This window comes from Granulicella sp. L56, from assembly GCF_009765835.1.
GTDB lineage: Bacteria > Acidobacteriota > Terriglobia > Terriglobales > Acidobacteriaceae > Edaphobacter.
In genome coordinates, this window is record NZ_LMUS01000006.1 from 2,088,538 (window position 1) to 2,146,208 (window position 57,671).

Consider the following 57,671-nt stretch of genomic DNA (forward strand, 5'->3'; position numbering starts at 1 on the left):
TATTGGCTGATCACGACAGCATCCTGCCTGTGTGTTTTTTCTGCAACATTCAGCGCAGCCCAGACACAGAGCAGCGATTCAATGTTGCGTGCCATGCAGACAGAGCTTAGCCGCGAGAAGGCGCTCCTTGTCTTGCCCGGAATGCAGCGGCCGTACTTCATCGAATATCAGCTCGACGATTTGACCAGCTACGAGGCCATCGCCAACTATGGAGCGCTGACCCGCGAAGAGTCGAACCATCAGCGCGTGGTGCGTGTCACCGTTCGTGTTGGGGACTATGCCGCGGACAGCAGCACCAGCCGGGGAGAAGGCGCCATCGCGCTTGCGCCCAGCGACAACAATCCCGAGGCGTTGCGGTACGCTCTTTGGACTGCGACCGATACGGCGTACAAGAATGCGTTGCAAACCTACGCCGCCAAGCAGGCCGCGTTGAAGCAGTTTCAAACCCCACAGGTGGAGCATGACTTCGCCGAGGCGAAGCCGGTGGTGCACGTAGCTCCGCTGGTCGCGATTGATCTCGACCGCAAAGAGTGGAAGCAGCGAATCATCGACGCGAGCGGACTTTTCGAGACTGCGCCCGAGGTCCGCGCTTCAGCGGAACAGGTGCAATACTCGACGGCGAACGTGCGTGCAGTGGCTGTGAACCGGTATCTGGTGAACACCGAAGGAACCGTGGTGCGGCAGGGATACACGGGTTACGCCGCTGGTATCAGTGTCGGCGGCCAGGCCTCCGACGGAATGCAGTTGAGTCGCGATAACGGGCCGACCGCCGCGGACGCGAAGGAGTTGGAGACCGGGCCTGAGTTTCGCAAGCGCGTGATCGAAGATCTGAAGAGCCTCACTGCGCTGCGTGCTGCCCTAGTAGTCCCGGCAGAGGACTACCACGGTCCCATCCTCTTCAGCGGCGATGCAGCGTCCGATGTTATGGCACGGCTATTCGTTCCCAACATTGAGGCAGACCGTCCCGCGATGGGCACAACGGCGCGGACGACAGGAGCCTATGCGTCCAGCTATAAATCGCGTGTATTGCCCGCGATACTGAACGTCACCGACGACCCCCTGATGACGAAGTTTGCAGGCAAGACCCTGCTGGGCGCTTACGAGGTCGATGACGAGGGCGTCCCCGCGCAATCCGTCGATGTCGTGGTCAAAGGCATCCTGCAGAACTACCTCATCGGGCGCGAGCCGGTGAAGGACTTCCCCGCTTCCAACGGGCATGGACGCTCCGCGCCGGGACAGGCGGCGCACTCACGCGCCAGTGTCGTGATCGTGAAATCAAGCGAGGCTGTGCCGGTAAGTGAGTTGAACAAGCGCCTGATTGCCATGGCGAAGGAACAGGGCCGCGATGTCTATGCGGTCGAGACTCTGGGCGGCGCTCTCGAACCCCGTCTCTTGTATCGCGTCCATGCGGATGGCAGCAGGGAACTGGTGCGCGGTGCGGTCTTCGACGAACTCGACAACCGCAGCCTGCGCTCGGATATCGTGGCGGTGGGCAATGACGATTATGTCTCAAACTCGCTAGGCCCGGTGCCGCAGACCACGATTGCCCCGAGCCTGTTGTTCGACGATGTAGGCGTCAAGCGTGCAGTCGAGGAGCAGCAGAAGCTGCCCTACTACCCCCCACCGGCATTGGATAAAAAGTAGAACCAAAGCTCACGTCATCTCGACCGCGCTGCTCAACCACAACGGCACGTCATCTCGACCGAAGGCGGCGCTTTTGCCGCCGCAGTGGAGAGACCCCTGTATTTCGTTGTTGCCTGTTTTACTGACGCCGACCAGAACCAAGATCAGCCGCGGCCGTCAGAGCATCCAGCGCCGAACTCTGACGCGCGGCATCGGCCAGATCGAACGGCCCAGCCCACCAGAAGCCCAGATGATTCGCGGAGTCTCGGTCCTTGGCCCATAGGCTCGCGGCATTCGCTCTCGCAAAGCTCGCGTAGCTGCCATCCGGGAACGCATTGTTGAGCAGCATAAGATTGCGGCTGAAGATGCCTTTGAACTGCGGCACGTCGCCGCCGGTATGTGCGCCGTTGGGCTCATGCAATACACCCTGGCCATCGACGAGGTGCTCGATCGCCGCATGTGCGATAGCCGACGCCGTCTCCGTAAGCGCCGGATCGGGCGCGGCTTTGTTCAGCTCCATCAGTGCGCCGAGAATCACTCCCTGGTTGTAGCTCCACGTAGCTCTGCCGTTGTTGGTGCAGTGTGTTGGGTTCGAGATGTCGAGTCCATCGTTGATCAGATGTTCGCCGTTGATCATGCCCGAGTCATGAAACCAGACCCATTCCTTCTGTGCCCAGCCTAGATATCGCTGACGCTCCTCGGGAGCTTTTGCGCGATTCGCCAGCGAAGCCGCAACCGCAAGGAACAGCTCATTCTCAATCGCATTCTTCTCTTTGCTCTTCTTGCTCCACCACACGCCTCCGTCACACGTCTCGGTCTCCCATCCTTTTTGCATGTTGTCGAAGATGGAGCCCGCGGCCTGAAGATACTCGGTCTTCCCAGTCAGGTCATAGACATCGATCCAGGCCAGCGCCCACCAGCCCTCGTCGTCGTAGTAGTCGTTGATGAAGCCCGGAAACCCGTCATGCCCAGCCTGCGCGGCGTGCAGCGTGTTCGCAAAGATGGGCAGGTATTTTTTCGTGTGACTCATCCGGCTGTAGTTCGCAAGCGCGGTGATTGCGTTGGCGGAGTTCCACCACCCCGTCGTGCGATACAGGCCACTCTGCGACGTGTACCACTGCTGCAACACATTCACTGCCACACCCGCATGCGCCCGGTCGGTTTTGTTCGATGACGGTGCAGCCAATGCCTGCGTGGCGATGCATATTGAGAGGAAGACAGGAAGGATGCGGACAATCGGGTTCGTTTTGGATAGCGTCATCGAAGATACAGGCCCTTGGTTAAAATTCGCTGCTCAATTCCTGCGCAACGAGTGTTCGCAACCACTATAGAAGAATGCTTAGTTGGTTCGGACGATGTAAGGCAGCGCGGCCGGGTCAGGCGTCCGGATACTCTCGGCGACCTCATTGGCGTGGGCCCTGTCGGGCTGTAGCGGATTGATGCGCACCCAATGGCCCGTAGGACCGGCGAATTCAATGACCTTGGCAGTCGTGTAGCGGCGGCTGAGTTGGTCCTTCAGCTTGGCTGCATCTCTCTCGCTGGAGAAGGCACCAACCTGAACACACCATCGTCCGGCGGCCTGCGGCGTGGCCGAGGCGAAGGCCTCGACTCGTACTCTTGCAACGCCAACGCGATAGACACCAATCGCCTTGGCAGCGGCAAGCGATAGGTCGATGATGCGGCCGCGAACAAAAGGCCCACGGTCGGTGATGCGCACGACGGCAGATTGATTGGTGGTCAGGTTCGTCACGCGGACCACGGTTCCCAGCGGCAGCGTCAGATGAGCGGCGGTCATCGCGTTCTGATCGTAGACAGTGCCATCGGCCCCTTTGCGTCCGGCGTAAGGGGGGCCATACCAACTCGCCAGCCCAATCTCGCTCGAAACCGCTCTGCCATCTGTCTGAGGTTGCGGCGCGGCCTCTTCCGCATCCATATCGCGATCACGATCAGTATTGCGGCTGGGACTTCGGCTGGCACGGGTGGAGTTACTCGCATCCGGCAGCGAAGGCGGTGGAGGTTGGCGATAGGCTCGCGTCGTCTCTCTGTGGCACCCGCTCGCCAACAGCATCAGCGCTGACAGCACAGCCGCGTAAGTGAGGCGCGAGCGGTTCAAGGCTTCGGCTCACCCGGCGGTGGAGGTGGTGTCTTGCGAGCCTTATCGTCCATCCGCTGGGCCAGACGGTTCAACTCGGCTGCGGCGGAGCGAAGTGCCTCGGAGCCATTGCGGCGTACATCAGGCACAATCTCGTCGTTGAAGTAGGTCACAAAACGGCGAAGATCTTCCTCGACGCGAGTTCCGGCTTCATGCAGGCGCTGCTCCCACGGGCGCTTTGGGGCTGTGGAATCTTCAAAAGCCATGAGCGTACCTCTCTGCTTTGAACGAACAAGCCTCTGTGTAATTATGCGGATGTGGAAAATGCATGGTCAACCGTGATTGCCGTATATTCGCAGCGCAGTGCCGACGTGGTAACGGTGGCATATTGCAAGTCCGTGCTGGCTTTGGGATACAACCTGAGCCCCCCAAATAGCGTCTTTTAAAGGTATAGATACGCTGAATCTTCGCGTATACGTTAGTCTGGTGACTCTCTCCCGAAAGACTTCGAGGTTATTTCTTTTGAACGGAAAGCGCATTTCAAAGTCTTTCATGGCACGACAATCGATACTGCTTCTCGCACTCGGCCTGGCAGCAATGCCTGTTGCATTTGCGCAGCCCACGTTGCAGCCAGCCGCCACACCGCATACGGAAGTGGCAGCGTTGCCAGACGCGCCCGGAGAAATGTTCAGGATAGCCGGCAACAACAGCGTTGATGCTGCCGACAACTCCTCCAGCTCAGTGGACGCCTTCCCGGATGCCGAGCCGACAGGACCGGCCGTCGCGCGAAAGAGGGTGGCTTCGCGTTGGTCAGGTATCATCCTTCGCGGCCAGCAGGCTCCTGTCCTTACCGGCAGAGACAAATTTTTGATGGGTGCAAGAGACGCGGTCTCGCCCTACTCGATTGCCGGATGGTTCTTCTCCTCGGGATACTCCCACCTGACCAACGGTTCCCCAAACTACGGCACCGACAAAGGAGCGTACGGCCAGCGACTGGGAGCTGCGGCTATCCGCGACATGAGTGAAGACGTCTTCAGTACCTCGATCCTGTCAGCCGCCTTGCACGAAGACCCTCGCTACTACAAAATGGGCCGGGACCACAGCTTCGCCCGGCGAGCCGTATACGCCGCGACGCGCGTCCTCATCACCCGTACCGATAGTGGGCGTGCAACTCCCAACCTGTCACTCATCGGTGGAAATCTGGCAGGCGCGGCATTGACGAACGCCTACTATCCTCCCTTGAATCATGGAGCTAAACAGACCATGCTGACCTTCGGCTCTTCCCTCGGCGGCTCCGCTCTCGGCTTTGGCGTCAGTGAATTTCTCGATGACGCGCTTCAGTTCGCTCATATTAAAAAGAGCGAGTGACTCGCACCTCGCCGGGGTTATAGAACATAGCGAATGGGCTATACGGTGATTCGATCTCTTCTGGTTCTGACGGTTGCGTTCTCCGGCGCAGCGGCCTGCGCTCAAACCAGCGCCTCGCAATCCTCCCTACCCGATGCGCCAAGCGTCCTTCTCTCCCAACAGCAGGATGTCGTCGCCGTGGCAGAGGCGTCTCTCAAGGCAAGCGGTAGCGGCGTGGCGCCTTGCACACTCCGCCACGCCATGCTCAACATTCCTTCCCACTCCCGAACCATCGAGCCCGTCCGCGTCCCCTGCAACGAACTCGTCAATCCCTACCAGCGATTCTTCGATACCAACGTCGTCATTCCTCTGACGTCGAAGCAGAAGGGATATCTGGCGATTCATAACCTGACCGACCCCGCCAACCTGGCGACCATCGTTGCGGTCGCCGGCTTCAGCACCGCCATCGATTCGCATAGCGCATACGGTCCCGGCTGGAAAGGCTTCGGCAAAAATACCGGCGTAAGCCTTTTGCAGGACGCGACCGGAGAATTCTTCGGTGCGTATCTGATTCCTTCTATCGCCCATCAGGACCCCCGCTATTTCCGTATGCCCAAGGCAAGCATTCCGCGGCGGCTTGGACATGCGGTCTCCCGCACCTTCGTCGCCAACCACGACGACGGAGGCCTGATGCCCAACTACGCCAACCTGCTGGGCTATCCCATCAGCGCCGAGCTGAGCAACCTGTACGTTCCGGGCATCCATGCCGACCCGGCCTCCACCATGGCGCGCATCGCGACCGGCCTTGCGACCGATCCTGCCAACAACCTCATCACCGAGTTTCTGCCCGACGTGGCCAAGCACATCAGCATCCGCATCATCTTCGTGCAGCGAATCCTCAACCAGGTCGCCAGCCAGCAGCAGCAAGGCGGCACAACGTTCTAAAAGCTCTTTAACTACGTCGTCGCGATCAGTACCACTCGGCCACCACTGCACGTCATCCAACTAGTCCCGCTCAGCCACACTACACGTCATCTCGACCGGAGCAGCGCGGTCTCATCGCGCGGCGCAGTGGAGAGATCCCTGTATTTCGCCGTTGTTCTTGCCGTTGCCTGTTCTTGCCATCAGGCAAATCACCCGCTACTCGCCCAGTGCGCGCACTCGAGTCCGGGAGTGCCGATGCCGCGACCGCACCCGTCCATACGACCACTCCCTTACCGGTCCCACATCCACATGCACGAACTGCGACGTCGGATAGTACCCCACGCCGCCTTCATGCAGGCTTAGGGCCGCATTCCTCAGCCTGACGGTCGACACGCCCGGCACGCGGATATCAATCGCTTTCGCCGCAATATGCTGGCTATGCTCTGCCACGCCGGTGCTGGCTGCCCGCGTCCGCAAAAAGTGATTGGTCTCCGGAGTCCTATAGCCGCAGACGATATCGATCACCCCATTGGGCCGTCTCAACTTCGCCATCAGCGAGTGCAGTACATCGAACTCCTTCGGATCGTATGTCTTGACCGTGTCGGTCCGATAGTCACGCAGAAAATGGTTCAGCTTGTCGAGCGCCTCCGGAATATAGGTGTCCCCCACCCGGTACACCACATCAAGGCTCTCCCCCGTATGCAACTGATAGAGATGCAGCGAATAGTTCTTGCCCTGCAGTGTCTCTGTCGGCTCCGCGGCCTTCGCCGATCCGCCCACCATCAGCACCGCCGCAGCAACAGCCACAGCCGTCACCCACCTGTTAAAACGAAGCCTCATCCGCACATCCCCCGGGATCTGATTGTCTAAATGGTCGAACTCCAATGGCATTTGCTAAACGCCATTCGAGAATTCAATTTTATCGTCTCCAAACAACCATAATCTTCAAAATGCTCTTCCCGCATGTAACTTTTAGGTCACAGTTCCATTTCGGTTACTTCGGCACTCAGGCCGAAAGCCATCAGTCTGTCCACGATCCATTGTGTAATCATTAAGTTATGACGCTCGACCCTATCCAGCTCCGCGTACTCGGCGCGCTTGTCGAAAAAGAGATTGCCACTCCGGAAAATTATCCGCTCTCGCTCAATGCTCTGGTCAACGCGTGCAACCAGCGCTCCAGCCGCGATCCCGTGCTCAATCTGGCCGAAGACGAGGTGCGCCAGGCAATCCATTCGCTCGAAGACCTCAAGCTCACCGCTCCCGTCAACGATAGCCGCGTGCCCAAGTACGAGCACCGCATCCGTACCGTGCTGAATCTTCGTCGAGACGAGACCGCCGTTCTCTGCCTGCTGATGCTGCGCGGCGCACAGACCCCCGGCGAACTGCGCAGCCGCGCGGACCGCCTCTACACCTTCGATGACATTGGTTCCGTCACCAGCACGCTCGACCGCCTCGCCTCCCGTCCCCAGCCTGCTCAGGATGCAGAAACTCCCGACGCCACCGGACCACTCGTGATCATGCTGCCGCGTCAGCCCGGCGCGCGCGAGTCCCGCTACATGCATCTGCTGGGCGGCCCAATCGCCGTCTCCGCGCCGCCGTCTTCATGGTCGCAGCCTCTGCCCGACAGCGGCCACAGCACAGGTTCCTCGCGCGAACTGCTCGTCAGTCTTCACGAAGAAGTCATTACGCTGCATTCCACGGTCGCGGCGCTGGAGCGGCGCATCACGCAGCTTGAATCTCTTCGCACCTCTGAGCCCCTTCCACTCGCCGAGGCCGTAGACTAATCGCAGTACACTGAGACATCCGCCATGCCTCCCACGCCTTCCTTAAATACGGCGTCTCTCGCAGAGTCTGTGCAAGCAGCCTCTTTCAAGGCAGCGGGTCTGGACTTCGCCGCGCTTCTCGACGCGTCGCCCGATGCCATCATTGCATTCGACCGCGACTTCCGCATCGTCTACGCGAATCCTCAGGCCATCCGTATCAGCCAGTTGGAGACGGATGGTTTCATCGGCAAAATCTACTGGGACATACGTTCGGAATCGCGAGGTACCATCCTCGAAGAGAATTTTCTGGCCGCCATGCACAATCGCGTTTCGCGCCAGTTCGAGTTCTATTGCGCTCCGGTTGGCCTCTGGATGGATATCCTGGTAACTCCCTTGGCGGATGGGCTGGCCGTCTTCTATAAAGACATCTCCGCCGCCAAGCTAGCCAGGGAGACCCGTGACATCGCAACCAGGCGCCTTCAGCAGACCTTCGACGCGATGCCCGATTCCATCGCCTGCCTCGACCGCGATTGGAACTTCACCTTCGCCAACTGGCGCGCCGTCGACATGCTCGCCTCCGGGCCGCTTGCCGGGGATAACCTCTGGCAATGCCTGCACCACAGCAGGCAGGAGCCCTTCAGCTCCAACTATCGCAAAGCCATGGAGCAGCGCGTCCCGACCGAGTTCGAGGCGTACTATCCCGCGCCGGTCGACCTGTGGCTCAACATCCAGTCGATTCCCTCCGACGACGGCATCATCATCTTCTTTCGCGACATCACCGAGCGGCGACAGGCCGAAGAGGCGCTCCGCGAAAGCGAGCTTCGCTACCGGGCTCTGACAGACCTCAATCCTCAGGCCATCTGGATGGGCGATGCCAACGGCAGGATCACCTACGCCAATCATGGCTTCAGCGACTACCTCGGCTTCACGACCGCCGACCTCGACCATTGGATTACCGCCTTCCATCCCGACGACCGCACCCGCGTCCTCGACGCATGGGCGGTCTGCGTCTCTACCGCTGCCGAGTACGATATCGAGGCCCGCCTTTTCCGTGCCCGCGACAGTCTGCCGCGCTGGTGGTGGATTCGCGCTCAACCGATCCGCGACGCATCCGGCACGATTCTCTACTGGCTGGGCGTCGCCATCGACATCGACGACCGCAAGACCTTCGCCGAGATGCTACTGCAAAAGCAGGCGGAGACCGAGCGTCAGCGCACCGAACTAGAAACCATCTACGACACTGCTCCCGTCGGCCTCGCGCTCTTCGATCCCGTCGAGTTCCGCTACCTGCGCGTCAACGACCATCAGGCTGCGATCATCGGTCTACCCAAGGACAGGATTCTAGGCCGTTCCATCAACGAGATCGCTCCGCTCGCCGGGCTGAAAGAGCTGTTTCAACAGGTCGCCGCCGGCAAAGTGGTCAGGAACCACATCCTCGAAGGCGAACTTCCCAGCCGCCCCGGCCAGCATCGCTTCTGGAGCGTCAACTACTCTCCGGTCTATGGCGCCGAAGGAAAAGTTGAGGCCATCGCCGCAGTCATCGTAGAGATTACCCATCAGAAGAAGGCCGAGAGCGCTCTCATCCAGAGTGAGAAGCTTGCCGCCGTCGGTCGCCTCGCAAGCTCCATCTCGCACGAGATCAATAACCCGCTCGAAGCCATCACCAACCTCCTTTATCTGATCAATCTCTCCGACGATCTGTCTCCCGGAGCGCGGGATTACCTGCACACGGCGCAGAGCGAGCTCTCGCGTGTCTGCCAGATCGCCACCCAGACGCTCCGCTTCCACCGTCAGGCCGTTCGCGCCACCAATGTCACCGCTGCCGATCTTGTAGACGCCGTCCTCAATCTCTATCAGGGCCGTCTCGCCAATTCGAGCGTCAAGGTCGAAGCCTGCTACGCCACTCAGACCCGCATCCTCTGCTTTGAAAACGACATCCGCCAGGTCCTCAACAACCTGATCGCCAACGCCATTGACGCCATGCGCCAGGGCGGCCGCCTCATCGTCCGCGCCCACGACACCACCGACCATTCGGAGAACTCTCCGAAGAGTCGGCAGGGCATCCGCATCACCATCGCCGACACCGGACACGGCATGTCACCCGAGGTGCAAACCCGCCTCTTCGAGCCCTTCTACACCACCAAAGACCTCAACGGCACCGGGCTCGGCCTCTGGATCTCCGCCGGAATCGTGCGCCGCCATCAGGGACGTCTTAGCTTCCGCAGCACACAGCATTCCGTCCACCACGGCACCATCTTCTCGCTCTTTCTCCCATGGGCAGAAGAACCATCGCCGCCTGCCTCGCAGTAAACCGGCTCCCAAGCAGCAGCCATGTCCCAAAGTATTGTCATCCTTCGCCGCAGGCGAAGGATCTGCTTTAAGCAGCCTCAGAACCATGTCATCTCGACCGCTCGCACCAGCCCCAACCGCACGTCATCTCGACCGGAGCGAAGCGGAGTGGAGAGACCCCTGTATTTCGCCGTTACCTGTTTCACAATCAATAGCCACCCATTGGTACGACCTCGTATGATGGTCGCCATGTTCCCTGAAGCCTTCTGCCGCCTGCGCAAAACCCTCCTTGCCACTCTAAGCACTGCCCTCCTGCTCTCCTCAGCCGCCGCCCACGCGCAGACCGCCGATACCACGCTGCTGGTGGACATCGACCACCGCGCCGCCACCTCGCTCGATGGCGACTGGCACACCATCGTCGATCCCTACTCCACCGGCCTCTACAACTTCCATCACGAGATCAAGGCAGACGGCTACTTCATGAACGGGACGAAGGCCTACAACGGTGAGCCGCTCGAATACAACTTCGCCACCTCTCCCACGCTCAAGGTTCCCGGCGACTGGAACACGCAGCGCCGCGACCTCTTCTACTACGAAGGCGTCCTGTGGTACGAGAAGGACTTTAAGTACAGCCCCAAGCCCAACACCCGCACCTTCATCCACTTCGGCGCTGCCAACTATCGCAGTCACGTCTGGGTCAACACTAAAAAAGTCTGCGAGCACGAGGGCGGCTTCACTCCCTTCGACTGCGACGTCACCGGCGTCGTCAAAGATGGCGATAACTTCGTCGTCGTCGCCGTAGACAACACTCGCTCCGCCGACGGTGTACCCACTCTCCAGACCGACTGGTGGAACTACGGCGGCCTCACCCGCGACGTCTCTCTCGTCGACGTACCTCAGCAGTTCATCGACGACTACGATCTCCATCTCAGCCGCGCCGACCACGATCTCATCGAAGGCTACGTCCACGTAGAAAACGCAACTCCCGGCACAGACGTCACCGTCTCCATCCCCGAGCTGCACGCCACCACCCACGCCACCGTCGATGCGAATGCCCGCGCCGCCATCAAGCTCCCCGTCAAATCACTCAGCCTGTGGTCGCCCGACAACCCCAAACTCTACAAGGTCGACCTCGCCTCTGGCTCCGATCGCCTCGAAGACGAGATGGGCTTCCGCACCATCGAAACCCGCGGCACCGAGATTCTGCTCAACGGCAAACCTATCTTCCTGCGCGGCGTCTCCGTCCACGCCGAAGCCCCCTACCGCACCGGACGCGCCTACAGCGAGAAAGACGTGGACACGCTGCTCGGCTGGGCCAAAGAGATGGGCTGCAACTACGTCCGCCTCGCCCACTACCCACACGATCAGCGCATGACCCGCGCCACCGACCGCCTCGGCATCCTCGTCTGGTCCGAGATTCCCGACTACTGGGCGCTCCAGTTCGACAACCCCGCCGTCCTCGCCAAATCCAAACAGCAGCTCGGCGAGATGATCCGCCGCGACCGCGACAAGGCCTCCATCATCCTCTGGTCCGTCGCCAACGAAACTCCCGACACCGAGGCGCGCACCAAATACCTCACCACCATGGCCAACCTCACCCGCCAGCTCGACCCCACCCGCCTCGTCACCGCCGCTCTGCTGGTCAAAACCCAGAAGACCGCCAACGGCTCCGTCAAGATCGTCGATGATCCGCTCGGCAAGGCGCTCGACGTCATCGGCACCAACGAGTACATCGGCTGGTACGAGCAGAAGCCCGCCGGAGCCGACACCACCACCTGGGACATTCACTACCAGAAGCCCGTCATCATGTCGGAGTTCGGTGCCGCCGCCCGCGCCGGCCACCACGGCCCCGCCACCGAGCGCTGGACAGAGGAGTATCAGGCCGACGTCTACAAGCACCAGATCCCCATGCTCAACCGCATCCCGCAGCTTCGCGGTACCAGCGCCTGGGTGCTCATGGACTTCCGCTCTCCCATGCGCACACTACCCGGCCTGCAGGACAACTTCAACCGCAAGGGCCTCATCTCCGACCAGGGCGAAAAGAAGCAAGCCTTCTTCGTCCTGCAAAAAGCCTACAAAGATAAGACCCTTGGCAAAGCTGAATAGCGTAGAGAAGAGGCACCACAAACGCACGTCATCTCGACCGAAGGCGGCGCTTTTGCCCTATTTTGTTGTCATTCCCGAAGGGAATCTGCGTTTCTTTAGTTTTTACATGACTACACCGTAAGGAAACAGCGATCAGTGTGCGGAGTAGACGTGGTTCAGAGGCAGTGACCCACGCCTACTCCTCCTTATCCGATTTGCTCTCCGAAGGATGCCGCCGCTTCCACCACCATACGATCAGCCCGGCAAGAGCGGTAAACCCTGCTCCTCCCGGCAACACATACTTGATCGCCCCTGACGGATTGTTCCAGAACTCTTCCCGCAGCGCCTCCCAGAATCCAGGCACGCTTACGTTCACCGTCGCGATATAGCTTGGAAGCAACTCCTGGGGGTTATCCCCAGTCTCGGTATAGACAAGGAAAGCCTCAATCGTCAGTTTCTGATTGGCCGCAGGTTGTTTCGGTACAACGTTCCACGTCCATTTCGCCGAACTGTCAATCGGCACTGGCAGGACTGCCCCGATCTTCGGATCAATGTCAAACTCATCCGGATTGTCCGCGGTGAGTTGCATCCGCATGTAAGGGGAGACTTTAAGGGTGCCCTCCTTGGCTCCAGCCAGGTCGTTTGGGCTGGCATCCGCAAACCCATGCAGAACGACCGTGACGACAGCCGTCTCATGCAACTTCATCGGAGTTGGAATCGCGTAGTCGATTCTTCCATCCTTAACCGCCTTCACCCATTGCGCGCGCACTTCGCTCTCTTGATATGGATCGACGCCCGCTGCTGCCGGTGGCGGCGCAGGAGGAGGTGCCACCGCGGCTGCCATGACCGGAGGCGTGCTGGACGGGCTCACGGAACTCACTTTGCCGGCCGTCTGCGTCTCTCCACCTGAAGGGGGAGCTGCTGCCTGATCGTATGCGCCCTGTGACTGGCCGGATCCGCCTTGTGCCTGCTGACCAGCGTGGTTGGCCGTACTCTTCGCGTGTCCGCCGATCGGCGAACCCGCCTTCGACTCACGAATAATTTCGTTGTCGAAATCTTCGTTCTTCGATTTTACCGAAGCCGTTTGAGCATTGATCGCCGCATTCATCGCCTGCAATTCGGCGTACGTCTTGTCTGTATTCGTCGCTGGCGGCGGCGCGCTCGTCGGGGTTGTAGCTGCGACGACACGCACAGTAGCCACACCCGAGCTCCGTAGCCCTGCTCCATCCACCACGACGCAGTTCGCCGAGATCGCTGTCCCCGCAGGCACTCCCGCCGTGTCCAGCCGCGCCGTGCTCCCGTTGGGATAGAGTTTTCCGCCGCTGCTTGAAAAGCTGTACACCAGCCGCGCCGAGACGCCCTGCACACGAGCGGTTACGGTTACGCTCTGCCCGGTGGCTACGTTCGACGAAGAGGCCACGCACTCCACCTTCGGCGGCAGCATGGCTTCAATTTTTTTCGCATAGGTCGCATCGGCAGCGACCTGCGGAGCGCTCCAACCGGCACCGGGCAACAAAATCAGCGCCAGAAAACTCGCAAATAAAAAAGAGGGCCCAAATCTCCGGTTCATAAAAACCCTCCAGAAATCGAGTGGCGCTATTGTGAGCGTAAATTTCGCCGGTGTCTACACCTTTCCGACTTGCGCGACCGCTACATCTCTGCCCAGCGCCGCAGCAGGTTGTGATAAACCCCCGTCAACTGCACTCCCGCCGCATTTCCCGGAACATCCTTCGCCAGCGTCTGAATCGCCGTATCCAGATCCAACAGCATCGACCTATCGGCATCGCTGCGAATCATGCTCTGAATCCAGAAGAAGCTCGACACCCGCGCGCCTCGCGTCACCGGCTCCACGCGATGCAGGCTCGTCGCCGGATACAACACCATATGCCCCGCAGGCAGCTTCACCGAGTGCGACCCATAGACGTCCTCGACGATCAGCTCGCCGCCGTCATACTCCTCCGGCTTCGTCAAAAACAGCGTCGCCGAAATATCCGTACGAATCCTCTGCCCGGTCGTGACCAGTTGGCGTATCGCCGTATCCACATGCGTGCCAAAATGCCCGCCGCCGGTATAGCGGTTGAACATCGGCGGAAACACGCGCAGCGGCAGTGCCGCCGACATAAACAGCGGCGACCGCGCCAGCCCACCCAGCACCATCTCGCCCAGCTCCACCGCCACCGGATGACCCTCCGGCAACTGATGGTTCTCCTTCACCTTCTGTGCCTGGTATCCAGCCGTCACTTTGCCGTCCACCCAATCGGCGGCATCGAGCTTCGCCCGCGCCTGCTGCACCTGCGCGGCGGTCAACACATCAGGAATCGTAATCAGCATCGTCGTCTCTCCCTATCGCAAAAACCTTATCACTCCAAAACTATCAACTCATCATTTCAAGCCCAGCAAAACTGTACGTCATCTCAACCCAGCACCAATGCACATCATCTCGACCCAGCAAAAAGGCACGTCATCTCGACCGGAGCGAAGCGGAGTGGAGAGACCCCTGTATTTCGCCTTTCGCCTTTGCCTTCCCCCGCACAACCTCAAAGCCGCATCTAAATCCCAAACAAAGCGCGGCGAAGTCCAAAAGACTCCGCCGCACCCAACAGCGCCCACCGCGCAAATCAGAACTTGAAGTTCACTCCAATCAGCGCACTCAAACCAGCACCCGGAATCAGGTGGCTCGGATGCGGCTGATCGATATAGAACCGGTTCAGCAGGTTATACACATTCGCCTGCAACTCCAGCCTGTCCGTCACCGGCCGCCGCATCATCGCGTTGAAGACCCAGTAGCCCGGCACCTGTTTCATCGCAATACTGGTGACGACATAGCCCGGCCCATTCGGATTCGGCGCAAAGCCGGTCGGCACATAAGGCACCGTCGAGCTCGCCGTACGGCTGGCAACATAATTGCCACCCAACCCCGCGCTCAGCCGCAGCGGAAGCCGTTGCGTGATGAACGCATTGAACGTCTGCTTCGGTACATTCGCCAATTGATATCCGACCGAGGCCGGATAAAACTTCGAAGAGATCACGGCGCTATCGAGATACGCATAGCCCAGCACAACGTCGGTGCCCTGCGGCAGCCTGCCCACCGCGCTGAACTGCACGCCCTTCACCAGCTGGTTGCCCGAGTTCACGATGTTGTTCGAGTTCGTCGGATCAGTCTCCTTGGCATTGTCCTTCTCCGTGCGGAACCACGCGCCATCCAGCAGCAGCCGCTCATGCAACAGGCTGTACTTCGCGCCGGCCTCGTAGGTCTCGTTCTTCTCCGGAGCCAGCGAGCTGGCCGCCGTCGGCACGCTCAGGCTGAGAGATTCTGCCGCCGGATCGAAGCTCGTTCCATAGTCGAAATACACGCTGCCATGCTTCGTCGGCTTGTACACAAACGCCGCGCGATAGCTCGGCTGCTTGTCCAGCCTGCTGATCGGCCCAATCGGCGCGCTCACCGTGCCGCCTGCTGGTGGAGCGACCGGCTGGTACGAGTTATAAACCGTATCGAAGTAGTCCCAGCGAACCCCGCCGCTCAGCTCAAACAGGTTCCCAAGATGAATCGTATCGACGAAGTAGACTCCCATGCTCTGCGACTTCGTGTGTACCACCGTGGTGATGTATCCGGTCCCGCCAAACGAGTCAGCAGCATTCGGGTGCAACAGGTTCGTCGAAGGAACAGTATTGACGCCCTTGATCGTGTAGCTGGTGCGAATAGGGTTCGATACCTCCTGCCCGCCTTCGACGCCGCCGTCGAAATCATTCCGCATTCCCAGCACCTTGAACCGCGCCGTCAATTCCGTCTGGTCCCATAGATCGCCTTCGACGCTCTTGATCTGCAACTGATTTCGATTCACCGCAATCGTCGCTGGATCGGATGCCTGCGTGTAGTTACAAGGCTGGGTCGGGTTGACCGCGCTCGTTGGCAGGGAAGCGACCACACCGCCCACAGGCACACTGATCGCAGCGTTCGAGCAGATCTGCGGCTCGGTAATCTGCGCCTGCCGCGGATAGTTCGCCCACCGCGCTATGCTGTGTACGCTCACATTCTCGCCAAACGCATGGCTCACCTTCGCCGTCAGAATATCGTCGTTTGTCCTCAGATAATTCTGGTCAGGGAAGCCATAGTAGTTATGCCGGATCGGTCCCGGAGCCACGCCATTTAGCAGCCACGGCAAACCATAGTCCGGCGTATCGCTCTCGGTGTAATGGAAGTAGCTGATCGTGAACGGTGTCGTCGAATTCAATCCGAACGAGATCGATGGAGCCACCCCGAACCGTCGAATCTCGGCATGTGGTCGGCCAGCGACACCGCCCTCCTGCCCGACAGCATTCAGCCGAAACGCCGCGCCTCCATGTCCAATCTCTTTCAGCGGTTCATTGATGTCGGCGGTAATTCTCCGCGTCGCATCCGTGCCAAACTGCGTCTGCACATTCACAAACTGCTGCAGCTCGGGAACCTTGCTCTCCTGGTTGATGATGCCGCCCGTAGCTCCGCGCCCAAACTGCACGCCCGCCGGTCCCTCCAGCACCTCAACCTGGTCGAAGTTAAAGCTGTCGCGGTAATAGCTGCCGAAGTCGCGAATGCCATCCAGAAAGATATCGTTGCGCGCCGTAAAGCCGCGAATGGTCAGGTTGTCGCCCTGCGCGCCGCTCTCGCCCGCCGCCATGCTGATGCCCGGAACATTCCGCAGCGCATCCCGCAGCGTCGAGTTGCCCTCATCGTGCAGCACAAACTGCGGCACCACCGCCACCGTCTGTGGAGTATCGATCAGCGGCTGCGAAAACTTCGCCATCGACACCGCATCCGGCAACCCCGACGACGTCACATTCACCGAGTCCGAGTAGCGCAGCCCCACCACCATCGTCGATGCATCCTGCGCCGCATAGCTCAGCCCCGTTCCTTCGAGCAGCAGCCGCAGCCCTTCTTCCTCGGTGTGCAGCCCATTCACGCCATGCGTCTGAAATCCCGACAGCGTCCCGGCAGGCAACGTCACATTCACCTTCAGCCCGGTCACCTGCTCATAATCTTTGATGGCCGCATCCAACGGCCCCGTAGCAATGTGAAACCGCTTCACCGGAAGGTTCGCCGCCGGTGCACCCGCTCCCGCCCCGCCTGCTCCGGCATCGTTGGTCACCGCCGCCATCGCGCCGCGACTCGAACCCATCACCGCATAGGCCGCCAGCGTTCCCATCGCCAACCACCCACGCCGACTCCCCACCTTCCAGCCGGCCTTCTTACCCTTACCCACCATCTTCAAAGTCCGCTTCACTTGCATTCTCCTCAAATCAAACATCCAAAGGCCCAGGCAAAGACCGCACCCACAAAACCGGAAACATCGTGCGTCCCCTGCGATTCACATCCATGCAGCCAGCTCCTCGGCACCGAAAACGCGCATACCTCGTCCTTGACCGCTTACTCTTGAAGCCCTCGCCAATGGCCAAAGCCCGGCGAGCACATCAAAGCTCGAAACCAGATTCTTTCTATGGAAGGAGTGGAACCGAAGCGGAGCGCCGCAGTTGCCCGGGCCGGGAACCGACCCTATAATCCAGACAACCTGCAGCCGTCCAAACGGCTTGTAGCCTCCAGATTCCCGTGGTCTCCGCCAAGAGATAAACTCCACGGGGATCTGGACCTTCTACTCGATCCCTGCTTACTTCAAAAGCAAAAACGAATTGCAAAACTTGATAAATCTGAATATACGACAACAACAGTCCTACATCAATCAAAATATAAGACTATTTATGTCCGTGTTCGAAAATCGGACATTTCGCACACAAAAGGCCATAGTTAAAAGAAAAAGGCGGGGGAGCCGAAGCTCTCCGCCTTTTCCATTGCCCTGTCTCCAGAGCGGGTTAGAAGTTCATCTTCAGTTGGAACTCCGTGGCACGCGGCGCGCCCTGATCGAACGTTCCGGTCCGGCGGGATACACGCTGCGCATTATAGGCAGCGTAATCCGAAGGTCCATTGACGTTTCCGCCGCCACCGCTGTTAGCTAAATCACCCGGTGTAAGAATCGTTCCTCCTCCGCCTCCTCCAACCGAGAGTGCGTTGTAGTTTGCAAAGTTGAACACGTTATAGATCGACACCGAGGGCTCGAGGCTGATTCCTTCCGGCAACTTGCTCCAGCGAATCGGATAGGAGAAGTTTGCGTCGAAGGTCTTGAGCATCGGGTTTGCATACGCTCTGCTCGGGCCCTGGGCCAACGTCGGCTCCACAGCGCCTAGCTGGATCATCTCGGCATTGGTCAAGACACCGGATGCGACAACCGCCTGGCCAGCCGGCGTCAGCGTTCCCGCATGGGTAGCGTTGTAGGTGCTGATCAGGTTATTCAGATTGCCCGGCTTGATCTTCCTCATGTATGCGCCTGGATCGGTTCCCGGAACAAGGTCTCCAACCTGTCCATCTCCATCCACGTCGCTGCGGAAGATCTCACCGGGGTTAGAGCCCTGCTGATCGAGCGTAAGGTTTGCCGGCACGGCGGAATCAATATGGGTAATGATGCCGATCCGCGGGCCGTATTTCGGTTGGATGGATCCGCCCAGCGAGAAGATATGGGTACGGTCAAGGCCGCCATATCCCATATGCAGCGTCGGGTTACGGTTGTCATAGGACGGGGGCGAGAAGAACGGATCGGAGGTGCCGATGTTGTTATACGCCGTTGACGAGATCATCCGGGAGTAAGCATAGGAGACTTCGAGGTTCGTCTCCGCTACGCCGCGCATGGGATGAACCTTCTGTTCGCGAAGGTCCAACTGGAGCCCATCATAACCCGCCTTGCCCATGGGGTACGAGAAGGTGCCAACGCCGACCGCAGGATTGACGCCATCAAACGCCGCCGCTGCCGAACTGCCAGCAATGGAATTCGGTGCGCCGCCGTTGACGGCCACTCCGGAATCAAGGCCATTCGACGCGAAGTTGGTGATGGTGGCACCAGCCGCAATGGCGCAGGTAATCGCTGAAGCGCTAGTACCGCCTCCGCAGGGGAAAGTATTCGTTGGATTGTTCGGATCGTAAGCGGTCGTCCTTGCAATCGCCGCCTTCGCATTGGTTGCGTCAAAGTATCTTGAATCGCCTACATGGTTCGCATCGATCGTCTGTTGAATTCGAAGCGTTGCCATGTGCACGTAGTCTGCGGAAAGCACCACGCCCGGAGCCAACTGCTGCTGGATCCCGAAGTTGATGTTGATCGAGTAGGGTGACTGATACTTCGGCGCATAAGCAATCGTGCCGTTCTGAATGGAGAGTCCGTAACCCGCAAACCCTGTGTTTGCGATGGCCGCATTTCCTCCGGCGCGCGCATCCGCCTGCAACTGCAGGATCGCAGGTGCAGCCTGTCCTACCGATTCGCTGCAGATTGTCGAGATCGGTATACCCGTGCTCGTCGCGCTTACGTTCCCTTTACCCGGAATGGGATACGTGTCAACGCCGTTAAGGCAGATGATTGGATACGAGGCGAACTCACCGGTCGGGAGTCTCGATGCACGATCGAACTGCACATTGTTGAACACATTGCTCTCAAAGAAGAGGCCGATTGCGCCACGAAGCACTGTCTTCTGCGCGGCAGCAGGGTTATAGGTAAAACCAAGCTGGGGCGCAATGTTCTTGTTCGGCTGATTGACCTTGCCGCCAAGGTTAGAACCCCACTGCTCGAACAGAGAAGAGTTCCCCGTGCAGGGAGGGGCCGTCGTGAAGTTCGCTGTCACAATCTCGGAGCAGGGAACTTCAGGAAGATCGGAGTTCGTGCGTCCGGTATCCCGGTCATATCGCAGGCCGGCGGTCAAAGTGAAAGTCGGCTTGAGCTTCCAGGCATCCACAATATAGAACCCAGTGCGCCAGTCTCCCTGATAGCCGCCCGGCAGACCAAATCCCGGCTTCTCGGAAGCATATCCCTGATTGTTTGAAATCTGGACGGCATAAGGTGAATAGCCATTCACGGGATCGGTATTGCAGGCAGCACCAGCTGCCACACCTGGGCAGCTTGCCAAAACCGTTCCGGGGTCCAGCGTCACCTGAGGACCATAGCCAAAGAAAGCTGCAAGACCGCCGCCCAGAATACGGTTCAGGCTGGCGCCATAGCGTATGTTGTGCGCGCCCTTCGTCCAACTGCCGTCATACCGCAGTTGTTTGTCGGTCTGGAAGGTCTGCTGGGGAGCATTCGGATTCGGTCCGCTCGTAAACGGGGCCGCGTCGTAGCTGATGCCCAATCCGGCAATGGGATTGTAGATCGCATCGTTACCGAGAGTCGTGTCCACAATCAGGTTGTGGAATTTCTCATAGCTTCCGCGAAAGCTATGGGTGAATCGCCCGCGAGCGAAGTCGGCGCCGCCTGCGATGCCCGGCGCGTTATCGCGGTTGGCATAAGTCGAATACTGGTTTCCCGTATCGAAGAAGTTTGCTTCGTAGTTGACGCGCGCAAACATGTGGGTGCCCCACGGCCCGTTATAGTCCAGCCGTCCTGCCGAATAGGTGTCTCTCACAGGGCTGGAAACGTCTGGAAACTGGCTCTGAATCGCGGCGAAGATCGAAGGAAGATTCTGTCCGGCAGACTGATCCTGCTTCAACCGCTCTGCATTGGCGAAGAAGAACAGCTTGTCTTTGATGATCGGGCCGCCGATGCTGCCGCCAAACTGATTGCGTTGGAATGGGCTGTTGACTCCTTCAAAGGATGCCGCGCCTGCCCGCTGGTCTTGAAAGTCATAGAAAAGCTGGCCGTGGAAGCCGTTCGTTCCCGACCGGGTCGACATCAGCACAGAGCCTGAAGACGTAATGTCGGCCGAAGGATCGGCGGTGGCACGGTTGACTTGAATCTCTCCGATAGAACCGGCTGAGATATTGAAGATCGTCGTTCCAACCGTCTCGTCGGTCACGTCCTGTCCGTCGAGCAGAATACGTGTGGTGCGTCCGGAGACGCCGCTGAACGAAAGCGCCGAATATCCGGCCTTCGTCGGGTCGAATCCACCGTCGGCATCTCCACCGGGCTGCAACTGAACGCCAGGCTGAAGCTGCGCATAGTCCAGAATGTTGCGGCCATTCACCGGCAGCGTGTCCAACTGCGCCGTTGTAATGACACCCGAAACGCCTGCCTGCTCGGTATTGATCTGGACCGCGCCCGCATTGACTTCAACCGTCTCGCTCGACTCACCGAGGGTCAGCTTGAAGTTGCCATTCGTCGCCGTGCCTGTCTGGATGATCGTCGATACGGAGAGCTTCTTGAACCCGGACAGCGTGATCGTCACGTTATATTTGCCGGGGTTTAGAGGGCCAAGGCTATAAAACCCCGCCGAGTCCGTCGTCAAAACCTTAACCGATCCGGTCTCCGTGCCCGTAACCGTCACATTGGCACCCGGAACCACCGCACCGCTGGGATCGGTGATGGTTCCCTGAATCGATCCGCCATTTACCGAAATGGCCTGTCCGTAACCCAATGCCAAGGTCGTGAATAATATCACCACCAGCCCAAGTAACTTTTTCATATGGTCAACTCCCCTTAGTCGTCGTCGAATCCGCTTGGTCGATCCTGTCTTCTACAAAACAGACTTCAAGCCCAATGAACCAATTCCGTGACCATATGAAGTGCATTTGCCGTACCAATTTGAAACAACTGTTCGTTTATCAGATTAACCACAGTATTCAAATGACTTAGTGAACACCCATTCACGTAGGTCATCTCGCAATGCGATTGAATGTCCGCTCATTTTTGAGTGGTGATTCATTGCCAGATATTATTAATCATAGATTCATCTAACCCAATATGTTGCCGCAGTTAGGTATATAAAACGTACTGTGGTTGCCTTATAAAAATTAGTGATTGTGATGTCACTTCAATTTTTTTCGCCAAAGATACGCCCCCGCTGCCCCGTCAGAACCCCAAAGGCACGCCGACCCGTGTATTTCGCCGTTGCTCCTGCCGTTGCCTGTTTTTCATCCGAATAGCCAGCATCGCCCGTGCCTTGGGCGCTTCCGTGCCCACCCGCTAAACCCTCTATAACTCTCCTAAGCAAACCCTCTATAATAGATACATAAACCCATGGCAGATGATCAGAATCCCCAGCTCCCGCTAGGCTCCAGCTCCGACTCCCCCAACACTCCCCCCGACGGCCCCCCCAGCACCGTCCAGGGTCGCGGCGCGGCCTTTATGCTCTCGATCAATATTGAAGACGAGATGCGCCGGTCGTATCTCGACTATTCGATGTCCGTCATCATTGGCCGCGCCCTGCCCGACGTTCGCGACGGCCTCAAGCCCGTCCACCGCCGCGTCCTCTACGGCATGGCCGAGATGGGCCTCCAGTTCAACAAGAAGTACACCAAGTCGGCCAAGGTCGTCGGCCACGTCATGGGTAACTATCACCCCCACGGCGACGCCTCCATCTACGACACCATGGTCCGCATGGCCCAGCCCTTCGCCCTCCGCTATCCGCTGGTCGATGGCCAGGGCAACTTCGGCTCGGTCGACGGCGACCCACCCGCCGCCATGCGATACACCGAGTCGCGCATGACCCGCATCGCGGGCGAGATGCTCGCCGACATCGACTCCGACACCGTCGACTTCGCGCCCAACTACGACGAGTCCACCTTAGAGCCGACCGTCCTTCCCGCGCGCATCCCCAACCTCATCGTCAACGGGTCGGGCGGAATCGCCGTCGGCATGGCGACCAACATCCCGCCGCACAATCTCACCGAAGTCGTCAACGCCTGCATCACCCTGCTCAACGATCCCCACGCCGGCATCGACGCCGTGCTTGAGCACGTCAAAGGTCCGGACTTCCCCACCGGTGGCTACCTCTACGGTCGCTCCAATATCGCCCAGACCTACAAGACTGGCCGTGGCCGCTTCATCATGCGCTCCAAGTGCAGCATCGAGAACATCTCTGGCGGCCGTCAGGCCATCATCGTCACCGAGATCCCCTACCAGGTCAACAAGTCCCGCCTCATCGAGCGCATCGCCGAGCTGGTCAATGAAGGCGTCATCACAGACATCGCCCGCGACGAGTTCCGCGACGAGAGCGACCGCGACGGCATGAGAATCCACATCGGCCTCAAGCGTGGATCCGAGTCGCAGATCGTCCTCAACCAGCTCTACAAGCACACCCAGATGCAGGAGAGCTTCTCCATGATCTTCCTCGCCGTTCACAACGGCCAGCCGAAGGTCATGCCGCTCGACTACGCCATCCGCGCCTTCCTCGACCATCGCGTCGAAGTCGTCCGCCGCCGCACCGCATTCCTGCTCGGCAAAGCCCGCGACCGCGAGCACATTCTGCTCGGCTACCAGATCGCGCTCGACCATCTCGACAACGTCATCAAGATCATCCGCCAGTCCGGCAGCCGCCCCGAAGCCCGCGAGCGCCTCTTCCAATACTTCAGCGGCAAGTCGATCAACCTGCGCGGCACCGAGCTGGCAGGCGTCACCCTCGACCCGGCGAAGTACAACGTCGACATGACCTTCTCGACCACCGGCACGCTGATCCTCAGCTACCGCCAGGTCGACGCCATCCTCGAACTGCAACTCTACCGCCTCACGCAGCTCTCCATCGACGAGCTCCTGAAAGAGCTGGCCGAGGTCCGCGGCAACATCGAAGAGTTCGAGTCCATCCTCGCCAGCGAAAAGAAGCTCCGCAAAGTCATCGTCAAAGAGCTTGAAGACGTTCGCGACCGCTACGGCGATCCTCGCCGCACCCAGATCGTCGACGAGACCACCGAGCTTCAGCTCGAAGACCTCATCACCGACGAGCAGGTCGCCGTCACCGTCTCCAACACCGGCTACCTCAAGCGCACGCCCATCTCTATCTATAGACAGCAGCGTCGCGGAGGCACCGGCCGCCTCGGCATGAAGACCCGCGAAGAGGACTTCGTCGCCCAGCTCATCATCGACTCCACCCACGCCTATCTGCTCTGCTTCACCAACACCGGCCGCGTCTACTGGCTCAAGGTCTACGAAGTCCCCGACATCGGCGCCGCAGGCAAGGGCAAGGCCATGGCCTCGCTCGTCGCCCTCCAGCCCGGCGAAAAAGTCGTCACCATTCTTCCCGTCCGCGACCTCAACGAAGAGAGCAAGTACATCCTCTTCGCCACGCGCAACGGCACGGTGAAGAAGACCGCCCTCAAGGACTTCTCGAACGTCATGGCCCGCGGCATCATCGCCATCAACATCGACAAGGAAGACGAGCTCATCACCGCCCGCATCACCGACGGCCAGCAGGTCATCTTCCTCGCCACCCACGACGGCATGGCCATCCGCTTCAACGAGACCGACCTCCGCTCCATGGGCCGCCCTGCCACCGGCAACCGCGGCATCGCGCTCAAAAAGGGAGACTACGTCATCGGAGCAGCTGTCACGCCTTCCACCGAAGCCCGCCACGCCAAGCGCCGCGAGCTGGCCGAGAAGAAGGGCCTCGCCGACGCACTCGAAGCCGCCATCGACGACGCAGCCGCCACCCCGCTCGACCTCTCCGGCAACCCCGAAGACGTAGCCGAGCCCGCCCGCACCGAAAAGCTCGACAAGCTCGACAAGGAGCTCGGCCTCACCCCCTGCCTCATCCTCTCGGTCACCGAAAACGGCTACGGCAAGCGCACCGACGTCGACCAGTACCGCCTCCAGACCCGCGGCGGCAAGGGCGTCATCAACGTCAAAACATCGACGAAGAACGGCAAGGTCACCGAGATCAACCTCGTCGACGAGACCAGCGAGCTGATGGTCATCAGCCAGTTCGGCAAGATCATCCGCATCGACACCAAATCGATCCGCGCCGCAGGCCGCAGCACGATGGGCGTCAAGCTACTCGACCTCGACTCCCAGGACAAAGTAGCCGCCGCCGTAGTCATCCCCCCCGAAGAAGCCAAGATCCAACTCGAAGAGGGAACACTGTTGCAGTAGCCATCGTTGCTGTTCTTGTTGTCATCCCCTGAAAGGGGATCTGCGTTTGTATTGCTTAAGGGCACGGCTGAAGCCGTGCCCTTAAGCAAAGATTTTTGAAGAAATGAATACTTTAGACTGTGGCACTTTAGTATTCAAGACTTGAAGATTTTAGTTGTGAAAACTCACAATATATCTTTAGGCTCCGTCATTGCTTCGCTGCGGAACAAATCACATATCTCACAAGAAGAACTGGCAGCGCGAGCTGGGGTTCACCGCACTTACATCAGCCAGCTTGAACGCGACCTAAAATCGCCCACAGTCGATACACTCAAGAACATCGCGCTTGCTTTAGGTATAAAAACCAGCCGCTTGATTCGACTCACCGAGGGAAACCCCGATGAGTTATAGGATGAAGAAGGCATTTGCAACTGAGTGCGGATTCGCTGTGAATGCAGCAGATGTACTCCATGCTACTGAATTGACAAATAATATTTTGGCAGCTCTGCCTGCGTCGCTCTTTAGAAGTATAGATTTCAAAACCAGCAGCTCTATTATAGGCGCGGTATTTTGCGAACACTTGGCTGATAGGGTCAACGCTATCGTCAATCCGATCGAAAAAGGCCACCCCGATATTCTGCCACTCACTGCTGCCAAAGCCCCAGAAGCCGCTTTACGAAACTATCCTTGCGGATTGGAAGTTAAGAGTACTATTGGCAACATAACCAAAGGAGCAAACCTGCGAGCGGGTGTAAAGAGAGTTGCACATATAGAAGGGATCACCTGGCAAGCCCATCATCGAGATGTGAAAGCACTCATGGGGCTAAGCTGGGACTTCATACAGCAACACGAGGCATTCTACTATCCAGGTATCACCGGCGTTTTTTTTTACGAACAATTTGTGTGAAGACGATTGGGGACAGATAAGTGGCACAACAGGCCGAAATACAAAAGTGTCCGGAATGAAGGCGTCAGGAAAAACAAAGATGGGAACCGGCTGGATTCTTCTGTGGGAGGAGGATGAATATATACAAATGTTTGAGAATTGTTTTCCGGGAACTCTACACAACAATTTATTTAATTGATCAATAAGAGAAATTTAATTGCGAGAGTTCTGAGCCAGAACCGTAATACACAACCTCTTTGCTTCTCTTTCCAGCCACCCCAGGTAAATCTAGTAATCGATTGAAAGGCAAATAATCTCCGAACGCACCTTCGCAGAATATTAGCTGACCTTTCCGCTGTAAAGCCCATCCAGCGAGCGCCTCATAATTCAGATCAGAACTGCCGTGAGCATACCCCTGCCCTGGTTCAGATTTGTACGGAGGGTCAATAAACCACGTAGCCTTTATATCCGGAGCCGCCGTGAAATCGGCCTCTATAATTTTCCAGTGTTTCACTTTATGGATCGAAGCGGCCATTACCCGTTTGCTTATTTCCCAGTTACGTTCCAAGACCGGTGTCACTTTGATGCATTTGTACTTAAATGCCATTTTTGTTGCAGCATGGACGATATGCAGAAATTCAGTACTTCTTTCGCCGACCTTTAAGTCTGGCAGCGCGAGAATCTGCTCTGGGGTAGCTGATTCAATGAGCCAGCGCCATATTTCAGCAACCTTGTGATCTCTTTCCACAAGAATAACTTTTTTCATCCAGTGGGAAGAGTGCAGCGCATAGGCCGCCGCACCGGCAAACGGTTCGATGATCGTGTCATACTTCGGGGTTGCATAGTGGCGCGCGATTTGTTTCTTGCGACCGTAATAATAAAACACTTATCTCACAGCCTCTCTGAATACTATAGCATTCAACGCTAGTTCACGGCATCACTTCCAAAGTTCTTCTTATGGCTTCTCTGACTCCCCCAGCATCCGCTCCCTCAGAATCAGACTAGCCGACAAACAACTAGATACAAAGTGGGTCTCGACCCCGCCGGAAGGTAGACAGTCGAGCTACGAAACAGGCGGCGGCTGGGTGCCCCATATCTCGATTTTGAGATGTGGGCATTCGCGCAACCACGCACTAACTCACCGGCGACAGCAAAACATCATTCGCCACATAGGCATGCAGCGGATCACCCGCGTTGATCTCCACATTCTTGCCATGCTTGACATGGCCAAACGGGGAAGACAGCGCTCCTCTGATCCCGCCCTCATCTTCTTTGCCCTTGGTCTGGCGCAGCTTGATCTTGTTGTCGCCCGCCTTCAGGTAGTCGAGCCGGATCTCCAACTGCCCCGACTTGCCCATCATCCCCGACTTATGCGCCTTGGTCACCACGCCATACGCGCTGCTGCCTGCCTTCGCCACCACAACGTCCCCAACCTTCAAGTCCTTCACCAGCGTCAGCGCCACCGGGTCGCCCTCGAACGACGTCGACGAGCTCAGGTCCTGCGCGAACTGCAGCTCGACATCCGTCCCCTCGGCCAGCGTGTACGTGTCCTTGCGCGAAGGTTCAGTCGCAGCCTCACCCGCAGCAGCGGGAGCAGTCGCCGGACTCGCAACCGGATTCGTCGCCGGATTGGCAGCCGGAGACTCCTGACCCAACGCAACCTGACCAAGTACAACGATTAAAACCAGCGAACCAGCAAGCATCGGCCTCATAGAAACCTCCCAGGGAAACTAAATCAGAAACGCCCAACCGTACCCTAACCTCAGTAGCGAGACAAGGGAATTTGCAGCCGACTTCCATCGGGTGAACAAATCTTGTCAAGCCCTAAACACCCTCATCTAACGCACCATCAACAACATAGCGATTGCAGATGAGTTTCCCTCCATTCGCTACAATTAACTTAGGCCCCAAATACCAAGTTTCCGCATAAATTCGGGCCTTCTCCTTTGGAATCAAGACTTTGCCGAAAGGTTGCATTGCGGGTCTAATAAAATCAATACTTTACAAGGCAAGTCCAGACCTAAGTCAAAAAAGAATGAAGACTTTGAGACTAAAGTACCCCCAGGGGGAGGGGGTACCTTGGACGCCCGCGAAAAAATCCGGACGCGGCCAACCGAACCCGCATCTAACCCCGCATGATGAAGATACGAAAAGCTATACTCATCGCCCCTCTCATGCTGGCCACGAGTTTTCTCCCCGTGACCGCCAGCGCCCAGTATCGAAATCAGAATTCCAACTTCAATAACGGAGTGCGCAACGGCGGTCGCGGCGGCCATTACAACGACAACCGCCGCTACGACAATCGCAATCAGGGCGGAATCGGGCCAGGAAAAGGCGCCCTCATCGGCGCAGGCGGCGGAGCACTTCTCGGCGCCGTCTTCGGCGGCGGTCTCAAAGGAACCATCATCGGCGGCGCAGCCGGAGCTGGCATCGGTGCAGTCGTCGGCCAGGCAGCACAGAGCAAGCGCGACAACAACCGCTACGACCACCATCACCGCCGCTAGCCTCCACCTTCAGCAAGAAAGGGAACTCGACCCATGAAGACCGTGAATAAGATGAAGACGATGATCTCGAAGCCGCTCCCCGCCTGCCTCACCCTCGCCGCCGCGCTTCTGCTCACCGCTGGCTGCAACCCCAAGACGCCAGCCCCAACCACCGAAACGCCAGCCGCTACGACAACGCAGAGCGCCGCACCCGGACAGTCGCCGGCGACCATCACGCCTGACGCCGATCAGGCATCGCAGACTCACCCCTGGACCGACCAGCAGATTCTCACCTGCACCGTTTCGCAGTGCTGGCACCTCGCCAACAAGAGCGAAGATACCTTCTTCGACATCGTTCAGCAGTTAGCTGCCATCTCCGCTCAGAACCGTTCTCTCACCTTGCCGCAGACCGAAGCCGCTGGCCAGCAGGTCGGTAACGACATTAAGACCCAGGCCAAAGCTGACCACGATCAGCTTCTCTACTCCATCGTCGACGCCGCCGTCCGCAAGGTCGGCCAACCCGCTGCCGCCACAAAGTAGATACTCAAAAGAAGAAAGCGTCCCCGCAGAACCGGGGACGCTTTCTTCCTTAACTTGTAAATCGATACGTCTCTAAATGGCTAAATCTTCCAAAGCAGCCGTCTCGGCATTGGCTTTGACGGATGCAATCCCCTCATCCCGTGCTGCATTCGACGAATAGCCCTGGCTCGTCCCGATCACCTGATGGTTTGCTGCCTTCAGGTTGAACATCGCATGGCCGCCATGCTGCTCTTTCCGTTCATAGTGCGCATCGTTGCCGGCATTTTTCCGCACCGACGCGATCCCGTTCTCCGCCGAAGCCTTGGCGACGTACATCTCGCTGGTTAAAATCACCTGGCCGTTTCCAGCCTCCAGCACAAAGTAGAACTGTCCATCTTTCGCTGTCTTGAGCACAAACTTACCTGCCATCGTGTCTCCTTACCCTTGAGATTGACGTTCGCAGCCAGGCCGTCCGGCCACGCGCCCATTGTACAAGTTCAGCGCTGCGCTTATCTCCCTAAATGCTGGGATATCAGCGTATATAGCAGAGCGATCGCAGACAGCCCCATCACGCCAAAGGTCATCCAGACAAAGCCCCGCGACAGCCCACCACCGCGTTCCTCTCCCAAGATCTCGGTGCTGCCGTTGATCTTCGCAATCAAATACAGCAGAGGCACCGCAGCGATTCCGTTGAAGACTGCAGTGAAGACCAGCGCCTTCATTGGATCGATGCCGATGAAATTCAGCAGCAGCCCTATCAGCATCGACACGATGATGACGCCATAGAATCCACGCGCCTTCTTGAACTTCCTCGATAGCCCTTCCTTCCAGCCAAAAGCCTCCGCCAGCGCATAAGCAGCGGAGCCCGCGAGCACAGGAATCCCCAGCAATCCCAGCCCGATGATGCCGACTGCGAACACGTCCTTCGCCACCTGCCCGGAGTTGGGAAACGATCGCACCAGCGGTTCCAGCGCCTTGGCTGCATCGGCCGCCGTATTGATCGTCGTCGTCCCATGCTTGAAGAGCACCGTCGCCGTCGTGATGATGATGAACCACTGTGCAAGCTCCGCCGACGCCATGCCGATCAGCGTGTCGATCCGCATGTCCCGAAGGAATCTTCGCGGCAGCCGTGGTTTGCCATCGCGGTCCGATCTCATCCCTACGGCACGCTCTTCTTCCACCTCTTCCGAGGCCTGCCAGAAGAACATGTACGGCGAGATCGATGTTCCAAAGACGCCCGTAATGATGAAGAAGAAGGCAAACGTAAGCTCGATATGCGGCACCACCGTCGCATACAGAATCTGCTTCCACGGCTGCTTCACGATAAGGGCCGTTGCCGGGTAGGAGAACAGCGCCAGTGCCAGCCACTTCAACACATTGGCATAGGTCTTATAGGTAATCAGAACCTCCGACACCACCAGCAGAGCGGTGGTCGCGACCGCCAGCAGCCAGAACGGCACATTCACCACCAATTGACCTGCTGCTGCGACTGCGCCGATATCGGCCCCGATATTGATCGTGTTGGCAACAGCCACCAGCACCACAACCCCGATCAGGATCTTGCGTGAATAGTGCTCCTTGATAACTCCGGCAAGCCCTTTGCCTGTCACCGCACCGATGCGTGCGCACGTCTCCTGAACCGCGAGCAGAAGCGGTATCTGGTAGAGCGCCGTCCAGAGCTGACCGAATCCAAACTGAGCGCCCGTCTGCGAGTAGGTAGCAATGCCGGAGGGATCATCATCCGCCGCACCCGTAATCACGCCGGGGCCAAGAATTTTGAAAAACCCAAGGACTTTCTGCTTCACCGAGCTCTTTTTCTTCGGCTCCTGCTGAACGATCGAGACCATCTCATCCCCTGTTTCTGTCCACCGAAGTGGCACAAGTCTATCTCACCCAAACCTTAATGTCGGTCGCTCCCCGTGCGACGGATACACACTCCTTGGATGCCGATTCCCGCACGATCCTGCAAGCATCCAATCCACATGGCCGCCGCCGCTCATCCCGTTCGCACCCTGCGCGAGCTGATCACCTCGCTTGAAGCTGCCATCACCCTTACGCTCGCCGATCCCAAACCTCGCCCCGTCCACCATCTCCGCACCAGCACTCGCCGCATCGAGGCGCAGCTCGAACTGCTTGCGCTCCTGCCCGATCTTCCCAGGCACGACAAGCCAGCAAGAAAGGCGCGGAAGCGGCTTCGCAAGCTGCGCCGCGCCGCCGGACGCGTCCGCGATCTTGACGTGCAGCGCGATCTCATCCAATCCAAATCCGGCGAAGCTGACCAGCTCCGCAGCCTGTTCAAGCAACAGCGCGAGCAGGCCGCCGAAAAACTCCTCATCACGATTCACAAGCACCAGGCCAAACTTGCCCGCGCTCTCGAGGTAACGTTAGAGGCCCTCGCTCCCGCCGAATCCCTCACTCTCTCCGCCGAACATTTAGCTACGCTCGCACTCGACTGGTACGCCCACAACGCTCCCACCACCGCGAAGCAGAACCATCGCCAGCTCCACGGCATTCGCAAAGCTGCCAAACTCGCCCGCTATATCTCAGAGTCGGTGGCCTCGACCGCCACCCGCAGCCTCGCCCGCACCTTCGAGTCGCTCCAGCAATCCGGAGGCGACTGGCACGATTGGCTCACCCTCTCCGATATCGCCCACCAAGAACTCGGCGACTCATCGCGCCTCGCCCAGAACTTCACTCGACGCTGCGAAAGATCGCTGGCCAAATATCAGAGCCATCTGAGATCGCTTCCCAAAAAACTCCCCAGCTCATAGCCGTTGCCATTGCTCTTGCTTTTTCTCGATAACCACAACTGCACGTCATCTCGACCGGAGCGCAGCGGAGTGGAGAGACCCCTGTATTTGCCTTCGTTCGACCGGGGCAATCGCCATCTCAAAAAAACTAATGTCTCGCCGCGTCTTCAGGCATAATCGCTCCCGCCTTCACCCACTGCGTGATCGTCGCGATATCCGCGTCCGAAATCTTCGGCGACTTCGGCGGCATCGGCATCGGGTCGTTGGCTGGACCCTCATGCCGGATCAGCCTGACCAGCAGGCTCTTCGCCGGATCGCCCGGAACCAGAACCGAGCCATCGTGGCCGCCCTTCAACATTCCCGCTCGTGTCGCGAGATTCAACCCGCCTCGATGGTTAAATCCGCCATGGCAGCGGTAGCAATGTTCTCTGAGGATCGGCTGCACTCGCGTCGTATAAAACTGCGTCGTCGCTGCCTCATTCGGCGCTGCCTGCACTGTCCCAGTCCGCAATGCCCACCCCAGCAAGGCAACTCCAGCCATCCCACAGCCCACCAGCAACTTCCGCATCCATGCTCCCTAGTTACTGATGAGTATACGGAACCCACCTGATTACTTACACTATGACTAGAGACTCTCTAAGGTAGGAATTGCTCTGACGTTCCGCGCCTCTCAAAACATGATGCGGTTGAACGCTACACTTCCGGCCTTCCTGGCGCTTGCAGTCTTGTTTCTTATCCCTGCCACGCTCCTTGCCAAACCTGTGCACCACCGTGCCCGTAAGTCAGCGGCTGTTCATCAGCAAGCTCATCGCAAGGCCACGGCAGCACGCAGGCACACCGCAGAGCCGCGTGTTGCTCCCGTCCGTTCAAGCCACACGCGAACCAGGCGCCATCAGGCGGAGCCAGTCAGGACAGGCAGGGCCAAAGCCCGGCGCTCCACTCCTCGCCGTCTCAGCGTCTCCGATAACGGGCCACGAAAAGCCACCTCGGATGACTTCCTGAAGGCGGCTTCCGTCAAGCAGGACGTTCAGCAAGCCCCGGCACCGCATCGCACCGAGCGTGCCGCAGTCGTCACTCATTCGCGCCGCTCTTCTCGCAGATCGCGTTCGGTGGCCCGGCCCGTCTCCGTAGTCAACGTCATTCGACCCACGGCAGAGAAGCCCCAGTTGAAGAGCATCGCCGATGAGGCCGTCACTCCCGCCATCCTTCCCATGCTCTACAACAAGCGCGGACGCCTCATCATTCCTCCGCCGCTCAAGGGCTCGCACGAAATTCTCATTCGCCAGAATGAAGTTGCCGACCGCGAGGGCCTCGACCGCATTCAGAACGATGCCGACCTAATGGATATGCGCGGCAAGCGGATGCTGGTTCCCCTTCCCACCAGCTATGCGCTGCAGGTCGATGACCGCCTGCCCGAAAACCGCCGCTACACCCGGCCCTGGACCGCGGTGTTCCTCGCCAGCATGGCGCGGGCGCACTACGCTCACTTCCACACGCCGCTGCAGATCAACTCAGCCGTCCGCACCGTCGAGTTCCAGCAGCACCTCATCCGCATCAACGGCAACGCCGCTCCGGCGGAAGGCGATACGGCATCGCCTCATCTCACCGGGCAGGCCATCGATATCGCGAAGCACGGCCTGTCGCGTACCGAGGTAGCTTGGATGCGCGGCTATCTTCTTCCGCTGATTCAGGAAGGCAAGATCGATGTCGAAGAGGAGTTTCAGCAGTCCTGCTTTCACATCAGCGTCTACAAGCGATATCTGCCGCCCGCCGATGCACCCACACGCGATCTGGCCTACCACCGCCGCGGCGAAGCCAGCACACTGGCAGCCGCGATCCGCTAACGCTCTCTCGAAGAGAGTCAAGTTTTGAGAACAGAAGCACGTCATCTCGACCAGGGCCCGGCCACAACTGCACGTCATCTCGACCGAAGCGAAGCGTAGTGGAGAGACCCCTGTATTTGCGTTCCTCGGACGAGCCTCAAACACTCAATGGCTTAAACCGTCTCGCGCAACCCGCTTTGCCAGCTCTTATACGCTGCATCGAGCGCGCGCATATTCCGCACGCCGTCCTCACCCGACGCGGCAAACGTCTCTTCCCCGCGAAACGCCCGCGCAAAGCTATCCAGCATCCGCGTGTACCCGTCGCCGTTCTCGAGCGTCACCGTCTCGACCAGCTCTCCGGCCCGACGCAGTTGCAGTTGCACAGGACGGTCCACCGTCAACCCATTTTCCGCAACCAGCACACCGTCACTGCCGTTGATCTCGATCAGAGTCCGGTACGGTGCGCGCGCACTCGCCGTCACATTCGCATAGACGTCGCCGGTCATCTCCAGTTGCAGCGAGGCAATCGCCTCGACCTTGCCCGATGCGTCGTCCCGCCGTGCCAGCGTGCTGACGCTCACGACATCCTCGCCCAGCACATAGCGCAAAGCGTCGATGCAATGCACGCCGACGTCGGCGATCGGGCCGCCACAGGCCAGCGTCGGATCGGTGATCCACTTCCTCGGCGCGTTGGCTGCCGGATAGGAATACTGCGCGTGGGCAATCTGTGGCTGCCCGATGCGGCCCGCCGCGACCTGCTCGCGCATCCAGTCCAGGCTGTGATTGAAACGAAAGTTCTGCCCCACGCCAAACAGCAGTCCCGCCGCCTTCGCCGCCGCGGCCATCTCCTCTGCTTCGGCAGTGTTCATCGACAGCGGCTTCTCGCACAGTACGGCTTTGCCATGCTTCAAGGCCAGCAGCGTATCGTCCTTGTGCATCGCGTCCGGCGACGTGATGAAGACCACATCGACCTCCGGCGAAGCACACAGCTCCTCGCGCGTCGCAAAGCAGTGAGCGATCTTGTGCGTGGCACAATCCTGCGCCGCAGCCGACTGATCGCGCCGCCACATTCCTACCAGCGTCGCATCGTTACACGGGGCAAAAGCAGGCAGCAGCCGCCGCACCGCATGGTATCCAAAGCCGAGAATCGCAAAGCGTACCGGAGCCTGAGTCATGCTTTAAGTTTAGAGCATTTCTACTGCGCGATGAGACGCACCCCAACAAACGTCATCTCGACCATAGATAGCGCTTTGCCTGACCGCACCTCAAATGCACGTCATCTCGACCGCAGCGAAGCGTAGTGGAGAGACCCCTGTATTTGTCCTGTGTTTATCCATCGAACAAAAACAAATACAGAGGTCAATGATCTTTAGTGCGCGTCGTTCTTGAAGATCTCTTCGGCGTAGAAGTTCTCGATCTTCGCCTGATCGCGCAGCATCTCGAAGTAGGCGTTCTTGAGCAACTGCGAACGGCCCTCGTGGAGCTGCTGCCGAATCGACTGCTGCACGCTCGGGTCTTTCAACTCGCGCTGGCCTGCCGGTTCGATGGCAAGCAACTTGTAGATCGCATATCCCGCAGACTTCTTGGTCTGCGCATCCGGCAACGGCAGGATGGGCGTCACCTCGCCCGGCTTCAGTTGCATCACCGCGTTATAGATGGTCAGGTCGGCGGCCTTCATCTGGTCTGCCGTGGCAAAGCCCTTGTCTCCGCCATTCGGCGCCGACTCCGGTTCCTCGGAATAGTTCATCGCCAGCGTACCGAAGTCGTCGCCGCTGTCCAGCCGGTTCTTCAGCGCCTGGATCTTCTTCTTGGCCTCAGCGTCCGAAGTGGCCTTGCTGTTCTGCAGATTCACGGGCTGCGCCGACGGCACATCCGTCACCTGGATCGCTGCCAGATGATATAGCGTCTGGATCAGGTTGTACTCGGACTTGTGCTGGTTGTAGTAGTTGGCGACGTCCGCATCGGTCACCGTGATCTTCGAGTTGATCTCCTTGTTCAGCAGCTTGTTCTGCGTCAGCGAACGGCGCAGGTCGTGCTTCACCTCATCGAGCGTCGTATGGTTGGCCGCCAGTTGCTGGTTGAACTGGTCCTCGGTGTAGCGGGCCTTCATCTCGTTCAGCTTGGTGTCGACCTCTTCGTTGGTCGCCGTCAGGTTCATCTTGGCGGCACGCTGCTGCACAATCTCTTCACTGATCAGCGCATTCAGCACGTTCAGCCGCAGCGAATTCGCCTGGTCCTCCGACGAAGGTTGCTGCTGTTGCTGGCCCAACTGCTGTTCATACGCCTTGTCCATCTCGGACTTCATGATGGCGTGGCCGTTCACCGTGGCCACCACATCGGCCTTATGCTCCTGCTTGCAGCCCGCAATCGGAAACAGGGCGGCAGCCATCAGCAGGGCAATCGGAATGGAAACCTGGCGCTGCAAGCGCGCAGTCACAGTAGAAACAGGCAAAGCTGCATTAGTATCGGTCGACAATCTCTTCACGTAATCAATTCTCCTGCATGAACGCTAGTTTCCTGGCTTGGTCGCCGGCGAAGTCTCGGTGGGTTGGACAGGTTCATCCGGCGGCGGGGGTGGGGGAGTCTGGCCTGAGGCCGTCAGCGCATCATCAATAGCCTTATACACATATTTCATCGGGACCGCACCTACGATCCTTTCGCCGTTGATGAAGAGCGCGGGTGTCGAATCGACCCCCAGATCGTCGCCCAGCTTCATCGAGGCCTGCACCGAGGTGTCGTCCTGCTTGGCGAGGCACGCAGCCAGCGTGCTTTCATTCACCTTCTGCCGAACCCCCTCAGCCTTGGTCAGCGAGTCGATCGTCTCGTTCGCCTTGGCGACGCTTCTCTCGGCTCCGCCCATCTCTGCCGCATGAGCGTGAATGTAGTCCACGAGGTTCCAATATCCCGTCGGGCTCTGCGCCGCGATGCACTCCACATCGACGGCCGCATGCATCGCCCACGGATGCTGGCTCAAAGGAAAATCTTTATAGACGATGCGCACCTGGTTCTTGTAACGCGTAGTCAGCGCCGGAAACACCTGCTCGTGCATCTTCGCGCAAAACGGGCACTCCAGATCGTCGAATGCGACGATCAGCACCGGGGCATTTGCCGGACCGCCCCGCGAGGGCCGTCCCTCATCGCTCACCAACTGCTTCGGGTCTTTGCTGATGTCGAACTTGCTGAACTGCGCCAGCGTCTTGCCGTCTTCCGAAAGCAGAAATGTCACAGGCTTGCTCGTCTTTCCCTCCGACGAGAATGTAACGGCAATCGCATCGAAGCCGGGAACGTCGCTCTTGGTCCGCGGCCCTACCGCGATCTCGTACTCCGGTGGAACGCCCGACCGCGACCGGATCAGAACCTGCACGCGCCGGGTCAATTCAGGAGAGAGCTTTCCCCCGTTGGCCTCCGCTGGTACCTGAGCGTGGCAGCCGAGGGCCGCCAGGGTAAGGGCGAAGACAAGAATACGGAAGGGTCTCACTGCAATCTGCACTCTCTGATTATCTCAGAACCGGCCTCAATCGACCGTCGAGACCCTTCTCATTCCTCGCCCACGTCCAATCCACGCTCACCCCACCCTCAAACGTACGTCATCTCGACCGGAGCGAAGCGCAGTGGAGAGACCCCTGTATTTCGCCTTTGCCCGCCGCAAAGCCGTCAGAAAGCCACCCCGACCCTCACTCAAAACAGCCGTTCCGCCCGCCGCAGATTCCCCGCCGACCCGATGTTGGCCAGCGTGAAGTTGAACCGGTACGCATTCTCGTTTCGCACCGAGCCCAGCTCGTACTTGCGATACTCCACGCTGAACCCGCAGCAGTCCCAGTTATACGAGGTCTGGAGCGCTCCATACTGCATCTGCCCCAGATTCAGGTCCAGCCCCACATTCGCCGCGACGCCCAGGCCCACCTTCGTCGGCGACCCGTACCCCGCCAGCAGCCGCAACTGGCTGAAGTCCGAGACCAGAGAGGCCGTCCCCTGCGTGTACGACCGCCCCGGAGCGTTCAGCCGCGCATAGCTCAACCCGCCAAACGCATTGCCCTCGTGCAGGTCCACCAGCACATTGTTCGACGTAAATTTCTTCGCCCCCGTATCCAGGTCGAAGTCCCATTCCACGTCCATATGTGCTGACGTCCTTACCCTCAGCCGTGACACCAGAGGCGAGATCTCGCGCGCCTCCGTCAAAAATGCCACGCCCGACAGGTTCAGCGTCGTGTCGAAGATATTCCGTCTTCCATCTACGACCGCGCCGCCAAAGTTCTTGTCGAAAAAGTACTTCTGCGTCAGCCGCCAGCTAATCCACTCCCGCGCTCCGCACTTGTTCGAAGCCGCCTCGGGATCGTCCTCCTCCTGCGTCTGGTCGGTGTCCTTTTCTTTCTCCGCAACCTTGCACGGCTTGGCCTTTTTCCCCTTCACCGGCCTCAGGAACAGCCGCTGGGTCACGCCATACTGCAGCTCATTGGTATCGCTCACGACATCGATGTCGTCGAAGCGCAGCACCTTCAGGAAATTATCCACGCCGCCCACATAGCGGTACTTCAGCTCCGGCTCGATGGTATGGCGTACATCATTGCCGAACAGCTTCTCGACGAACTTCGAGTCGAACGTCCTCTCGATCACCGGCGGCCTTATATCCACCTGCGCCTCGACATTGCTCCGGCTCAACCCGCCCCTGTGCTCCACAGACGGGTCCGTCGGATTCGTCGGCGGCTTCAGGCTCCGGCTGTAAAGCGTCTCGCGAACTCCCAGCGAAGGCAGAAACTTCCACTCGCCGAGCTTCAGCGGATAGGAGATCTCCGGATGCAGGTCGAACCGCTGCGTGACGCCGCTGCTGACAAAGTCAGGCTGCACCCGCTTCAGCCCACTCGCCGAGCTCTCAAAGTTCCATAGCAGGCCGCTGTTGCCAATGGCATGGTCGGTCGAATACATCTCCAGCGCCGGGACATGAAAGATGCGGATCTCCTGCGCCGGAATCGCCGGGGTCGTCGGCGTTGCAGGCACCGCTACCCGCTTCAATCCCTGATAGCGGTCAGCACGCACATCCGACTCAAACCCATCCGCCTCATGCACGCCATACGCAAACGAAAGAATGTCGGTCGAGACCGCCTCGTTGAAGTTCTCCGTGAACGCCTCGCGATAAGGATACGAGCTGAGATACTCCATGCTGCTCACGATCCTCGTATGCGCCGGTGCAGCATCTGCCAGAGCGGCCTGTTGCCCTGCGACAGTCTCCTCCGAAGCCGGAGTCGAAGCAGCCGGCCTGCCAAAGTCATGCCGACCCGAGAACGTCACATCCTGCCCGCCCTGGTTCACATACACGCCGCCCGTCACATAGCCCCGGTCCAGCAGGCCGCTGTAGCGTGCCGTCACAAAATCCGTGTCCCGCCCGCGATAGTGAAACATCGCCGACTGCGACCAGCCTCTGCTCGAAAAATACTCCGCGCCCACCGTCAGGTCCGTGCTCCGGTTGATGGCGAAGTAGATCTGCTCCCCCAGGATCAGGCCCTTCGTCGATGACTCGCCGATCACCGGAATCATCAAGCCGCTCTGCCGCCCCTCCGTGTCCACCGGATGCGTCACATAAGGCATATAGAGCAGAGGAATATTGAACAGGTGGAAGACGCTGTTATGCGCGCTTGCCATCTCGTCGCTGACCTCGAACTTGCCGGCATACAGCAGCCAGTCGGGATGCTCCAACTGGCACGACGTCACCGTGCCGTCATAGACCTCGTACTCCTGCGGCCCCTTCTTTACCACCACCCGGCCCGTGAACAGGAAAGGATGGCCGTTCGCGTAGACCATCTTGTTGTGGCCGGAGTTCTTCAGCCCCACCGAGCCCGAAACATCGTAGAACCGCCCCGTCTGCTTGTTCAGATTGACGGTTCCGTGGCTGGCGTTGATGATCTCGTTGTTCGCCCCGCCCGTCGCTTTCAGGTGGCCCGTCGCCTCCAACTCGCCCGTCGCGCTGTCGTACTCGATGTGGTCGGCCTCGACCTTGCGATTGCCGTAAATGATGAGGACGTTCCCATCGAGCACATAGCGGTCGCCCGTCTTCGATTGCGTGTCCGACTCCATCACTACAGGGGCCGTCTTCTCCACTTCAGGAACGACAATCGCTTCTGGATAGCGGTCTGCCTCCGGCGCATCCGGAAGCGTCGCCGCGGGGGTTGCCTGATTCGTCACCTCTTGGGCACGAAGCTGTGGATGACTTGATGCAATCATCGTGATAGTTATCAAGAGGTAAATGGTTCCCCGTACGCGGCGTCTCATTGATGCAAGATGGGATGCAAGGGGGGATTCCACGGACGGCACAGGATGCGAAAGCAATTGGCCCTGCAGCTCGGCCCTTTTCTCTCGTTCAGGTATTTCGTAACTTGTCAGACGCACCACCCTTTGAGGCTAAACGATTTCACGGAAGCGGGTTTAGGTTTGAGCACAATGAGCTCTGCACAGCTTGACATACAGCCACTGGACGAAGCCGCCGCGGAATCGGAAGCAACCCTCGCTCCCTTTGCCCTTAAGCAGCAGGTGGCTGAGCGCCTCGCCGCCCACCGCGCCCGTCACGGCCAGCAGGCCGCCGCGCCAACGCCATCCATCGTTCGCCCCACGGCGGCAAAGCCTCGCGCCGCCCAAATCGCGGCTGCCGTAGCCGAGCGCTACGCCCAGTCACAAAGCTACCGGGCCTTCCTCGCAGCCGAGGCCGAACGCGCCATTCAGGAGGCCCACGCCGCCGCCGAAGTAGCCGCCCGCAGCGCGCAGGCCATCGCCGATGCGCAGAACGCGCTGCTCGCCGAACTCGATCAGTGGGAGCTCACGCCACCCCCCGCCCCTTCGGCACCGATCTCCTCGCCAGCTTTGTCATCCTTCGCCCCCGCGACTCCCCCAACTTTGTCATCCTTCGCCGAAGGCGGAGGATCTGCGTTTTCTCTAACCGAGCCGCAAACCCAGGTCTCCAGCGCCGGCCTCACCGTCCGCCTCTACGAAGACCGCAACCACTCGATTCCCGGACCCTTCAGCGGCGCGAGCCATAACCGCTATCACGACCCCTTTGAAGAGATCGAAGAAGAGGAGCGCCTCGCTCTCGAAGACGAGATTGCCTTCCGTCAGTCTCCCACCTTTGAAGATCGCCTCGCGCCGGTTGAGATCCCCGCCAATCTCATCGAGTTTCCCCGCCAGCTCGTCGCCTCGCGCCGCGCCCGTCCGCGTATCGCCGAAGGCCCCCTGCGCGAAGAGGCCGAGCAGGCCCACGACGCAACCCAGCTTCGCATCTTCGAGGTCGAGTCGGCCCAGATCTCCACCGCGCCCGCAGCAGAGTCCGCCGAATCCATCATTCCCGAGTGGTCTTCCATCCTGCTCAACGCGCAGCCGGTCTCCTCCTACGTCGAACCGGAGACCTCGCGACTACCCTTCAGCCCTGTGCTTCCGCTGCACGCCGCCTCTCCCAGCCTGCGCCTGATGGCCGCGGTGGTCGATGGCTGCATCCTCCTCGCCGCCTTTCTCGGCTTCGTCGCTGTCTGTTCGCTTACGCTGGGCAAGCTCGGGGTTCCGCAACTTCCTGTCCAGGTCGCAGCTATTGGCTCTGTCGGAGTTCTGGCCCTGATGGCGCTGCTTTATCAGGCACTGTTCTTTACTTTTTCCGACACTACGCCGGGGATGCGCTATGCCCACATCGGCCTCTGCACCTTCAACGACGAGAATCCCACTCGTGCGGCCATGCGCCGCCGCATTCTGGCCGCACTTCTCGCAGCTTGCCCTCTTGGCATTGGCTTCCTCTGGGCGTGGCTGGACGACGATGGCCTGGGCTGGCACGACCGTATCTCCCGTATCTACCAGCGCAGCTACTAATCTGCGAGCTTGACGCATGTAACCGGATAAAGCGCAGTTGACCGGTTACATTGAGTCGGCATGTAACCGGTCCCGTATGGTTTTATCGGTTACATGCAATTGCCACGAGACGAAGGTCTTCGCATGTTGACCCTCCCCCGGAAACGCGATACACTTCTTAAGTTTGGCGCTGTAACCCGTGTGTCTCGATTCTGGGTTACAGGGACGACAGGCTTGAGTCCGCGAAAGATGCGACGGCTCAGCCAGTTGGCTTGATGCAGTGCTCCTGTATTCGCCCCATGCAGCACAATCTATGTGAAGAAGCGGCAGCGTTTTAGCAACGCACGCTTGAGGTTTTAGCTATGTACGCAGTCATCCGCACCGGCGGCAAACAGTACCGCGTTGCCCCAGGCGACAAATTGAAGATCGAGACCACCGCCCACGAAAATGGCGCAGTGGAGTTCTCGGACATCGTCGCCGTCAGCGGCGAAGCAGGCAAGTTCGAGTCCGAGCTGGGCGGAGCGAAGGTTCTCGCCTCCGTGCTCGGTGAAGGCCGTGGCGACAAGATCCTCGTCTTCAAGCTCAAGCGCAAGAAGCAGTATAAGAAGATGCAGGGCCACCGCCAGAACTTCGTCGAAGTCAAGATCAACGAGATTCAGGTCAACGGTAAGAGCTTTAAAGAAGAAGCAGCGAAGTAAAAGAGATCAAGCAAATCTTCGTATTTGCTTTTTGAAATTCAGATTTTCATGCGCGCCTGAGGGCAGCGCGAAAGAGGCAATGCAATGGCACATAAAAAAGGCTTAGGTTCTTCTAAAAACGGCCGCGACTCAAATGCACAGCGGCTCGGCGTCAAGCGCTTCGGCGGCGAAACCGTCACCGGCGGCTCCATCCTTGTCCGTCAGCGTGGAACACCGCTGAAGCCCGGCGCGAACGTAGGCCGCGGCAAGGACGATACCCTCTTCGCCAAGGTCAGCGGCGTAGTACGCTTTCAGGACCGTGGCCAGATCGGCCGTTTCGTCTCCATCGATCCGATCGTCGTCAACGCATAGATCTTTGCAACTCTGAAAAAAGCCCTGCTTCGGCAGGGCTTTTTCATTTAAGCGTCGATCCCGGTGTTCCATTTTGACACGGAAAGCGACGGGTGCTAAATTTGGTGCCCGGCCAGAGAGACCAATTTTCAAGTTGAGGAACGCTCATGAAAGCATTTCTTTTCGCTGTCTTATTAATCGCTGGAGCAGGTTTGGCGAAGGCTGACACTCTCGAGACGATCACCTTCAATCTGGGAGATTTGCATCCTGGATCAACCCTGTCAGCCACTTTTGACGTGCCCACTTTGCTCCCTGGACCCGGGTTGACGGAGAACGTCACCTATTCTTTCAGCGATCCTTTGGACTATGCCGAAGGAAGTCTGTCGGGGCCGACGGGAGGAACATTGGCGGGAACGGTCTCGATTGACCCCAACGCGCCGATCAGCAACTTTGTCATCAATTTCTCCGTCCCGACATTCTTCAATCCCACCGGCAACATGTTTGATCGGGAAAATGTTCTTTCCGAAGATGGCCTTGCGCAATGTGCGTCTTTTCCTTGCACCGCTACCGGACAATTCCAGGACAGTCAGGCCTTTTCTAACGGTGTGTACACGGTCGCTCCTACTGCCATGACGCCCGAGCCATCTTCCTTCCTGCTGCTGGCCACCGGTCTCGCGGGAGCGGGCTTTCTTTACGCGGGCCGTAAAGGTTTCGCCTAAGGGGCATCGCCCTCTTCGAAGAGAATAGGGCGGGCAGCGATGGCTTTGGGCTTCGTTGAGCCAGGTCAGTCCGTAGCGACCACTACTGGTTTCTGCTTGTCATTCAAGCCTATGCGCGCCATGGGGGTGCGATGGTCGTGGGTGAACAGGACCAGCCACTTCTCCGGGATCGCCCGCTGATAGAAACGCTTGCGCTGCACGATGGTCTCCAGAGGATCGAGATCGTAGCCCATCACCCAGGTCGCATCGAGGTGCGCGCTGGTGGGAATCAGGTCGGAGATGTAGCACGCATGTTCCGAGCCCGACTCGATGTGAACGCCCATCATCTGCGCCGTGTGCCCCGGAAAAAGTTCGACGCGGACACCCGGGCAAATCACCACATCATGGCCATCCATTAACGTCATCTGGCCGGATTCGATCAGCGGATCGTAGTTGGGCGAGAGATAACTGACGCGGTCGCGCTCCAGTTGCAGGTGGCCGTGTTCGACCTCGCCGCGATGCGCGAAGTAGCGCGCGTTCGGAAAGGTCGGCGTCACCGAGCCATCCGGCTGCAAGGTTGTGTTCCAGCCGCAGTGGTCGAAGTGCAGGTGAGTGTTGATGACGAAGTCCACCTCTTCGACGGCGACACCTGCGGCTGCGAGCGACGCCGGCAGAAGCTCCTGGTTCTCGTGGATCTCGCGCAGCTTCGGCGACAGCTTGTTGCCGATGCCGGTTTCGATCACCACTGTATGCTCTCCGGTCCGGACTACGACCGTATTGAGGCCAAGCAGAATGCGGTTCTGCTCGTCGGCCTCGGCACGTTTTTGCCAGAGCGTTTTGGGCACCACACCGAACATGGCTCCGCCGTCGAGCTTGTAGGTCCCATCGGTGCAGACCGTCAGCTCGAAGTCGCCAACCTGCGTTCGCGCGCGCACCAGATCAGAATCAGCCGTGTGCATAAAAGCCCTCCCACTCTATCTTAATGGGAGGACCGGCTGTCCTAGTCAGGCGTGCGGAATGGCGGCAAGTGCGTCCGCGTTGATTGCCGCTCCCTCCGAGGCCGCTGCTACCAGATCGGCTCCAACGGCAGCGAGAGGCTGCTTATGCTGGAAGCACTGGCGGCAAAGCACGGGCCGTCCTTGCGTCGGCTTGAAGGGAACGGTGGTCTCGATCCCGCACTCCGAGCACTTGGTCCGGGTCTCCGTCCGTGAAAGTATGGGAGACGATGAACTTGTCCCAGGGCGCACGGTTGCGTTCGCGCGCTTGAACTTGCAAGGCTTGCAGCGTTTGGGGTCGTTCTTGAATTGCTTGTCGAAGAAAAAGAGTTGTTCGCCAGCGGTGAAGATAAACTCACCACCACAGTCTGCGCAGGTTAAAAGCCTATCCACAAATTCCATAGCCGCTTCTCCCGTCTTGCGGAAAAAGGGTGAATACCCGTAGGCATTGGATATCGTGAGGCCGACGGGCGCTCAACCTTGTTCGTAATCTTTCCTTGCAGGATGTATAGGGGCCCGTTGCTGCGTGCTTCTCGGATAAATTAGACATTCCGGTCACGGTGAGCCGCTGCACGGGCTCTCTCTGCCGGGAAGACCAGATCAATGGCGGGAGTCCATCTGCTGGCTGTTTCAAGCGGCCGTCCGCAGCGTGAGAGCCGGGACGGCCTGACTTGGTTAGGGAGCGATTAGTCCTGCTCCTTACGGACCTTCTTGCGATTGCGCTTGCGCGCGAGCGCTTCTTTTACGCGCTTCTTCTCACCTGGTTTCAGATAAAAGGAGTGACGCTTGACTTCCTTGATAATGTCTTCGGTCTGTACCTTGCGCTTAAAGCGGCGCAGAGCATTTTCAAGGGGTTCGCCCTCTTGTACTCGAACCTCTGCCAAGAAAAATACACCTCCAAACGGTCCCAATGGGGATACACATATATCCCGGATGGGATACATATATACCAGAATACGCTATTTAGGGAAGAGAATTTGTTGAGTTAACGCAGAATTTTGACAGAAATCAAAGGCTTGAGGGTGCGTCGTAAAATGGGGAGAGGAGAACAGCCATGGCTCGCGAGATTGAATGGACGGATTCGGAAGAGATCGGAATCCAGTTGCAGGAGAAGTTTCCGGAGCTTGACCCGTATACCGTCCGGTTTACTGATTTACACCGCTATGTGACCGAGCTGCCCGGGTTTACGGGCGATCCCGCAAAGTCGAACGAAGGCATTCTGGAGGCAATTCAGAAGGCATGGCACGAGGAGTACGAGGACGCGAAATAGATCGCTTCGGGATGCTTTAAGTAAGTGGATACAGATGTTTTCAGATGAATCGATAGAATGGAAGAGATGACTCCGACTGCTGAGCTGGTGCAGATTGATTTGTCGCCGAGGAAGCCGGCGCCCAAGCCCGCGTGGCTGAAGGCCAAGGCCCCGATGGGCGAGACCTTCCATGCGTTGAAGAAGATGGCGCGCGAGCTGAACCTGAATACGGTCTGCGAGAGTGCGCACTGCCCGAACATCGGCGAGTGCTGGAACCAGAAGGCTGCGACCTTCATGATGCTGGGCAATCTGTGCACGCGGCGTTGCGGTTTTTGTGCCGTGCCCAAGGGCAGGCCGGAGCCGATCGACCTTGACGAGCCGCGGCGGGTGGCCTATGCGGTGGCGCAGTTGGGCCTTGCCCATGCCGTGATTACCAGCGTGAACCGCGATGACGACAATATCGGCGCGGCGCAGGCGTTTGTGAAGGTGATCGAAGAGATCCGGTTGCAGGCTCCGGGATGCAGGGTCGAGGTGCTGACCCCGGACTTTCAGGGCGTCGAAGAGGCTCTGCGGCTGGTCGTCGCGGCCGGGCCGGAGATTCTGAACCACAATATCGAGACGGTTCCTCGTCTGTATCGCGTGGCCAAGAGCGGCGGACGGTATGAACGGTCGCTGGGCTTTCTGGAGAAGGCCAAAGCGATTGCTGCGGAGACGGGCGAGTCGATTGTGACCAAGACCGGCATCATCGTCGGGATGGGCGAAGAGATGCACGAGCTGCTGGCGGTCTTCCGCGACCTGGCTGACCGCAAGGTGGATATCTTGACGATCGGGCAGTATCTGCGGCCATCACGCGATCACCTGGTGATGACGCGGTACTACACGCCGGAGGAGTTTGCGTTTCTGAAGCATGAGGCGCTGGGGATGGGCTTCCGGCATGTGGAGAGCGGGCCGCTGGTGCGCTCGAGCTATCACGCGCATGAGCAGGCGCAGAGCACCGGCCTGGCCTGAGAGGCTGGTTTCGGCTACGTGTGCCGCAAAGAATTTCCGGTTGCGCGTTTCCTCCTGGGACGAGTTCATTAGGTTGAGGCAGACTGCATCGATGGATGGCAACTACAAGGTTCCTATGGCGTCTTTCTTCACGACGGCTCGGAAGTATTGCAGGCAGGATGGGGGCAGACGCGTCGTACTGCGCAATCTCTTTATCCTGTTCTTCGCAATGAGCATGGCGTCGATTGCGGCTGCGCAGACGGGGACGCCATGGCCAGAAGCCGACAGGCTCTTCCACGCCGATCCTCGGTGGTTAGGGGCCGATGGTGCCTTTTCCATCGATCTCGGCAATGGCCGGGTGCTCTGGACGTTCGGTGATACCTTTGTCGCTCGCAAGCCGGGAGACGATCGAAGTCAGGCAGCATTTGTCCGCAACACGGTTGCGATTCAATCCGGCTACGATCCCTCTCATGCAACGATCAAGTTCTATTGGCGGACCAGAGGAGAGAGTTTTTCTGAGATCTTTCCGTCTGAGGGCCAGTCGTGGATGTGGCCGGGCTCCGGCATCCGGATTGGAGATAAGCTGCTCTTGTTCAGCTCGCGCATGGCCCCCGACAATACGAAAGGTTCGCTTGGATTTAAGTCTGCGGGCTGGAATGCTTACTGGGTGACCAATCCGGACGCCGAGCCAAACATCTGGAATTTGAAGATGGCTACGGAGATCAGCGACACGGTGATCATGGGGTCGGCGGTGGTACGCGATGGCGGGTTCATTTATCTCTTTGGCGAGAGCGAGCCAGAACACGATCTCTACCTGGCGCGTTTGCGTGTGGCGACTCTTGCGAGAGGCAGGTTCGGCCCCATTCAATGGTGGTCGGGCAAAGACTGGCAGACGTCTGCCTCCGGCCGTCATCCGGTCCTGCTCGCGACCGCGACAGAGGCGAGTGTGCAGCGCAATCCCGTGGGGAGCGGCTTTATTGAAATCTATAACAGAGGGTTTGGTGCTACCGATATCGTGATGCGGCGGGCGCAGAAGCTGGAAGGGCCTTGGAGCTCTCCGCAGGCGATCTATCGGCCGCCTGAATCCAATGCGCCCGGCGCCTTTGTTTATGCGGGAAAATCTCATGCGGAGTTGAAGGGCGCGGATTTGATCGTCACTTATGCGGCCAATGGACCGGACGAGAAGGTGCTTAAGGACATGAGTCTTTATTTCCCCCGGTTTGTGAAGATCGAACTCCACAATCAGAAGCAGTAATACGGGACGCTTCCGATGGGCAGACCAAAATGGATCTGTAGGGCGGCTTAATCCTTTGAATGGGAGCTCTTGCGATTTATTTGCCTTGATCTGAAACGCCTCGCCGTCGTATAACTTTCGCACGCATTCAATCTGGATTTTGAGCTTTGACCTACCTTTGCTAGTGAAAGATTGGCGTGCAAGAGGCCCGATGACACACGATGCAAGACCGTCTCCCTGGGCCTGCCGCTATCGCTTTGCGACTGCTGTCCTGATTCTTCTTTCTGCCGTACCACTCTGCTTTGCCAAGCAGGACAGCGTTCCGGACTGGGTGCGCGATGCTGCCGCACAAAAGCTGCCGGACTACCCTGCGGAGACCAACGCCGTCGTCCTTCTCGACGACACCACCTACAGCGTCGGAGCCAATGGCCAGGCCACGGAGCATTACCGGCGCGTGGTGAAGATCTTGCGTCCTCAGGGGCGGGACGAGGGTACGGTTGCCGTTCCGTTCGATAAGGACACGAAGATCCTTTCGCTCCACGTCTGGAGCATTGGATCGGATGGCCACCAATATGCCATGAAGGACAACGAGTTCGTCCAATATGGCTATCCGGGGCAGGGGAATTTTTTTGAGGACGATAAGGTCGAAGTCGCCAACGCTCCGGGCCGCGACCCCGGAGGCGTTATCGCCTATGAGTATGAGCAGCGCATCCGTCCGCTGCTGACCGAGAAGACCTGGTTCTTTCAGACCGATCTGCCCAGCCTCAGCCAGACCTTTACCCTCGAGCTGCCGCCGGGCTACACCTATGGGACGGTCTGGGCCCATCATGAGCCGACGAAGGCGGCTGACCTTGAGAGCCAACGCTGGCGATGGGAGATGAAAGATGTTCCCGCAATTGATCTCAACCATGTTCTCTACCGCCCGTCGGAGCTTTCGCTTGCCGGGCGCATGACGGTGCATTACTCGGGCGCGGGGATTCCGGTGACGACGGACGGAACATGGCAGAGTATCGGCGAGTGGTATCAGGGGCTTTCCAAAGATCGGCTTGCGGCCACCCCTGAGATTGCAGCAAAGGCGAGCGAGTTGACGGCGGGCAAGACAGATTTCTACGACAAGGCGGAGGCCATCGGAGAGTTCGTGCAGGACCAGGTGCGGTACTTTGTCATCGAGATGGGCATCGGCGGCTATCAGCCTCACTTTGCAGGCGACATCTTTCACAATCGTTATGGCGATTGTAAAGACAAGGCCACGCTGCTTTCGGCGATGCTTTCGAGCGTGGGTATCAACTCCGCGCTAATGATGGTCGATAGCAGTCGTGGTGTCATCGACCCGGATGCGCCGTCGATCGTTGGCAATCATATGATCGCGGCCATCGAGATACCGCAGGGTTATAACTCGCCCAAGCTGCACAGCGTCATCACGGCGAAGAACGGCCGCCAATATCTCATCTTCGATCCAACCTGGGACAAGACTCCCTTTGGCCAGCTTGAGCATGGGCTTCAGGGTAGCTATGGCCTTCTGCTGGAGGGAGACCAGAGCCAGATTGTTGCGCTTCCGGTTCTGCCCCCGGAGCTTAATACCATTCATCGAACGGCGAGCTTTCAGCTTGAGCCGGACGGCTCTCTCAAGGGAACGGTCACCGAGAAGCGATATGGAGATATCTCTGAGAGTCGCCGCCGGTTGTATGTGATGGAAGATGCGAAGCAGCAGAGCGACTTTCTCGACAACAGCCTCGGCAGGGACTTCACGACCTTTACTGTCTCCGGCTTTGCAGTGCAGAATGCGGCGTCTCTGGGTAAAGAGCTGACCACCTCGTACTCGCTGAGTGCCGACCACTTTGCGAAGGCCATGGGACCGCTGCTGATGGTGCGCCCCCGCGTGCTTGGCAGCGATGGGATGGAGACAGATCACAAGGCGCGCAAGGTTCCCATCAATCTGCGGCAGACGCTGCAGGCAACGGATGACTTCAGCATTGAACTGCCAGCGGGTTATACCGTCGATGAGACGCCTGACCCGGTCAAACTCGATCTCGGCTTCGCCGCTTACGAAAGCTCCATTCAAGTGAAAGGCAACACATTGCACTACACCCGTACTTACACGGTTCGCAAGGTCACTGTTCCATCCGATCAGTACGGCGATCTGCTGAAGCTGGCCGGAGTCATCGAGGCGGATGAGCAGGGCCGCGCTGTACTGAAGAAACGTTGATCGCAACAGTTTATTAAGGCCAGCAGCTTCAATTTTCAGTCAGAATTTTTAAGGGGAAGAAGGAAAGATTCAAATGAAATCCATGCCAGGCTGTCGTTCTCTCTGCCAAGTATTTTTTGCTGCCCTGCTAATTCTGTCTTCACCGCTTGCGCGTGCGGACAAGTGGATGACACCGACGCCGGAAGAGCTTTCGATGACATCGCAGCCCGAAGTTCCGGGCGCCGCCGCAGTCTACCTCTACCGCGAAGAAATTACCGAAGACAATATGCATGTGTTGCATGTCTATGAGCGGCTTAAAGTGCTCACCGAAAGCGGTAAGAAGTATGCCAATGTGGAGCTGGGATACTCTTCGAGCTTCGACAATGGAAGCATCTCGATCGAAGAGATTGAAGGCCGGACGATCCATCCCGACGGCACGATTATTCCTTTTATCGGCAAGGCCTATCAGAAGCTCATCGAGAAGACGCGGGGAGCGAAGTATATGGCCAAGGTCTTTACGCTGCCCGATGTCGAGGTAGGCAGTATCATCGAGTACCGTTATGACCAGCGCCTGGACGACAACTATTTTATGGCGCCGCGCTGGTATATTCAGTCCGATCTTTACACCCGTAAAGCGCACTATGTGTGGAAGCCGACCAGTAAGCCACTGATCTCCAACGACGGGCATGGCAATCTTACCAACACGATTGCGTGGACTCCAATTCTTCCTCCCGGAGCTGAACTTCAGCACTCGACCCTTCCAGCAGTCAATTTCAATCCGGAGCAGCAGGTCTTCGAACTCAACGTGCACGACATCGCTCCCGTGCCGAACGAAGATTACATGCCGCCTACCTCCAGCCTCAGCTATCGCGTGCTTTTCTATTACACCCCGTACCGCAATGGGCTGGATTTCTGGAAGAACCAGGGAAAATACTGGTCGAAGATGCATGACAAGTTCATTGGCCCCGGCCCTGGTGTTGAAGCAGCCGTCAAAGACCTGACCTTGCCGACCGATACGCAGGAGCAGAAGCTTCGCAAGCTCTATGCCGCGGTGATGCAACTGGAAAACACGGACTTCACGCGGGAACACTCCAGCGCGGAAGAGAAGGCAGCAGGCAGCAAGCCCATTCGCTCTACCGATGATGTGTGGGAGCGTAAGCGCGGCAGCAGCGATCAGCTATCCGACTTGTTCGTTGCCATGGCTCGCGCTGCCGGAATGAAGGCTTATGTTGCCGCGGTTACGAATCGAGACCGGAATGTATTTCTGCCAAACTATCTCAGTCTCGCGCAGCTTGATGACGATCTTGCCATTGTCAGCGTAGATGGGAAGGAGCAATACTTCGATCCCGGGTCTCGGTTCTGCCCATACGGGCAGTTGGCGTGGAAGCACTCGTTTGCCGAGGGCCTTCGTCAGACCGATGATGGCACGGCAGTTGCGAAGGCCCCTGGGGAGCCTTACACGGCTTCGCGCATTCAGCGTGTCGGCGACCTGAACATGGACGAGCATGGGGTTGCCGGTGGACAGATCAGCATGACCTACATCGGAGCGTACGCTTTGTATTGGCGGCAGCGTTCGCTTAAGGGAGATGCGACCAGCCTCGAACATGACCTTCGCACCACTGTCGAAGAGCTTTTGCCTGCGGGGATGGACGTCAAGGTAGCTTCCATCGAAAAGCTTGCAGACTACGAACAGCCTCTTCGCGTGACTTTTATGGTCCATGGAGAGATCGGTTCTTCGACAGGCAAGCGCCTGATTATTCCGGCCGATGTCTTCGAGGTCAATTCGAAGCCGAGCTTTCCTCATGAGAAGCGAGAGGTACCGGTTTATTTCGACTATGCCTTCGTCGATCAGGATGCGGTTCGCGTCAACTTTCCGGCCTCGCTGAAGGTGGAATCGATGCCCCCAAGCGATAAGGTTCAGCTTCAGAGTCTCGCCGCGTACGATATTGCAACTGCCTCTACCCCGACCAGCGTCACCGTACGGCATAACTACTCTCTGGGGACGATCATCTTTCTTCCCAAGGAATACTCTGACCTCCGCAGCTTCTACTCAAAGATGGAGACAGATAATCAGGGGAGCGTTGTTCTTATCTCTGCGGCGAAGTCGGCAGGAAATTCCACGACCGCAGCGAATTAGGGAGTAAGCCGTCCAAGGCTCGGGTAGACGGCTTATTCTTGAGACTGGTGTCAGGAGAAGAGAATGATGAAACTGGTTGACGCTCGATTCCCCCTGTCCGGTAGACGCAGGATGCTGCTCACCGGTTGTTGCTGGACCTTGCTGACAGTCTGCTCCGCAGGATTGATTCTGTTCAGCCTCCCTCCGTCTGCGGTGCAGGCTGCGCCAGCGTTACTCTCCAGTCCGGCGGAAGCTTCCGATGTGCTGGCGCCTGTCGCAAGCAGAAAACCTGCGCCGAACTTCACGCTGACCGACGAGCAGGGGAAGGCGATTACCTTATCGAGTTACAAAGGCAAGGTTGTGTTGCTGGACTTCTGGGCGACATGGTGCGGCGGCTGCAAGCGGGAGATTCCCTGGTACATCGAGTTCGACAAGAAATACCGGAAGCAGGGGTTGGCGGTCATCGGCGTGTCGATGGATGAGGACGGTTGGAAGACGGTCAAACCTTTTCTGGCGAAGAAAATAGATGATGAGACCGGAGGAATGATTGCGATGCAATATCCCATCGTGATCGGCAGCGATTCGATGGCAACGCGGTTTGGCCTTACTTCGATGCCCATGACTTTGCTGATCGACAAGCAGGGAAGAATCGCTGTCTCGCACACCGGAGTTGTCGACAAAGCCGACTTCGAGCACCATATCCAAATCTTGCTGAAGTAGGTTATTTCTGACTTGAGGTGGGCGGAACAGATGTTTGTCTATGTTCGAGGCAGAGCTGCATCTTAGCAGGTATGGAATTTCGAACGATTGAACCCAAGATCCTTTACTTTGGAACACCCGTTGCGTTGATCAGCTCGTTGAATGAGGACGGGAGTACAAATCTCGCTCCGATGTCGTCGTTCTGGGCGCTGGGTTGGACGCTGATGCTCGGCCTGCTCGATGAGACGAAGACAGCGGAGAACTTCGAGCGGCATCCTGAGTGTGTGGTGAACCTGCCTTCGCCGGAGATGTGGCGCGAGGTGGAGAAGCTGGCTCCGCTGACGGGCAAGAACCCGGTGCCTGAGATCAAGCAGAAGCAGTTTCGCTATGAGCCGCACAAGTTTGAAGTTGCCGGGTTGACGCCGCTGGCGAGCGAGGCGGTACAACCGATGCGGGCGCAGGAGTGCCCGGTCCACATGGAGGCGCGGGTGAGGAAGCTGCATAAGCTTGGAGGAGAGAGGCTGGCGCAGCTTGGCGGAGCAGTGGCGGCGGAGGTCGAGATCATAAAGGTGCACGTCGCCAGCGACTTCGTCATCGACGATCACTATGTCGATCCCAGCAAGTGGTCTCCTCTGATTTACAACTTTCGCCATTACTTCAGGTTGGGTGAAAGCGAGCTGGGAAAGACGTTTCGCGCGGAGAAGTGACCTTGCTGCCGTGGCTCGGTGTCTTTCCTGAAGCTATCGCACCATCAGCACTCGCGTCTCGTATGGCTTGAGCTGCAACTGCACGGACATCGTTCCCTGGGCGCGGGTGGAGACGACGGACGAAACTGCTCCAGTTGCCGAGTCCCACGCTTCGACCAGTTGCCGGGAGTTTTCTCCCTCGTTGCGGAAGTTCACCGTGTCGGAGATAGGCGCGGAACTCTCGTTGAAGAAAAGATAGACGGATGAGTCCTTCAGCCGCCGCGTCATGCAGCGCAGCGAGGTGTCCGGCGCACTGAGCCATACGTCTGGGTCGATAACTGCTTCTTTCACTGCATCAAGAATCGCCGGAGCCACCACCTGCGAGGCCCGAGGTGTTGTCGGGGGATAAGCTGGCGGCGTTGGCGTCTCGGGCAACTGCACCGAGGTTTCTACGGTGGCCCATGCGAAGTCCGCAGCCGTCGCTGCTCGTGCATCGAGGATTGTTTGTCCTGCGATCAGCGATGGTGTGCGGCCAAGGAACAGCACCTTGCCGCCACCGGTCGCGAAGGTGTGCAAGCGGTCTAACACTGCCTGCGAGAGTACTGCGGCGCCCGGAACGATCACGGTGCGGTACTGATTGCCGCTCATTGTTTCGAGTGTTCCGTGGCCAGCCTTCAAGTCGGTTGCGAGCGCGTCCTCATTCACGATGTCGAAGTCGATCTGATGCTCGGAGAGCAGGCGCTCGGTGGAGACGAACGTTGCGTCAGAGGCGGCATCGCCCAGCCACATCGAACTGGACGGGATCAACAGCGCCACCGAGGCTGCTGGCTCGCCCATCGAGAGCAGATAGCTCATGCGCCGCACATAGTTAAGCAGCGCAGGGTAAGTCGGATCTTTCATATAGGCCGCCGGGCCGCCGCGCGTGCCGGTGGTGGCAGGGAAGTACATCGTCTCGATCAGGTTGACGCCACGCACAAACTGCTCGTTGAGGATGTAGCGGGCCATGGTGACATCGGGGGCTGGACGGTACGCCGCGAAGCTCTCCGTGAACGCACGCGGATGCCCATAGACATGCGCCGCCGATGAGGCCAGCCGGGGGAAATCCGAGACCGTATTGGTCCAGATCTGATGCCAGATCGTATCGATGCCGGGGACCTCGACGTACTTCATGTCGCGCAGGAAGTCACCTTCGCTGTGCGTCAACTCCATCTCCATCTCTTCGTGATTCAGGTGCACCTGATACTCCAGGTGGTTCGCCGCGCACCATTCTCCCTGCGGCTTGAAGAAGCCGTCGCGGAACATCTGCGAGAAGACATCGTAGTAGTCGGCCTTCGCCCGCCGCTGTGTCTCGGTCATCTCCACGCCTTTGGGCAGAAGGAACGTCGCGACGTAGGGACGGATATCGTATCCCTTTACCTGTTGAAACCGCTCGAAGAACTTCGGCGTCCACGGCAGCCCGGAGATGGAGTAGTCGGGTTCATCTCCACGGAACCCGAGGATGGTCTTGCCGAACTCGTCGCCGACTGCCTTCTTGTACTGCTCGTGTGTGAACTCGAGATACTGCTCGGTGGCTGCCGGATTCATGTAGTCTTCGAGCGACTGCGAGCCGTCCTTTTTGTGCGTGGGATTCGTGTCCGACCGCGTGGGGGATGTTTTGAATTGATGCTCCATCACCATGACGGTCCAATCGCCCGCGGGTGCGGTCCACGCGATTGCTCCATTTGTTACTGAAATGGTTATAGTTTTGCCGTCGGCCGCGTTCACTGCTGTTACCGCGACCGTATCCGGCCCCACTGCTGTTTTTATCGTGTCGCCAGCCTTGGCGGGAATCCTCTGGGCTACCTCGAGCGCCTGCATCCGCAGTTCGGGCTTCAACTGCGTGAACTTGCCTCCGGCAAATCCGCTGGGATACCCGGCGTCGTCCACGATCCACACGCGCATGTCGCGCTTCTTTGCTTCCTCTACGAACATGCGGAAGAATTGGAAGTACTCCGGCGAGAGATACGCGAAGGGCATACCGAACCCGGCCTGCACTGTGACCGCACGGTAGCCCAGCGACTTCATCGTGTCGAGATCGCGCTCGATGACCTGCTGGCTGACGGCGCCGTTCAGCCCGTAGTAGGGCTCAGGCCCATACTCCGATGGCGGAATCATCCATGCCTGCTGTACGCTGGCTGCTGTCGGCATCTGTATCTTCTGCCACGGTTGTTGAGCCAGTGCGCTCATGGTGACAAAACCAGCCAGTGCTGCCGCAAACTTCTTCTTCATCAGATCGATCCCGTCTTTCAGGTGTAGCAGCGGTAGTGTTCCCGTCGCTAAATACTGTTCAGCAGATTTATACAGGGTTGAGGTGGCGTTTGGAAACTATTTCATTCAAGGAACTTATCTTTCGCAGATTTTGAGAAGCCCCGCGAACCATCCTTGCGCGGAAATCGTATTGTGCAGAAGCGCGCTCCGTGTTTTCATCTCTCTACGGATTCGTGCGCAGCATCAGTCACCGACAGGAGCGCCAGCAATGCAATATCAGGTATCACGCAACGGCCAGATGTATGGTCCCTATACCCTTGAAGACCTTCAACGCTATGTCGCTTCCGGCCACATTCTGTACACGGACCTCGCCAAGAACGAGGAGATGACGGAGTGGCTGCCGGTCTCGCAGATCTTAGGGACATCGTCTTCTGGAGCCGCGCCGGGCTATCCCCCTTCGGCCGCTTACGTGCAGCCATCCCCTGTCGCTTATGAGCAGCCTGCTGCGGGTACTTATCAGGATGCGCCGAACCTTAATTGGGGACTTGAGCTTCTGCTCGGTTTTCTTACCTGCGGCCTCTTTGTTGTTGTCTGGAACCTGGTCATCGCTTCGTGGGCTAAACGTGTGGAACCGACGAGCAAGGCGCTGATGTACTACATCATTGCTACCGCGCTTATTGTGCTGAATTTTGGCGGCTCCTATGGCAATGTGATTACGGCGCTGCATCATGGACACCCGCACCAGAGCATCTCCGGCGGTTTGATCGGGCTGGCTACCTGGATCCTCCGGCTGATTGCCCGCTTTACCCTGCGCGACACGCTGGAGAAGCACTACAACGGTGCGGAGCCGCTTGGCCTGCGCCTCAGCGCGGTGATGACCTTCTTCTTCGGCGGCATTTATTTCCAGTACAAGCTCAACCGCATTAACGAGATCAAGGAGACGCTTCGCTACCGGAACGCCGTTCGGTGATCGTCACTGGCCGCAGCCGCATGGCGACAGTGTTGCGAGCGCTTGCGCCGCTTGCCGTCGTCGCACTTGCCGCTGCGGTGTTGCTGCGGTTTCCGCCTAACAGGTACTCGTTCTATCCGGTGTGCCCCATCTACCGCTATCTCCATGTGCAATGTCCCGGCTGCGGAGCGACGCGTGCGCTCGCCGCGCTGCTGCATGGCCACCTCGCGGAGGCACTGCGGCTCAACGCTCTTACGACGCTGCTGATGCCGGTTGCTGTCTTCTATGCCGCTCTCTGCTATCGCCGCTTTCTCCGGCGCGAGCTTCTGCAACTGCCGAGGCTGCCGCGCTCTGCTGTCTATTCAAGCCTTGCCGCCGCTGTTCTCTTTGCCATCGTCCGGAATCTCGGACGCGTTTAGATGTTCGGCGGTTGGGTCGAACTCCTAAAGGTTGGATGTGTGACATCCAAAGCTTATGTCAGGCATCTTACAGGCGTGCGGCTTAAAGAACCGCTGCATTGAACTCAAATGAACGAACGGATAGATAACCTGGTATCGCTACACTGACCGCAATGCCACGCCTGCGCCCTATTCTGATCGCCGTTGCGGTCATCGTGATCCTATGTGTCGGCTGGCTCCTCTGGCATGCGCACCATGGCAAGGCTGCGCCCGCCCCAGCTGGAGTCGCGCCACCCAGTGCATCGAACGCGCTGCCCGAAGAGGACAACACTCCAACTCTGGTCTACGCGCATAATCTTCAGCTTCGCAAGGGCCCGAACTTTCGCATCTATATTCTCTGGCTTCGCGGACAGATGCTGCGGACGAATCCGCGTGTGCCTCCCTCTTTTGATGATCCGGAGTCTTTCGTCTTCGACATCCAGAAGGGGGTCATTCATGTCAACATCGGAGATGTTGGGGCCTTTCTCAACGCGGCATCGTCCTCGGATGCGCCACTCAGAAATATCTCCCTCACCGCCGATGGAGATCAACTGAAGATTCATGGCACTCTTCATAAGGTCGTCCCGCTTCCGATCGAGGCAGTTGGGTCCCTCTCATCCGCTCCGGATGGACACATCCGCTTTCATACAACGAAGATCAGCGTACTGAAGGTCCCCATGAAAGGCCTGCTCGGAGGGCTTCATCTCACTGTCGCCGACCTTGTCCATTCCCCGGATATTCCGGGGGCGCAGATTTCCGGCAATGACTTGATCTTCGACACGACAAAGCTGCTGCCTCCACCTCATATCCGTGGCGAGCTTACTTCTGTGCGCATCAAGTCTCCGGACATCGAAGTAATCTACGGCAACTCGCCCAACGATGAGAGCAAGCTCGCCCAGTGGCATAACTTCCTGCGCCTC

General features: G+C 58.5%; 49 protein-coding genes (1 of these 49 running past the window's edge). 27 read left to right on the forward strand and 22 right to left on the reverse strand.

The genetic code is table 11. The features are described from left to right. Positions 1-81 precede the first annotated feature (81 nt). Entirely contained in the window at positions 82-1,644 is a 1,563-nt protein-coding gene (locus GSQ81_RS16480; protein WP_254060250.1) for a metallopeptidase TldD-related protein, read from the forward strand. 118 nt (positions 1,645-1,762) lie between these two features. On the opposite strand, the gene GSQ81_RS16485 is transcribed toward GSQ81_RS16480, so the two are convergent. From GSQ81_RS16485 to GSQ81_RS16495, 3 genes are all read right to left on the reverse strand, one after another. After that, a complete protein-coding gene (locus GSQ81_RS16485) occupies positions 1,763-2,884 on the reverse strand; it encodes a glycoside hydrolase family 76 protein (protein WP_158911737.1) in 1,122 nt (373 codons plus the stop codon). A 78-nt stretch (positions 2,885-2,962) separates the two neighbouring features. Further along, a complete protein-coding gene (locus GSQ81_RS16490; protein ID WP_254060251.1) occupies positions 2,963-3,736 on the reverse strand; it encodes a septal ring lytic transglycosylase RlpA family protein in 774 nt (257 codons plus the stop codon). Then, positions 3,733-3,981, reverse strand: coding sequence for a hypothetical protein (locus GSQ81_RS16495; RefSeq protein ID WP_158911738.1), 249 nt, complete (start codon positions 3,979-3,981; stop codon positions 3,733-3,735). Before GSQ81_RS16495 ends, GSQ81_RS16490 begins: the two co-directional genes overlap by 4 nt. A gap of 286 nt (positions 3,982-4,267) precedes the next feature. Here GSQ81_RS16495 and GSQ81_RS16500 point away from each other — a divergent pair, with 286 nt between their 5' ends. Together GSQ81_RS16500 and GSQ81_RS16505 are read left to right on the forward strand one after the other, a co-directional pair. Continuing rightward, complete coding sequence (locus GSQ81_RS16500) at positions 4,268-5,083, forward strand: hypothetical protein (protein WP_158911739.1); 816 nt, start codon at positions 4,268-4,270, stop codon at positions 5,081-5,083. A 45-nt stretch (positions 5,084-5,128) separates the two neighbouring features. Then, positions 5,129-6,007, forward strand: coding sequence for a hypothetical protein (locus GSQ81_RS16505; protein WP_158911740.1), 879 nt, complete (start codon positions 5,129-5,131; stop codon positions 6,005-6,007). Between the two features lie 195 nt (positions 6,008-6,202). Here the strand turns inward: GSQ81_RS16505 and GSQ81_RS16510 are convergent, their stop codons facing one another. Beyond that, positions 6,203-6,826, reverse strand: coding sequence for a DUF882 domain-containing protein (locus tag GSQ81_RS16510; RefSeq protein ID WP_158911741.1), 624 nt, complete (start codon positions 6,824-6,826; stop codon positions 6,203-6,205). 218 nt (positions 6,827-7,044) lie between these two features. On the opposite strand from GSQ81_RS16510, the gene GSQ81_RS16515 reads away from it, so the two are divergent. Both GSQ81_RS16515 and GSQ81_RS16520 read left to right on the forward strand, forming a co-directional pair. Then, positions 7,045-7,770 (forward strand): YceH family protein, encoded by a 726-nt coding sequence (locus GSQ81_RS16515; protein WP_158911742.1) that lies wholly within the window; start codon positions 7,045-7,047, stop codon positions 7,768-7,770. A 69-nt stretch (positions 7,771-7,839) separates the two neighbouring features. Further along, positions 7,840-10,059, forward strand: coding sequence for a PAS domain-containing sensor histidine kinase (locus GSQ81_RS16520; RefSeq protein WP_158911743.1), 2,220 nt, complete (start codon positions 7,840-7,842; stop codon positions 10,057-10,059). A gap of 77 nt (positions 10,060-10,136) precedes the next feature. Here GSQ81_RS16520 and GSQ81_RS16525 read toward each other — a convergent pair whose 3' ends face one another. Beyond that, the gene (locus tag GSQ81_RS16525) at positions 10,137-10,289 is read right to left on the reverse strand and encodes a hypothetical protein (RefSeq protein ID WP_158911744.1); all 153 of its coding nucleotides are present in this window, start codon (positions 10,287-10,289) and stop codon (positions 10,137-10,139) included. Between GSQ81_RS16525 and GSQ81_RS16530 the strand changes: the two genes are divergently transcribed. Next, complete coding sequence (locus GSQ81_RS16530; protein ID WP_158911745.1) at positions 10,288-12,144, forward strand: glycoside hydrolase family 2 protein; 1,857 nt, start codon at positions 10,288-10,290, stop codon at positions 12,142-12,144. The two genes, GSQ81_RS16525 and GSQ81_RS16530, sit on opposite strands and share 2 nt — an antisense overlap. A gap of 175 nt (positions 12,145-12,319) precedes the next feature. On the opposite strand, the gene GSQ81_RS16535 is transcribed toward GSQ81_RS16530, so the two are convergent. The 4 genes from GSQ81_RS16535 to GSQ81_RS16550 all read right to left on the reverse strand — a co-directional run bounded on the left by GSQ81_RS16535 (position 12,320) and on the right by GSQ81_RS16550 (position 21,585). After that, the gene (locus GSQ81_RS16535; RefSeq protein ID WP_158911746.1) at positions 12,320-13,693 is read right to left on the reverse strand and encodes a hypothetical protein; all 1,374 of its coding nucleotides are present in this window, start codon (positions 13,691-13,693) and stop codon (positions 12,320-12,322) included. A gap of 80 nt (positions 13,694-13,773) precedes the next feature. Beyond that, entirely contained in the window at positions 13,774-14,454 is a 681-nt protein-coding gene (locus GSQ81_RS16540) for a Fe2+-dependent dioxygenase (RefSeq protein ID WP_158911747.1), read from the reverse strand. Positions 14,455-14,741: 287 nt separating this feature from the next. Then, on the reverse strand, positions 14,742-17,387 hold the full coding sequence (locus tag GSQ81_RS16545) for a TonB-dependent siderophore receptor (protein WP_158911748.1): 2,646 nt from the start codon (positions 17,385-17,387) through the stop codon (positions 14,742-14,744). A gap of 577 nt (positions 17,388-17,964) precedes the next feature. After that, entirely contained in the window at positions 17,965-21,585 is a 3,621-nt protein-coding gene (locus tag GSQ81_RS16550; protein WP_158911749.1) for a TonB-dependent receptor, read from the reverse strand. A gap of 554 nt (positions 21,586-22,139) precedes the next feature. On the opposite strand from GSQ81_RS16550, the gene gyrA reads away from it, so the two are divergent. The 3 genes from gyrA (at position 22,140) to GSQ81_RS19855 (ending at position 25,869) form a co-directional block, all read left to right on the forward strand. Then, complete coding sequence (gene gyrA, locus GSQ81_RS16555; RefSeq protein ID WP_158911750.1) at positions 22,140-24,983, forward strand: DNA gyrase subunit A; 2,844 nt, start codon at positions 22,140-22,142, stop codon at positions 24,981-24,983. Between the two features lie 141 nt (positions 24,984-25,124). Beyond that, positions 25,125-25,373, forward strand: a complete 249-nt coding sequence (locus GSQ81_RS16560; RefSeq protein WP_216846454.1) for a helix-turn-helix domain-containing protein — start codon at positions 25,125-25,127, stop codon at positions 25,371-25,373. Position 25,374: 1 nt separating this feature from the next. Beyond that, positions 25,375-25,869, forward strand: coding sequence for a hypothetical protein (locus tag GSQ81_RS19855; RefSeq protein WP_216846455.1), 495 nt, complete (start codon positions 25,375-25,377; stop codon positions 25,867-25,869). A 178-nt stretch (positions 25,870-26,047) separates the two neighbouring features. Here GSQ81_RS19855 and GSQ81_RS16570 read toward each other — a convergent pair whose 3' ends face one another. Beyond that, positions 26,048-26,734, reverse strand: a complete 687-nt coding sequence (locus GSQ81_RS16570) for a hypothetical protein (RefSeq protein ID WP_158911751.1) — start codon at positions 26,732-26,734, stop codon at positions 26,048-26,050. A gap of 247 nt (positions 26,735-26,981) precedes the next feature. Then, the gene (locus tag GSQ81_RS16575) at positions 26,982-27,560 is read right to left on the reverse strand and encodes a hypothetical protein (protein ID WP_254060252.1); all 579 of its coding nucleotides are present in this window, start codon (positions 27,558-27,560) and stop codon (positions 26,982-26,984) included. A 423-nt stretch (positions 27,561-27,983) separates the two neighbouring features. On the opposite strand from GSQ81_RS16575, the gene GSQ81_RS16580 reads away from it, so the two are divergent. Both GSQ81_RS16580 and GSQ81_RS16585 read left to right on the forward strand, forming a co-directional pair. Beyond that, a complete protein-coding gene (locus GSQ81_RS16580) occupies positions 27,984-28,352 on the forward strand; it encodes a glycine zipper 2TM domain-containing protein (RefSeq protein ID WP_158911752.1) in 369 nt (122 codons plus the stop codon). A gap of 33 nt (positions 28,353-28,385) precedes the next feature. Beyond that, the gene (locus GSQ81_RS16585) at positions 28,386-28,871 is read left to right on the forward strand and encodes a hypothetical protein (RefSeq protein WP_158911753.1); all 486 of its coding nucleotides are present in this window, start codon (positions 28,386-28,388) and stop codon (positions 28,869-28,871) included. A 72-nt stretch (positions 28,872-28,943) separates the two neighbouring features. Here the strand turns inward: GSQ81_RS16585 and GSQ81_RS16590 are convergent, their stop codons facing one another. After that, entirely contained in the window at positions 28,944-29,279 is a 336-nt protein-coding gene (locus GSQ81_RS16590; protein ID WP_158911754.1) for a YegP family protein, read from the reverse strand. An 80-nt stretch (positions 29,280-29,359) separates the two neighbouring features. Then, entirely contained in the window at positions 29,360-30,730 is a 1,371-nt protein-coding gene (locus tag GSQ81_RS16595) for an NRAMP family divalent metal transporter (protein WP_216846456.1), read from the reverse strand. 63 nt (positions 30,731-30,793) lie between these two features. On the opposite strand from GSQ81_RS16595, the gene GSQ81_RS16600 reads away from it, so the two are divergent. Next, entirely contained in the window at positions 30,794-31,621 is an 828-nt protein-coding gene (locus tag GSQ81_RS16600; RefSeq protein ID WP_158911755.1) for a CHAD domain-containing protein, read from the forward strand. Positions 31,622-31,748: 127 nt separating this feature from the next. Here GSQ81_RS16600 and GSQ81_RS16605 read toward each other — a convergent pair whose 3' ends face one another. Beyond that, a complete protein-coding gene (locus tag GSQ81_RS16605; RefSeq protein ID WP_158911756.1) occupies positions 31,749-32,168 on the reverse strand; it encodes a c-type cytochrome domain-containing protein in 420 nt (139 codons plus the stop codon). Between the two features lie 118 nt (positions 32,169-32,286). On the opposite strand from GSQ81_RS16605, the gene GSQ81_RS16610 reads away from it, so the two are divergent. Beyond that, complete coding sequence (locus GSQ81_RS16610) at positions 32,287-33,444, forward strand: DUF5715 family protein (protein ID WP_158911757.1); 1,158 nt, start codon at positions 32,287-32,289, stop codon at positions 33,442-33,444. 152 nt (positions 33,445-33,596) lie between these two features. On the opposite strand, the gene GSQ81_RS16615 is transcribed toward GSQ81_RS16610, so the two are convergent. The 4 genes from GSQ81_RS16615 to GSQ81_RS16630 all read right to left on the reverse strand — a co-directional run bounded on the left by GSQ81_RS16615 (position 33,597) and on the right by GSQ81_RS16630 (position 39,639). Beyond that, positions 33,597-34,598: a Gfo/Idh/MocA family protein gene (locus GSQ81_RS16615; protein WP_158911758.1), complete on the reverse strand. Its 1,002-nt coding sequence runs from the start codon at positions 34,596-34,598 to the stop codon at positions 33,597-33,599. A gap of 194 nt (positions 34,599-34,792) precedes the next feature. Continuing rightward, positions 34,793-35,908: a SurA N-terminal domain-containing protein gene (locus GSQ81_RS16620; RefSeq protein WP_254060253.1), complete on the reverse strand. Its 1,116-nt coding sequence runs from the start codon at positions 35,906-35,908 to the stop codon at positions 34,793-34,795. 24 nt (positions 35,909-35,932) lie between these two features. Continuing rightward, positions 35,933-36,901, reverse strand: a complete 969-nt coding sequence (locus tag GSQ81_RS16625; RefSeq protein WP_254060254.1) for a thioredoxin domain-containing protein — start codon at positions 36,899-36,901, stop codon at positions 35,933-35,935. Positions 36,902-37,101: 200 nt separating this feature from the next. Further along, the gene (locus GSQ81_RS16630; RefSeq protein ID WP_254060255.1) at positions 37,102-39,639 is read right to left on the reverse strand and encodes an LPS-assembly protein LptD; all 2,538 of its coding nucleotides are present in this window, start codon (positions 39,637-39,639) and stop codon (positions 37,102-37,104) included. 216 nt (positions 39,640-39,855) lie between these two features. Between GSQ81_RS16630 and GSQ81_RS16635 the strand changes: the two genes are divergently transcribed. The 4 genes from GSQ81_RS16635 to GSQ81_RS16650 all read left to right on the forward strand — a co-directional run bounded on the left by GSQ81_RS16635 (position 39,856) and on the right by GSQ81_RS16650 (position 42,988). Further along, positions 39,856-41,262 (forward strand): RDD family protein, encoded by a 1,407-nt coding sequence (locus tag GSQ81_RS16635; RefSeq protein ID WP_158911761.1) that lies wholly within the window; start codon positions 39,856-39,858, stop codon positions 41,260-41,262. Positions 41,263-41,603: 341 nt separating this feature from the next. Next, the gene (gene rplU, locus GSQ81_RS16640; protein ID WP_158911762.1) at positions 41,604-41,939 is read left to right on the forward strand and encodes a 50S ribosomal protein L21; all 336 of its coding nucleotides are present in this window, start codon (positions 41,604-41,606) and stop codon (positions 41,937-41,939) included. A gap of 84 nt (positions 41,940-42,023) precedes the next feature. Further along, a complete protein-coding gene (gene rpmA, locus GSQ81_RS16645) occupies positions 42,024-42,290 on the forward strand; it encodes a 50S ribosomal protein L27 (protein WP_158911763.1) in 267 nt (88 codons plus the stop codon). Positions 42,291-42,436: 146 nt separating this feature from the next. Further along, on the forward strand, positions 42,437-42,988 hold the full coding sequence (locus tag GSQ81_RS16650; protein WP_158911764.1) for a PEP-CTERM sorting domain-containing protein: 552 nt from the start codon (positions 42,437-42,439) through the stop codon (positions 42,986-42,988). Positions 42,989-43,053: 65 nt separating this feature from the next. Here GSQ81_RS16650 and GSQ81_RS16655 read toward each other — a convergent pair whose 3' ends face one another. The 3 genes from GSQ81_RS16655 to rpsU all read right to left on the reverse strand — a co-directional run bounded on the left by GSQ81_RS16655 (position 43,054) and on the right by rpsU (position 44,846). After that, positions 43,054-43,926, reverse strand: coding sequence for an MBL fold metallo-hydrolase (locus GSQ81_RS16655; RefSeq protein ID WP_158911765.1), 873 nt, complete (start codon positions 43,924-43,926; stop codon positions 43,054-43,056). Between the two features lie 45 nt (positions 43,927-43,971). Then, complete coding sequence (locus GSQ81_RS16660; RefSeq protein ID WP_158911766.1) at positions 43,972-44,364, reverse strand: zinc-ribbon domain containing protein; 393 nt, start codon at positions 44,362-44,364, stop codon at positions 43,972-43,974. A gap of 284 nt (positions 44,365-44,648) precedes the next feature. Next, the gene (rpsU, locus tag GSQ81_RS16665) at positions 44,649-44,846 is read right to left on the reverse strand and encodes a 30S ribosomal protein S21 (protein WP_014267628.1); all 198 of its coding nucleotides are present in this window, start codon (positions 44,844-44,846) and stop codon (positions 44,649-44,651) included. Positions 44,847-45,016: 170 nt separating this feature from the next. Here rpsU and iscX point away from each other — a divergent pair, with 170 nt between their 5' ends. From iscX to GSQ81_RS16700, 7 genes are all read left to right on the forward strand, one after another. Next, a complete protein-coding gene (gene iscX / locus GSQ81_RS16670; RefSeq protein WP_158911767.1) occupies positions 45,017-45,232 on the forward strand; it encodes a Fe-S cluster assembly protein IscX in 216 nt (71 codons plus the stop codon). A 66-nt stretch (positions 45,233-45,298) separates the two neighbouring features. Further along, on the forward strand, positions 45,299-46,219 hold the full coding sequence (lipA, locus tag GSQ81_RS16675) for a lipoyl synthase (RefSeq protein WP_158911768.1): 921 nt from the start codon (positions 45,299-45,301) through the stop codon (positions 46,217-46,219). Between the two features lie 73 nt (positions 46,220-46,292). Next, complete coding sequence (locus tag GSQ81_RS16680) at positions 46,293-47,453, forward strand: DUF4185 domain-containing protein (RefSeq protein ID WP_158911769.1); 1,161 nt, start codon at positions 46,293-46,295, stop codon at positions 47,451-47,453. Between the two features lie 190 nt (positions 47,454-47,643). After that, positions 47,644-49,638 carry a DUF3857 and transglutaminase domain-containing protein gene (locus tag GSQ81_RS16685; RefSeq protein WP_158911770.1) on the forward strand — a complete coding sequence of 665 codons (1,995 nt, stop codon included), beginning with the start codon at positions 47,644-47,646 and terminating at the stop codon, positions 49,636-49,638. A gap of 73 nt (positions 49,639-49,711) precedes the next feature. Beyond that, positions 49,712-51,754, forward strand: a complete 2,043-nt coding sequence (locus GSQ81_RS16690; RefSeq protein ID WP_254060256.1) for a DUF3857 domain-containing protein — start codon at positions 49,712-49,714, stop codon at positions 51,752-51,754. Positions 51,755-51,817: 63 nt separating this feature from the next. Next, positions 51,818-52,453, forward strand: a complete 636-nt coding sequence (locus GSQ81_RS16695; protein WP_254060257.1) for a TlpA family protein disulfide reductase — start codon at positions 51,818-51,820, stop codon at positions 52,451-52,453. 71 nt (positions 52,454-52,524) lie between these two features. Then, on the forward strand, positions 52,525-53,139 hold the full coding sequence (locus tag GSQ81_RS16700) for a flavin reductase family protein (RefSeq protein WP_158911771.1): 615 nt from the start codon (positions 52,525-52,527) through the stop codon (positions 53,137-53,139). Between the two features lie 33 nt (positions 53,140-53,172). On the opposite strand, the gene GSQ81_RS16705 is transcribed toward GSQ81_RS16700, so the two are convergent. Then, complete coding sequence (locus tag GSQ81_RS16705) at positions 53,173-55,386, reverse strand: glycosyl hydrolase (protein WP_158911772.1); 2,214 nt, start codon at positions 55,384-55,386, stop codon at positions 53,173-53,175. A 247-nt stretch (positions 55,387-55,633) separates the two neighbouring features. Between GSQ81_RS16705 and GSQ81_RS16710 the strand changes: the two genes are divergently transcribed. From GSQ81_RS16710 to GSQ81_RS16720, 3 genes are all read left to right on the forward strand, one after another. Next, positions 55,634-56,335, forward strand: a complete 702-nt coding sequence (locus GSQ81_RS16710; RefSeq protein WP_158911773.1) for a DUF4339 domain-containing protein — start codon at positions 55,634-55,636, stop codon at positions 56,333-56,335. Beyond that, complete coding sequence (locus GSQ81_RS16715) at positions 56,332-56,733, forward strand: DUF2752 domain-containing protein (protein ID WP_216846457.1); 402 nt, start codon at positions 56,332-56,334, stop codon at positions 56,731-56,733. Before GSQ81_RS16710 ends, GSQ81_RS16715 begins: the two co-directional genes overlap by 4 nt. Before the next feature lie 152 nt (positions 56,734-56,885). Further along, positions 56,886-57,671, forward strand: the 5' portion of a protein-coding gene (locus GSQ81_RS16720) for a hypothetical protein (protein WP_158911774.1). Its footprint extends 270 nt past the window's final position; the window shows 786 of its 1,056 coding nt (coding positions 1-786); the start codon lies at positions 56,886-56,888; the stop codon falls past the right edge of the window.

What these genes read in the sequence shown, in the direction of transcription:
- GSQ81_RS16580 (WP_158911752.1), top strand. Translation starts at nt 27,984, where the DNA reads ATGATGAAGATACGAAAAGCTATACTCATCGCCCCTCTCATGCTGGCC.
- GSQ81_RS16705 (WP_158911772.1), bottom strand. Translation starts at nt 55,386, where the DNA reads ATGAAGAAGAAGTTTGCGGCAGCACTGGCTGGTTTTGTCACCATGAGC.
- GSQ81_RS16500 (WP_158911739.1), top strand. Translation starts at nt 4,268, where the DNA reads ATGGCACGACAATCGATACTGCTTCTCGCACTCGGCCTGGCAGCAATG.
- GSQ81_RS16510 (WP_158911741.1), bottom strand. Translation starts at nt 6,826, where the DNA reads ATGAGGCTTCGTTTTAACAGGTGGGTGACGGCTGTGGCTGTTGCTGCG.
- lipA (WP_158911768.1), top strand. Translation starts at nt 45,299, where the DNA reads ATGACTCCGACTGCTGAGCTGGTGCAGATTGATTTGTCGCCGAGGAAG.
- GSQ81_RS16695 (WP_254060257.1), top strand. Translation starts at nt 51,818, where the DNA reads ATGATGAAACTGGTTGACGCTCGATTCCCCCTGTCCGGTAGACGCAGG.
- GSQ81_RS16515 (WP_158911742.1), top strand. Translation starts at nt 7,045, where the DNA reads ATGACGCTCGACCCTATCCAGCTCCGCGTACTCGGCGCGCTTGTCGAA.
- GSQ81_RS16660 (WP_158911766.1), bottom strand. Translation starts at nt 44,364, where the DNA reads ATGGAATTTGTGGATAGGCTTTTAACCTGCGCAGACTGTGGTGGTGAG.
- GSQ81_RS16615 (WP_158911758.1), bottom strand. Translation starts at nt 34,598, where the DNA reads ATGACTCAGGCTCCGGTACGCTTTGCGATTCTCGGCTTTGGATACCAT.
- GSQ81_RS16685 (WP_158911770.1), top strand. Translation starts at nt 47,644, where the DNA reads ATGACACACGATGCAAGACCGTCTCCCTGGGCCTGCCGCTATCGCTTT.
- GSQ81_RS16525 (WP_158911744.1), bottom strand. Translation starts at nt 10,289, where the DNA reads ATGGCGACCATCATACGAGGTCGTACCAATGGGTGGCTATTGATTGTG.
- rplU (WP_158911762.1), top strand. Translation starts at nt 41,604, where the DNA reads ATGTACGCAGTCATCCGCACCGGCGGCAAACAGTACCGCGTTGCCCCA.
- GSQ81_RS16495 (WP_158911738.1), bottom strand. Translation starts at nt 3,981, where the DNA reads ATGGCTTTTGAAGATTCCACAGCCCCAAAGCGCCCGTGGGAGCAGCGC.
- GSQ81_RS16650 (WP_158911764.1), top strand. Translation starts at nt 42,437, where the DNA reads ATGAAAGCATTTCTTTTCGCTGTCTTATTAATCGCTGGAGCAGGTTTG.
- GSQ81_RS16480 (WP_254060250.1), top strand. Translation starts at nt 82, where the DNA reads ATGTTGCGTGCCATGCAGACAGAGCTTAGCCGCGAGAAGGCGCTCCTT.
- GSQ81_RS16690 (WP_254060256.1), top strand. Translation starts at nt 49,712, where the DNA reads ATGAAATCCATGCCAGGCTGTCGTTCTCTCTGCCAAGTATTTTTTGCT.
- GSQ81_RS16655 (WP_158911765.1), bottom strand. Translation starts at nt 43,926, where the DNA reads ATGCACACGGCTGATTCTGATCTGGTGCGCGCGCGAACGCAGGTTGGC.
- GSQ81_RS16545 (WP_158911748.1), bottom strand. Translation starts at nt 17,387, where the DNA reads ATGCAAGTGAAGCGGACTTTGAAGATGGTGGGTAAGGGTAAGAAGGCC.
- GSQ81_RS16590 (WP_158911754.1), bottom strand. Translation starts at nt 29,279, where the DNA reads ATGGCAGGTAAGTTTGTGCTCAAGACAGCGAAAGATGGACAGTTCTAC.
- GSQ81_RS16605 (WP_158911756.1), bottom strand. Translation starts at nt 32,168, where the DNA reads ATGCGGAAGTTGCTGGTGGGCTGTGGGATGGCTGGAGTTGCCTTGCTG.
- GSQ81_RS19855 (WP_216846455.1), top strand. Translation starts at nt 25,375, where the DNA reads ATGAAGAAGGCATTTGCAACTGAGTGCGGATTCGCTGTGAATGCAGCA.
- GSQ81_RS16485 (WP_158911737.1), bottom strand. Translation starts at nt 2,884, where the DNA reads ATGACGCTATCCAAAACGAACCCGATTGTCCGCATCCTTCCTGTCTTC.
- GSQ81_RS16710 (WP_158911773.1), top strand. Translation starts at nt 55,634, where the DNA reads ATGCAATATCAGGTATCACGCAACGGCCAGATGTATGGTCCCTATACC.
- gyrA (WP_158911750.1), top strand. Translation starts at nt 22,140, where the DNA reads ATGGCAGATGATCAGAATCCCCAGCTCCCGCTAGGCTCCAGCTCCGAC.
- GSQ81_RS16550 (WP_158911749.1), bottom strand. Translation starts at nt 21,585, where the DNA reads ATGAAAAAGTTACTTGGGCTGGTGGTGATATTATTCACGACCTTGGCA.
- GSQ81_RS16700 (WP_158911771.1), top strand. Translation starts at nt 52,525, where the DNA reads ATGGAATTTCGAACGATTGAACCCAAGATCCTTTACTTTGGAACACCC.
- rpmA (WP_158911763.1), top strand. Translation starts at nt 42,024, where the DNA reads ATGGCACATAAAAAAGGCTTAGGTTCTTCTAAAAACGGCCGCGACTCA.
- GSQ81_RS16540 (WP_158911747.1), bottom strand. Translation starts at nt 14,454, where the DNA reads ATGCTGATTACGATTCCTGATGTGTTGACCGCCGCGCAGGTGCAGCAG.
- GSQ81_RS16530 (WP_158911745.1), top strand. Translation starts at nt 10,288, where the DNA reads ATGTTCCCTGAAGCCTTCTGCCGCCTGCGCAAAACCCTCCTTGCCACT.
- iscX (WP_158911767.1), top strand. Translation starts at nt 45,017, where the DNA reads ATGGCTCGCGAGATTGAATGGACGGATTCGGAAGAGATCGGAATCCAG.
- GSQ81_RS16635 (WP_158911761.1), top strand. Translation starts at nt 39,856, where the DNA reads ATGAGCTCTGCACAGCTTGACATACAGCCACTGGACGAAGCCGCCGCG.
- GSQ81_RS16630 (WP_254060255.1), bottom strand. Translation starts at nt 39,639, where the DNA reads ATGATTGCATCAAGTCATCCACAGCTTCGTGCCCAAGAGGTGACGAAT.
- GSQ81_RS16535 (WP_158911746.1), bottom strand. Translation starts at nt 13,693, where the DNA reads ATGAACCGGAGATTTGGGCCCTCTTTTTTATTTGCGAGTTTTCTGGCG.
- GSQ81_RS16600 (WP_158911755.1), top strand. Translation starts at nt 30,794, where the DNA reads ATGCCGATTCCCGCACGATCCTGCAAGCATCCAATCCACATGGCCGCC.
- GSQ81_RS16575 (WP_254060252.1), bottom strand. Translation starts at nt 27,560, where the DNA reads ATGAGGCCGATGCTTGCTGGTTCGCTGGTTTTAATCGTTGTACTTGGT.
- GSQ81_RS16585 (WP_158911753.1), top strand. Translation starts at nt 28,386, where the DNA reads ATGAAGACCGTGAATAAGATGAAGACGATGATCTCGAAGCCGCTCCCC.